Here is a 56,413-nt window from a genome sequence, read left to right as displayed (position 1 = left end):
CTCCCCGTAGGGGCCGACGTCCGGGTCCGCTCCGGGTCGGCCTCGGGGTGGGACGCCCTTGACTTCGCCGTCACGCGATATATCGTCTTCAGGAGAGACAACGCGATACATCGCGAGTTCCGAACGGGAGGCGGCAGAGATGAGCCAGTGGACGGTCGAAGGACCCGACAGGATCACCATCGAGGAGACGGTCCGGACCCTGCAGGTGCGCACGGTCGACGGCACGGTCAACGTGGTCGCCGCCGACGGTCCCGCCCGGCTGGAGGTCACCGAGCTCACGGGCGAGCCGCTGCACGTCACCCTGGTCGACGGCGTCCTCACGGTCACCTACAAGGACCTCAGCAGCTGGAACGAGTTCGGCGACGTCCTGAAGTCGGTCGACTCGGTGAAGGGCTTCTTCTCCTCCTTCAAGCACAAGCGGATCGCCGCCGTCACCCTGACCGTGCCGGCCGGCACCGAGGTCAAGGTCGGCACCGTCTCCGCCGCGACGACGGTCTCCGGTTTCACCGGGCACGTCTCGACGCAGACCGCCAACGCGGACGTCACCCTGGTCGGCCTGGCCGGGCAGACCGACGCCAAGACCGTCACCGGCGACGTGGACGCCCAGTCGGTGTCCGGCCGGCTGCAACTGAACACCGTCTCCGGCCGGCTCACCGTGGTGGCCGGCACCGCCGAGAAGGTGTCCGCCAACGCCGTCACCGGCGCGGTCACCCTGGACCTGGCCGGCGTCACCCCGACCGAGATCAAGGTCAAGACGGTCAGCGGCGCGGTCGGCGTCCGGCTCCCCTCGCCGGCCGACACCAAGGTCGAGGCCGGCACCACCAGCGGCGACCTCTCCTCCAGCTTCGACGAGCTCAAGGTCGGCGGCAGCTGGGGCACCAAGCGCCTCTCCGGCCAACTCGGCGACGGCAGGGGCAGCCTCTCGGTCACCACCGTCTCCGGCGCGGTCACCGTGCTGCAGCGGCCGGACGCCGACGACGACGCCCAGGTGGTCGTCCGGGAGCTGCCCACCGCGGAGGGTCCGTCCACCGGCCCCGACCTCACCAAGGAGTCCTGACATGACCCCCGTCTTCGGCCACGGCCGGCTCCGGCTCTACCTGCTGAAGCTGCTCGACGAGGCCCCGCGCCACGGCTACGAGGTGATCCGCCTGCTGGAGGAGCGCTTCCAGGGCCTGTACGCGCCCTCCGCCGGCACCGTCTACCCGCGGCTGGCCAAGCTGGAGCAGGAGGGCCTGGTCGCGCACAGCACCGAGGGCGGCCGCAAGGTCTACCGGCTCACCGACGCGGGCCGCACCGAACTCGCCGCCCGGCAGGGCGAGCTCGACGAGCTGGAGGTCGAGATCCGCGACTCGGTGGCCCAGCTGGCCGGGGCGATCCGCGAGGACGTCCGGAACAGCGCCCAGGACCTGCGCGAGCAGCTCTGGAGCGACGCCGAGCAGGCCCGGAAGAACGCCCCGCGGCCGGAGGCGGCGGACGGTGACGGGGGTGCCGGCAGCCCGTGGGCCGGACCGTGGGGCGAGCAGGCGGCCTGGCAGCGCGCCAAGGAGGAGTTCGCCGAGTTCAAGCGGCAGGCCCGGGAGCAGGCCAAGCGGGCCAAGGAGCAGGAGAAGGCCGCCAAGGCCAAGGCCAAGGCGGCCGAGGAGGAGGCCCGTCGGCTGCGCGAGCAGTCCCGGGCGGCGCGGACGGCGGCCCAGCAGGAGGCGCTGCGGATCAAGCGCCGGGTCGAGCAGCAGGTGCGCGAGCACGCGACGCGCGGCGACTGGCCGACCGGGCTGGCCGAGGGGCTCTCCGAGCTGACCAAGGGGCTGGCCGGGCTGGCCGACGCGGCCCGCTGGGGCCACCCGTCGGACGAGCGGGCCGAGAAGGACGAGAACGCCGGGACGGCGCGGCCCCCGGCCGGTGCGCCCGGCACCGAGCGGATCACCGTCACCCGGATCGACCTGGACAAGGACGAGCCGGCCGGTGCGGCCCCGGCCGATCTGCCGCCGTGGACCGCCACCGACCCGTCCGGCGACCCGGCCCGGGAGCTGGAGCGGCTGCTCGACCGCTTCCGCGACCAGGTCCGCGACGCGGCCCGGGACGGCGGGGTGACGCCCGACGGCCTCGCCGAGGCCCGCGGTCTGCTCGGCGAGGCCGGCGAGCGGTTGAAGCGCCTGCTCGGCTGAACCGGAGCCCGGGCGCCCGGCACCCCGCTTGGGTGCCGGGCGCCGGCCTGTCAGGACATCAGGTGGTCAGGGCATCAGACGGTCAGATGGTCAGGGGGTGAGGACGATCTTGCCGAAGACGTCGCCCCCGGCCATCCGGGCGAAGGCCTCCGGCGCCCCGGCCAGCGGCAGCACCGAGTCGATCACCGGGCGGACGCCGGTGGTGGCGCAGAACGAGAGCAGCCCGGCCAGCTCCTCCTTGGTGCCCATGGTCGAGCCGACCACCTTCAGCTCCAGGAAGAAGATCCGGTTCAGCTCGGCCGCCGCCGGGTTGGGCCCCGAGGTGGCGCCGGAGATGACGATCGTGCCGCCCGGGCGCAGCGACTTCACCGAGTGCGACCAGGTGGCCGCGCCGACCGTCTCCAGCACCGCGTCCACCCGCTCGGGCAGCCGGGCCCCGCTCGGGAAGGCCGCGTCGGCGCCCAGCTCCACCGCCCGGGCCCGCTTGGCCTCGTCCCGGCCGGTGACCCAGACCCGCAGGCCCGCCGCCCGGCCGAGGACCACCAGCGCGGTGGACACCCCGCCGCCGGCGCCCTGCACCAGGACGGTGTCACCGGGCTTCACCCCGGCGTTGGTGAACAGCATCCGATAGGCCGTCAGCCAGGCGGTGGGCAGGCAGGCGGCCTCCTCGAAGGAGAGCGCGGCGGGCTTGGGCAGCAGGTTCCAGGTGGGGACCGCCACCTGCTGGGCGAAGGTGCCCTGGTAGCGCTCGGTGAGGATCGAGCGGGGCTCGTCCGGCCCGACCCCGTGCCCGCTCTGGCCGATCACCGAGTGCAGCACCACCTCGTTGCCGTGCTCGTCGACACCGGCGGCGTCGCAGCCGAGGATCATCGGCAGCTTCCCGGCGGGCAGGCCGACCCCGCGCAGGGACCAGAGGTCGTGGTGGTTCAGGCTGGCGGCCCTGACCGTGACCACGCTCCACCCGGGGCGGGCCTGCGGTTCGGGGCGCTCGCCGAGCTCCAGCCCGCTCAGCGGGTCGTCGGCGTCGATTCGTGCGGCGTAGGCGGCAAACATGCCCCGGACGATAGCCAGAACGGCCCCGGGCCCGGAACAACGCGAAGCTGTGACGCGTGTCCCGGGCCCGGGCGGGGTGTTCCTGACGCTCTCCCGCCGACTACCGGCGCGCGACGCCCTCCGCGCGGGCGGCCTCGGCGACGGCCTTGCTGACGGCCGGCGCGACCCGCTCGTCGAACGGCGAGGGGATGACCTTCTGCGGCGTCAGCTCGTCGGCCACGACGCCCGCCAGCGCCTTGGCGGCGGCCAGCTTCATGCCCTCGGTGATCCGGGTGGCCCGGACCTGCAGCGCGCCCGCGAAGATGCCCGGGAAGGCCAGCACGTTGTTGATCTGGTTCGGGAAGTCGCTGCGCCCGGTGGCCACCACGGCCGCGTACTTGTGCGCGACCTCGGGGTGGATCTCCGGGGTGGGGTTGGCCATGGCGAAGACGAACGCGCCCTCGGCCATGGTCGCGACGACCGGCTCCGGCACGGTGCCGCCGGAGACGCCGATGAAGACGTCGGCGCCGGCCATCGCGTCGGCCAGGGTGCCCTTGAGGCCGGTGCGGTTGGTCAGCCCGGCGATCTCCGCCTTGACGTCGGTGAGGTCCTCGCGGCCCTGGTGCACCACGCCCTTGCGGTCGCAGACGGCCACGTCGCCGATGCCGGCGGCGAGCAGCATCTTGGCGATGGCGATGCCGGCCGCGCCGGCGCCGGAGATGACGGCCCGCAGCGAGCCGAGCTCCCGGCCGGTCACCTTGGCGGCGTTCCAGAGCGCGGCGGTGGTGACGATGGCGGTGCCGTGCTGGTCGTCGTGGAAGACCGGGATGTCCAGGGCCTCCTGGAGCCGGCGCTCGATCTCGAAGCAGCGCGGGGCGGAGATGTCCTCCAGGTTGACGCCGCCGAAGGAGGGGGCCAGCCGGACCACGGTCTCGACGATCTCGTCGACCTCGGTGCAGGCCAGCGCGATCGGGACCGCGTCCACGCCGCCGAACTGCTTGAACAGGATCGCCTTGCCCTCCATGACGGGCAGCGAGGCCTCCGGGCCGATGTCGCCCAGGCCCAGCACGGCGGTGCCGTCGGTGACCACGGCCACCGTGTTGGACTTCCAGGTGTAGTCGTTCACGAGCTCGGGCTGCTCGGCGATGGCCGTGCAGACGCGGGCGACACCGGGGGTGTAGGCGAGGGACAGGTCGTCCGCGTCGCGCACCGGGACGGTCGCCCGGACCTCCATCTTGCCGCCACGGTGGAGCGCGAACACGGCGTCGACCGGATCGTCGGTGTCCTGGGTACTGCTGTGGATGATCTCCGCTGCCACGATGACCTCTTCGTCATTGATCGAGCGAGGACACCCGCCGACGGAGCGGACGACCCGGCCGGTTCCGGCTTCCGGCGACCGGTGGCCGGTAACCGGAACCCGGGAACGCCGAAGCGCCCCCGGGAAAGGCTGGGTCGGGGCGCCGCCGTCGGACGAGCGCCCTCGGATGAGGGTTTATGGATTTGTCTGCGTTGGTCCGCGCTGTGCTTCCGGGCCGAGCGTAGGTCGGACGAGGGCATCGCACCCATGCCTTTTCGTCCAAGTCACATGGTTGTCATACGCCTCACAGCCACCTGGCAGTACCAGGCGCGTGAGAACCGGGCCCCGGCGCGGCAATGGCGGACGCAGCACGCACACCCGCAGGAGTGAACGCAGACGCGGAGGGGAGGCCGGTGCCTCGGATACGGAGTCGTCGTCCTGGACTTCCGTTCCTGCGCACCCCGAGCCTGTTGCGGCCCGGCGGTCTGGTTCGAGCGTCGGGGGTCACCCGGTACCGAATTCTGACACACCCGGCGCCGGGCCCGGCAGGCCGGGATGGGAGGATCCGTTCTTCCGCCATCTCGCGTACACCTCCGCGACGCCGCGGCGCCGTCCCCTCCCTCCCACAGGAGCAACCGATGCACCAGCGTGCCCACTCCCGCCGCCCGGCCGTCACCGCGCTCGCCCTCGCCACCGCCGGAGCACTGCTGCTGAGCGGCTGCGGAGGGGAGGAGACGGCGGCCAAGGACCCGGTCCAGGAGATCAGGGCGAAGCTGCCGAAGGCACAGCAGTCGGCGAAGGTGCTGCGGATCGGGATGGACGTCAACTACCCGCCGGTGGAGTTCCGGGGCGCCGACGGCAAGCCGGACGGTCTGGATCCGGACATCGCGGCGGCACTCGGCCGGATCCTGGACCTGCGGATCGAGTACGTCGACACGCCCTTCGACAAACTCCTGCCGGATCTCCACGCCAAGCAGTTCGACGTGGTGATGTCCGCGCTCAGCGACATCCGCCAGCGCCGTGAGGGCGTGGACGAGGCCGGCAAGCCGGCCGGCCAGCCGGTGGACTTCGTCGACTACTTCATCGCCGGCACCTCGATGGTGGTCGCCAAGGGCAACCCGAAGGGCATCCGCACCCTGGACGACCTCTGCGGCAAGACCGTCGCGGTGCAGTCCGGCACCACCCAGGAGGAGATCCTCGCCCGCCAGACCACCGCCTGCACCCGGACCGGCAAGCCGCTCACCGTGCACAAGTTCGACACCGACCCCAAGGCGCTGGCCGAGGTGGCCGCCGGCACCGCGCACGCGGGCCTGAACGACTTCCCGGTGGCGGCGTACGCGGCGAGGACCACCGACGGCGGCAACCGCCTGGAGGTGGTGACCGGCTCGCAGTCCCGGTCCAACCCGTACGGGATCGCGCTGCGCAAGGAGGACGCCCAACTGCGCGACGTGCTGGCGAAGGCGGTCGACCAGCTGATCCGCAGCGGTGAGTACGACAAGATCCTCGCCAAGTGGGACGTCGCCGCGGGCGCGGCCCAGAACGCGGTGGTCAACGGGGGCATCTGAGCGGTCCGGGCCGGGCACCGGCGGGGCCCGGCCCGTCACGCGGGGGACTACGAGGTGGTCTGCATACTTATGCACGGAGTGACAGGGACACGGAATTCGTCCGAATAGCGGACGGCATGGCCCCCCGTTATCCGATTTTGATCTGAATCAGGGCCACCCGACCGTCATCAGATGGCAGGATTCCCCCCATCTCGGATCGAGCCGGCCACTGGTCGAGGCGGCCCGATCGACGCCCACCTCGGCGGACGGTGGCGGAGACGCAGTACCTGGAACCACCCCAGCGCAGTTCTCCCAGCCCCACCCGTACAGCGCCGTACGGCCTTTGCTGCCCCGGTACGCCGCTCCCCCGCGGCGCCCCCGCCCGACCTCTCCCTCAGGAGGAGATCCCCCATGATCGTCCGCACCCAGCGCACCCGTCTCCTCGCCACCGCGGCGGTGCTCGCGTCCGCGTCGCTCGTGCTGACCGCCTGCGGCAGCAGCAAGTCCTCCTCCAACAGCGGTGGCGCGGGCGCCAATCCGAGCGCCAGCGTCGCCGCGGTGACCGCCGACCCGGCGCTCGCCCCGCTGGTCCCGGCCGACCTCAAGAGTTCGGGCAAGCTCGTCGTCGCCGCCGACGCCTCCTACGCGCCCAACGAGTTCAAGGACGACAAGGGCAACATCGTCGGCCTCGACGTCGACCTGGCCGACGCGATCGCCAAGAAGCTCGGCCTGGCCGTCGACGTGCAGAACGCCGACTTCACCTCGATCATCCCGGGCATCACCGCGAAGAAGTACCAGCTCGGCATGAGCTCCTTCACCGACACCAAGGAGCGCGAGCAGACCGTCGACATGGTCAGCTACTTCACCGCCGGCAGCGCCGTCGCGGTCAAGAAGGGCAATCCGGACAAGATCGACCCGAAGGACCTCTGCGGCAAGAAGGTCGCCGTCCAGACCGGCACCACCCAGGCCCAGGAGATCACCGACGTCCGCAACCCGGAGTGCGGCAAGGCGGGCAAGCCGGCCATCCCGAACGACGGCGACAAGTTCACCCTGCAGACCGACGTGACCACCGCGCTGGTCTCCGGCCGCGACCAGGTGATGATGGCCGACTCCCCGGTCGTCGACTACGCGATCAAGCAGACCAACGGCCAGCTGGAGAAGCTCGGCGACACCTACGACAGCGCGCCCTACGGCGTCGTCGTCGACAAGGGCTCGCCGCTCGGCGCGGCCGTCCAGGGCGCCGTCCAGTCGCTGATCGCCGACGGCACCTACAAGCAGATCCTCGCCAAGTGGGGCGTCGAGGCCGGCGCGATCTCCAAGTCCGAGATCAACGCCGCCAAGAGCTGATTCCGCGCACCACCACACCCCCCTGAGGCCCCAAGGTGAATTCTTCCGAGCAGGGGGCGGTGAAATCGGGACGGCCTGAGACCATCAAGGCCGTCCCGGTGCGCCACCCCGGACGCTGGGCCGGAGCCGCCGTCATCGCCGTTCTCGCGGCGATGCTGCTCCACGCCCTGATCTTCAACCCCGCGTTCCAGTGGGACGTCGTCACGGACACGCTGCAGAACGAGCAGATCCTGCACGGCATCGGCGTGACCCTGGAGCTGACCGTCCTGTCCATGCTGATGGGCGTGGCCGGCGGCGTGCTCCTCGCGATCATGCGGCTCTCGCCGAACCCGCTGCTGTCGGGGACGGCCTGGTTCTACATCTGGATCTTCCGCGGCACCCCCGTCCTGGTGCAGCTGGTGTTCTGGAACTTCCTGGGCGCCCTGTGGCCGAGGCTCTCCCTCGGCATCCCGTTCGGGCCGGAGTTCTGGTCCGAGTCGACCAACACCCTGATCCCCACCTTCACCGCCGCCCTGCTCGGCCTCGGCCTCAACGAGGCGGCGTACATGGCGGAGATCGTCCGCGGCGGCATCCAGTCGGTGGACGAGGGCCAGACCGAGGCCGCCCACGCGCTGGGCATGAGCCGCGCGGCCGCGCTGCGCCGGATCGTGCTCCCGCAGGCGATGCGGGTCATCATCCCGCCGACCGGCAACGAGACCATCTCGATGCTGAAGACCACCTCGCTGGTCCAGGTCATCTCGCTGTCCGAGCTGTTCACCGCCGGCCACGACATCTACTCGCGGACCTTCCAGACCATCCCGGTGCTGGTCGCGGTCAGCATCTACTACCTGATCATGACCTCGATCCTCACGGTGGGGCAGTACTACATCGAGCGGCACTACGCTCGTGGTGCGAACCGGACCCTGCCGCCCACCCCGCTCCAGCGGCTGCGGCTGCTGTTCGGCGGCCGGCCCGCCCCGAAGGCCAAGAACGACGTGGTCCCCGGACTCGAGGGAGGCGGCCACGTATGACCGACCTGACCAAGACCCCCGCCGGCGCCGCCGCCGGCACCCCCATGGTGAAGGCCGAGGGCGTCCACAAGTCCTACGGCCAGGTCGAGGTGCTCAAGGGCATCGACCTGGAGGTCCGGCAGAACGAGGTGTTCTGCCTGGTCGGCCCGTCCGGCTCCGGCAAGTCGACCTTCCTGCGCTGCATCAACCACCTGGAGAAGATCAACGGCGGCCGCCTCTGGGTGGACGGCGAGCTGGTCGGCTACCGGCAGCGCGGCGACAAGCTCTACGAGCTCAAGGACCGCGAGGTCGCGCTCAAGCGGCGGGACATCGGCATGGTGTTCCAGCGCTTCAACCTCTTCCCGCACATGACCGCGGTGGAGAACGTCATGGAGGCGCCGGTCCAGGTCAAGCGCGAGTCCAAGGCCGCGGCGCGGGAGAACGCCATGGCCCTGCTGGAGCGGGTCGGCCTGGCCGCCAAGGCCGGGAACTACCCGTCCCAGCTCTCCGGCGGCCAGCAGCAGCGGGTGGCCATAGCGCGGGCGCTCGCCATGAAACCCAAGCTGATGCTCTTCGACGAGCCGACCTCGGCGCTCGACCCCGAGCTGGTCGGCGAGGTGCTCGACGTCATGCGCGGGCTCGCCGACGAGGGGATGACCATGATCGTGGTCACCCATGAGATGGGCTTCGCCCGCGAGGTCGGCGACGCGCTGGTCTTCATGGACGGCGGCGTGGTCGTCGAGTCCGGCAACCCCCGCGAGGTGCTCACCGACCCGAAGCACGAGCGCACCCGCGCCTTCCTCTCCAAGGTGCTCTGAGCGCACCGCCCCCGCGGCGCCCGGCCGGCAGGTCCTGCCGGGCGCCGCCGCTTTCCCGCTTTCCCCCTTCAGGTAATAGGCTGGAGGCAATCAGCCCGTTACCGCCCTGTGGAAGGACCACCGTGGAGCTCGCCTCGTACGCCGATCTGGCCGTCCGGCTGGTGAACACCGAGGAGCCCGAGCGCGGCACCGACTCGCTGACCTCGGTGGACGCGGTGCGCGGGCTGTTCTCCGACGCCGCCCGGGCCCGCGACCTCGCCGACGAGTCCGACCTGCCCCGGCTGCGGGCCGTCCGCACCCGGCTGCGCGGGGTCTTCGAGGCCGCCGCCGAGGGCGAGGAGATCCGCAGCGTCGACCTGCTGAACAGCCTGCTGATGGAGTTCCCGGTCAGCCCGCTGGTCTCCGGGCACGACTACCTGGACGAGGCCGGCCGGCCCCGCTGGCACCTGCACCTCGCCGACAACTCCCCCACCGCCACGGCACACTTCAGCGCCGTCGCCTGCATGGGCCTGGCCGTCCACCTGACCGGGCTGGGCGCCGACCGGCTCGGCATCTGCCAGGCCGCGCCCTGCCGCAACGCCTACCTGGACACCTCCACCAACCGGTCCCGCCGGTACTGCTCGGACCGCTGCGCGACCCGCGCCAACGTCGCCGCCTACCGCGCCCGCAAGCGCCTGGAGGCCGCCGCGGCGGCTGCCGACGCGTCCTAGGGCCGCTTCAGGAGCCGGGCAGCTCCTCCGGGCGGACCCAGACACCGAGGCGGCGGGCCAGCCCGGGGATCCGCGCCAGCGGGCCGGAGAGCAGCAGCCGCTCCAGCCGGCGGCCGGGGGCCAGCCAGGCCGGGCGCGGGCGCAGCCGCAACAGCACCCGGCCGAGCACCAGTTCGTCCGGCACCGCGCCGTAGCTGCGGCTGTCGCTGTCCACCGGCCGGTTGTCGGAGAGCAGCCACCAGCCCTTGGGCCGCCGGCCGTCGGCCCGCTTGACCACCAGCAGGTTCTGCTGGAACGGGTGGCGGAAGACCACCACCGCGCCGGGCCGGATCCGTGCGCCGTACCGCACCAGCAGCTGATCGCCGTCACGCAGGGTCGGCACCATCGAGTCCCCCGCCACGTCGATCAGCCCGAACGGCGCGCCGCCCGCCGGGGGTCCGTCCTCCGGTTCCGCGCTCCGTGCCACGACTCCTCCTCCCGGCCGGCGTCCCGCCGAGTCCCGCTGTCGCACACCAGTCTGCCGCACGGACCGTCACCCGCCGATGTCCGGATTCACCCGGTTCCGGCTCCGTCTTTTGCCCTAGGCCCGCCGCCCGACCGAGAAACCACAGGGGCCGAAGGGTAATCTCGGGCCCGGGAAGACGATCTAAGGAAGGACTCCCCATGCTCTCTCGTCTGTTTGCACCGCGCGCCACCGCCCACGCCCACTGCGACCTGCCCTGCGGCGTCTACGACCCGGCTCAGGCCCGCATCGAGGCCGAGTCCGTCAAGGCCACCCAGGAGAAGTACCAGGCCAACGAGGACCCGCACTTCCGCGCCCGCGCCATCATCATCAAGGAGCAGCGCGCCGAGACCGTCAAGCACCACATCTCGGTGCTGTGGAGCGACTACTTCAAGGCCCCGCACTTCGAGAAGTACCCGCAGCTGCACCAGCTGATCAACGACACCCTGAAGGCCGCCTCGGCCGCCAAGGCGTCCACCGACCCGGCCACCGGCCAGGCGCTGCTCGACCTCATCGCCGAGGTCGACAAGATCTTCTGGGAGACCAAGCAGGGCTGATCCCGCCCGCGCCGTCTCCGACCGCCCCCGTCCGCACCCCGGACGGGGGCGGTCGCGCGTTGTGAACGGCCTCACTGCACCGGTAAGGGTTGCCTACCCTGAGCGCTTGTTATGCTGCCAGGGCGTCCAGAGGGGGAAGCCGGTGCGAATCCGGCGCTGACCCGCAACGGTAAACGGTGCCCCGTGCCCGTGAGCCCGATCGCCCGAGGACGCCGACCTCCCGACAACTCGCCGTGGACTGCGAGGGGATGGCGCCCCGGCACACCCGCGCCCGGGCGCGCCGCCCCGCGCCGTCCGCGGCCGGACGCAAGGCGCACCCACGTGAGCAGCACCGCGACCGCACCGGCCACCGCCGCCCCACCGGGTCCGCGCCGAACACCCGCGGTCCCGCTGGCCGCCGTCCTCGCCGTGGCACTGCTGCTCTCGCTGGTCTGCGCGGTCGCCGTGGGCTCCTCCGGACTCGGCTGGGGCCAGGTCCTGCGGCTGCTGCGGGCCGGGCTGACGGGCGGCCGGCTGGAGGCCGACGAGGCCGCCGCCTACGCGATCGTCTGGGAGATCCGGCTGCCGCGCGCCGTGCTGGCCGCCGTGGTCGGCGCCGGACTCGCCGCCACCGGGGTCGCCGTCCAGGCGATGGTCCGCAACGCGCTCGCCGACCCGTTCGTGCTCGGCATCTCCTCCGGCGCCTCGGTCGGCGCCAACGCCGTGCTGATGCTGGGCGCCTTCGCCTCGCTCGGCGTCTGTGCGATCTCCGTCTCCGCCTTCGCCGCCGCCCTGCTCGCCATGGTGCTGGTCTACCTGACGGCCCGTAGCGCCCACGGGCTCACCCCGCTGCGGCTGGTGCTCACCGGCACCGCGATGTCCTACGGCTTCTCCGCGGTGACGGCGCTGATGGTCTTCGCCGCCGCCCGCGGCGAGGCCGCCCGCTCCGCCATGATGTGGCTGCTCGGCAGCCTCGGCGGAGCCACCTGGGGCTCGGTGCCGATCGCCGCCGTCACCGTGCTGGCCGGGCTGGCCTATCTGGCCTGCGCCGCCGGGCGGTTGGACGCGCTGGCGATGGGCGACGAGACGGCCGCCTCGCTCGGCGTGGACCCGGACCGGCTGCGCCGCGAGCTGTTCGTGGTCACCGCGGCCGTCACCGGCACCGTGGTCGCGGTCAGCGGGGCGATCGGCTTCGTCGGGCTGATGATCCCGCACCTGACCCGGATGCTGGTCGGCGCGGGCCACCGCCTGGTGCTGCTGATCGCGCCGCTCGCCGGGGCGCTGCTGCTCGTCTGGGTGGACATCGTCTCCCGCACCCTGCTGGCGCCCGCCGAGCTGCCGGTCGGCGTGGTCACCGCGGCCGTCGGGGTGCCGTGCTTCCTGCTGCTGATGCGCCGCCGCGGCTACTCCTTCGGCGGTGGCCGATGAGCACCGCCACCCCCGCCACCGACGCCGCCACCGACCCCGCCGCCCTGGACCTCGCCGTCGACCGGGTCTCGGTCGAGCTGGCCGGCGTCCGGCTGGTCCACGACGTCACGCTGACCGCCGCCGCCGGCCAGGTGGTCGGCCTGATCGGCCCCAACGGCAGCGGCAAGTCCACCCTGCTGCGCTGCGTCTACCGGGCGTTGAAGCCCGCCGCCGGCGCCGTCCTGCTGGGCGGGGACGACCTGCACGCGCTGGCCCCGCGCGAGGCCGCCCGGCGGGTGGCGGCGCTGCCGCAGGAGCACTCCGCCGAGTTCGACTTCACCGTGGCCGAGGTGGTCGGCATGGGCCGGCTGCCGCACCGGCGCGGCGCCCTGGCCGGGCCGTCCGGCGGCGACGAGGACCGCTGCGCCGGGGCACTGCGCCGGGTCGGCGCCGCCCACCTGGCCGCCCGGGGCTTCCTGAGCCTGTCCGGCGGCGAGAAGCAGCGGGTGCTGATCGCCCGCGCGCTGGTCCAGGAGCCCCGGGTGCTGGTCCTCGACGAGCCCACCAACCACCTGGACATCGCCCACCAGCTGGAGGTGCTGGCGCTGGTCCGCGAGGCCGGCCCGACGGTGCTCACCGCGCTGCACGACCTCAATCTGGCCGCCGGGCACTGCGACCTGCTGTACGTGGTCGTGGACGGCCGGATCGTCGCCTCCGGGCCGCCCGCCGAGGTGCTCGAACCCGGCCTGCTGGCCGAGGTGTTCAAGGTCCGCGCGACGCCCGTGCGGCACCCGGTCACCGGCGCCGTCCAGCTGCTCCTCGACCGCCTGCCCTGACCGCTCCCCGCCCCTCCCCGACCCGTCCTACCGAGGATCCCCATGCGCACCAAGGCCGTTGCCTCCGCCGCCCTGCTCGCCCTCGTGCTCACCGGCTGCGGCGCCGAGATCGCCCCGAGCGGCGACGGCGCCACCGCCGCCTCCGCCCACTACCCGGTGACCGTCGACAACTGCGGCACCGGGCTCACCTTCAAGGAGAAGCCGGCCCGCACGGTGACCAACGACGTCGGCATCACCGAGCTGATGTTCGCACTCGGCCTGGAGGACCGGATGGCCGGCTACGTGATGCCGGACGACAAGGGCCAGGTCGACAAGGTCGCCTGGAAGGACGGCTACCAGCGGGCCAAGTGGCTCTCCAAGGACCAGATCACCAAGGAGACCGTCCTGGAGGCCGGGGCCGACCTGGTCTTCGCCGGCTGGCACTACGGCTTCGACGAGGGGAAGGGCTTCACCCCGCAGACGCTGTCCGGCCTGGGCATCGGCTCCTACGTGCTCACCGAGTCCTGCCGCAGCGGCAAGGGCACCGAGCGCGGGGTGATGGGCCCGCTCGACGCGCTGTACACCGACCTCGTCAACCTGGGCGAGATCTTCGACGTCCGGGACCGGGCCGACCGGCTGGTCGCCGACTTCAAGGCGCGGATCGCCGCCGTCCCCGAGCCCGCGCACCGCCCCGACGTCTTCCTGTACGACAGCGGCGAGGACAAGCCGTACACCTCGGGCCGGTTCGCCGCCCCGCAGGAGATCATCGCCAAGGCCGGCGGCCGCAACGTGATGGACGACGTCGCCGACTCCTGGACCACGGTGGGCTGGGAGAGCGTGGTCCGGCGCGACCCCGAGGTGATCGTGATCAACAACTACGGCACCCCGGACGCCGAGGCCAAGCGCAAGTTCCTGAAGTCCTTCCCGCCGCTGGCCGGCGTCTCGGCCGTCCGCAACGACCGGATCTTCGTGCTCGACTACGTCGACCTGGTCGAGAGCCCGCGCAACCCCGCCGCGATCACCGCCCTGGCGGAGTACCTGCGGACCGTCCCGGCCCGCTGAGCCGGGGCCGTCCGCACCGCCGTCCGCGCCGCCTCCGGCCGGTTCCGACGGGCGTACGCTCAACAGTACGAGCCGACGGAACCGACCGGAGGAGCGAGAACATGACCACCATGGCCGCACCGTCCGCCTTCGACGTCCGGGCCCTGCGCGAGGGCATCGAACGCGCCGACGCCGGGGCCCTGCTGGCGCTCTACGCGGACGACGCCGAACTGCGCGTGGTCGACCGCAAGACCCAGCCCAGCCACCCGCTGGTGATGCACGGGCGGGACGAGATCGGCGCGATGCTGGACGACCTCTACGCCCGCGAGATGAGCCACACCCTGGAACAGGTGGTGGTCCAGGAGGACCGCCTCGCCTTCCTGGAGTCCTGCCGCTACCCGGACGGGGTCCGGGTGCTGGTCAGCTCCACCGCCGAGCTTCGCGACGGCCGGATCGCCGACCAGACCTCCGTCCAGGTCTGGGACGAGAACGAACCCGCCCAGTAGGCTCGGAACATGATCCGCACCGCCCTCCCCTCCGACGTCCCCGTCATCCACGCCATGATCCGCGAGCTCGCGGAGTACGAGAAGGCCGCCCACGAGGCGGTCGCCACCGAGGAGCAGCTGCACGGCGCGCTGTTCGGCACCGACCCCGCGCTGTTCGGCCTGATCGCCGAGGACGACACCACCGGCGAGCCGGTCGGCTTCGCGCTCTGGTTCCTCAACTACTCGACCTGGCGCGGCACCCACGGGGTCTACCTGGAGGACCTGTACGTCCGCCCGACCTCCCGCGGCGGCGGCCACGGCAAGGCGCTGCTGCTGGAGCTGGCCCGGATCGCCGTCGAGCGCGGCTACTCCCGGATGGAGTGGTCGGTGCTGGACTGGAACACCCCCTCGATCAACTTCTACAAGTCGCTCGGCGCCGTGCCGATGGACGGCTGGACCGTCTACCGCCTGACCGGGGACGCGCTCACCGCCGCCGGCACCCGCTGAGACCGGCGCGCGGACGGCGCGCGCCGGAGGCGTACGGGGACGGCGTCCGAACCACTGCCACCCTGTGTCGCGATGCCTTACCATGAGTGACTCCCGCACCGGGGCAGGAACGCGGTAACGTCTCGGGCGGACGGCGGCGTCCGGCCGCCCCCTGAGGGGTATGACCGGAACGTACCGCACCACCCCTCTGGACAGTTGGGGCGAAGCAGTTGAGCCAAGCAACAGACAGTGCCGCGGCCACCGGCCCGGAAGCACAGCGCGTCACCCAGGAGGTGAGGGTGTCCCAGATCGACGGCGAGCCCGGAGTCCAGGACTTCGTGGAGGTCCGGCTGCCCGCGGCCGGGGCCTACCTCTCGGTCCTGCGGACGGCCACGGCCGGCCTCGCGGCCCGGCTGGACTTCACGCTGGACGAGATCGAGGACCTGCGCATCGCGGTCGACGAGGCCTGCGCCATCCTCCTCCAGCAGGCCGTCCCCGGCTCGGTCCTCTCCTGCGAGTTCCGACTGGTCGGCGACTCCCTGAAGGTGATCGTCTCGGCACCCACCACCGACGGCCGGGCGCCCGAGCGGGACACCTTCGCCTGGACGGTGCTCTCCGCGCTCGCCGGCGAGGTCGAATCGGCGGTCGCCGAGGACAGGACCGTGTCGATCAGCCTGCACAAGAAGCGCGGCGGCACCACCGCCCACTAGGTCCGCCGCGGCAGCGCGGCAGCAGCACCGAACAAGGGCCGTCCGCCCGGCACCACCGGGCCGGACGGACGGCTCCCGGTACCGCCCCCACCCGGCGGTACGACCAACGAGACGAACCGGGGCCGGCGGTCCCGGTGCTCCCGGAACGGAACGGGGGAATGGCCGTGAGTGATCTGGACCGTACCGGCCTCGCGACGGCGGGCCCTGCCGTACCGACCCAGGCGAGCGTTCCCGGCCTCGCCGCCAACGACGAAGCGCACCCGAAGGACGCCCACCGGATGAGCCAGCCGACCGAGCCGACGCCGCAGCCGTCGCCCGATCAGTCGCCCCCGCCCGTGCCGCCGGCCGCGGACCTCCCGGACACCGGCCGCCCGGACGACGGACCGGACGGCGACGGCCTGGACACCGAGCCGGCCGAAGGGGGCGCCGACGACGCCACCGAGAACACCGGGAGCACCGCCGAGGCGGCGCGGACCCTGCGCGCGGCGGTGCCCGCCCAGGGCCCGCAGCGCACCGGCGCGCCGGACCGCGAGGCGGCCCGGGCCCTGTTCGTCCGGCTCTCCGCACTGCCCGAGGGCTCCCCGGAGCGCGTCGAGCTGCGCAACCAGCTGGTGCGGATGCACATCCCGCTGGTCGAGCACCTGGCCCGGCGGTTCCGCAACCGGGGCGAGCCGCTGGACGACCTGACCCAGGTCGCCACCATCGGGCTGATCAAGTCGGTGGACCGGTTCGACCACGAGCGCGGGGTCGAGTTCTCCACCTACGCGACACCGACCATCGTCGGGGAGATCAAGCGGCACTTCCGGGACAAGGGCTGGGCGGTCCGGGTGCCGCGCCGGCTCCAGGAGCTGCGACTGTCGCTGACCACGGCGACCAGCGAACTCTCCCAGCGGCACGGCCGCTCCCCCACGGTGCACGAGCTGGCCGAGCACCTGGGGATCTCCGAGGAGGACGTCCTGGAGGGCCTGGAGTCCGCCAACGCGTACTCCACGCTGTCGCTGGACGTGCCGGACAGCGACGACGAGTCGCCGGCCGTCGCGGACACCCTGGGCGCCACCGACGAGGCGCTGGAGGGCGTCGAGTACCGCGAGTCGCTCAAGCCGCTGCTCGCCCAACTTCCGCCCCGCGAGCAGAAGATCCTGGTGCTGCGGTTCTTCCGGAACATGACGCAGTCGCAGATCGCCGCCGAGGTGGGCATCTCGCAGATGCACGTCTCCCGGCTGCTCGCCCGGACCCTGGCGCAGCTGCGGGAGAAGCTCCTGGTCGAGGAGTAGGGCGCCCCGGCGGGCGCAGACGACTGACGGCCGCCCAGTGGCGGCCGTCGGGTCGTACGGATGCGGTGGCAGGCGGCGGTCCGCCGCGCTCAGGCCTCGTGCGGAGCGTAGAGGGCCGCCGTCGCCTTCGGGCTGAGCAGCGCGCCGATGCCGACCAGGCCGAGCAGGCCGATGCCCACGCCGACCGGGACCATCGCCCCGCCGCTCTGCCACATGTAGTAGGCCACCGGCAGGCAGATCGAGTTGGTCAGCACCGCGGGGCTGCGGCCCCAGCGGCGGGTCCTGAGCAGCGCCCGGGCGGCCAGCAGCGGCGCCACGCCGAGCAGCACGATCACCAGCCCGCCGAACTCGTTCAGGGCGAGCTGCTTGGACTGGCCGGACAGCGCGGCGACCATGTCCCAGACGCCGACGACGGCCAGCGCGGCGCCCTCCACGGCGGTGATGGCGGCGCCCAGGGTGAGGGCGGCCGGCCGGTCGGCGCCGGACGCGGGTACGGGTGCGGAGGATTCTGCGGTCACTCCAGCAGGGTAGCCGCCGGTTGGTCCGTACCGCCCCGTAGGCTGGGCCCATGCGCGCTCTCCTGGTCGTCAATCCGAAAGCGACCACCACCAGCGGTCGCACCAGGGACGTCCTGATCCACGCCCTGCGCAGCGACCTCAAGCTGGAGGTGGCGCAGACCGAGTACCGCGGCCACGCGCGCGACCTGGCCCGGGAGGCGGCGGAGGACGGCACGGTCGACCTGGTGGTGGCGCTGGGCGGGGACGGCACCGTCAACGAGGTGGTCAACGGGCTGCTCTCGCACGGCCCGGGCGACAAGGTCCCGCGGCTGGCCGTGGTCCCCGGCGGCTCGACCAATGTGTTCGCCCGCGCGCTGGGCCTGCCGAACGACCCGGTGGAGGCGACCGGCGCGCTGCTGGACGCGCTGGAGCACCGGCGCGAGCGCGGGATCGGGCTCGGCAAGGCGATGACCGAGGGGCTGCCGGACCGCTGGTTCACCTTCACCGCCGGCCTGGGCTTCGACGCCGGAGTGGTCGGCCGGGTCGAGGAGCAGCGCCGGGCGGGGCGCAAGTCCACGCACGCGCTCTACGTCACCCAGGCGCTGCGCCACTTCGTCACCCAGCGTGAACAGCGCAGGTCGGGCCCGGTCTCGCTGACCATGGCGGGCCGTGAGCCGGTGCCCGGGCTGGTGCTGGCGATAGTCAGCAACACCTCGCCGTGGACGTTCCTGGGCAACCGCCCCGTATACCCCTCCCCGCGGGCCTCCTTCGACTCGGATCTCGACGTCTTCGGCATCACCCGGATGACCGCGTTCGGCACTGCTCGAACGGTCCGTCAGATCCTGCGGTCGCACGGCCCTTCGAGCGACGGCGGCGCCCAGTCCGGCCCTTCCGGCAAGCACGTCGTCTCCTATCACGACGTCCGCCACTTCACCTTGGTTTCGGAGGAACCCGTCCCGTTCCAGGTCGACGGGGACCACCTTGGATCCAGGAGTCGCGTCAGTTTCACAGGCGTACGGCGGGCACTGCGTGTGATTGTGTGACTAGAAGGGCCCTTCCTCCTTCTTCTCGAACGCACAAGCCCCCTTCACTCCATAGAAGTACCGGCTGTGAGCTAGGCGACACCGAAGAATCCAAAATTCCTCCCTGAAGGGGGTTGTATCCGGGCCCGAGGTTTGCGAACCTCTACATGGCGATCGGGACACATCGCAGCGACGGCAACCCTCGAAACCTGGGGGGCCGACCGCGGGGTGTCCCTCGAATCGCGCGAATCCCCCCAGCACAGACCTCCCGGGCCCGATGGGCCTTTGGTCTCTTTTGCTGTTGCGGGATTCGTGAAAGCGTTCACATTCACAAGGACCATCGATGTGCCGACCGGGCAACCCCCGCCGGCAGGAGGAGTTGGACGACCATGGACTGGCGCCACCGCGCTGTCTGCCGCGAAGAGGACCCGGAGCTGTTCTTCCCGATCGGGAACACCGGTCCTGCTCTGCTGCAGATCGAGGAAGCCAAGGCCGTGTGCCGCCGCTGTCCGGTCATGGAGCAGTGCCTCCAGTGGGCCCTCGAGACCGGCCAGGACGCCGGCGTCTGGGGCGGCATGAGCGAGGACGAGCGCCGCGCCATGAAGCGCCGTGCCGCCCGCAACCGCGCCCGCACCGCCTGATCACACGCCGTAGTACCAGCAGTAACCACAGCACCGATCAACACATGATCACAGGCTTCGCCTGCACCTCCTGGTGAAGCCTTCCGTACAAAGGGCCTTGCTCGACGAGGTCCCGCGACACCGGCCCGCCCAGCCACTTGATACTGTTCACTTAGAGCAATATTGTGGAGCTGTGGCGCTCACCGTGTGCAACGCACCGGTTGGTGTCGCACCACCCAGAGCCCCCGTTCCGGCCGACTCCCCCCGACGGCCGGAACGGGTTGAGAGGCCCTGTCGACCCACCCCCCCCCGGTCGACAGGGCCTCGTTTCTGTTTCCCGGCCGGGTTCTCCACCCGTGCGGCGGAGGTGCAGGAGCACGCGACCGGCGCCCACGCCGGACGCGCGCCCCCTGCGCACCTCAGCGCGCTTCAGCACACCTCAGCGCACCGGGATCTCCAGGACCACCTTGGTGCCGCCGTTCGGGCCGGCCACCATGTCGAAGGTTCCGCCGAGTTCCCCGGTGGCCAGGGTCCGCACGATCTGCAGCCCGAGGTTGCCCGCCTGCTGCGGGTCGAAGCCCTCCGGCATGCCCTTGCCGTCGTCCTGCACCGTGATCAGCAGGTACTCCTCCGGCCGGGCCCCGCCGGTCCAGCTGTCCGACCAGCCCATGCCGGTGGCCGGCGCCCGTCCGCGCAGCGCGCTCACCTCCAGGTTGCCGGAGGCGGTCGGGCCGAAGGCGTGCTCCAGCGCGTTCTGCAGCAGCTCGGTCAGCACCATCGCCAGCGGGGTGGCCACCTCGGCCGACAGGATCCCGAAGCTGCCGCTGCGCCGGGTCGCCACCCGGCCGTCCTGGGACAGCTCCATCACCATGGCCAGCACCCGGTCGGCGATCTCGTCGAAGGCCACCTGCTCGTCCAGCGCCTGGGAGAGCGTCTCGTGCACGATCGCGATCGAGCCGACCCGGCGCACCGCCTCGTCCAGGGCGGCACGGCCGGATTCCGACTCCATCCGGCGGGACTGCAGGCGCAGCAGCGCGGCGACGGTCTGCAGGTTGTTCTTCACCCGGTGGTGGATCTCCCGGATGGTGGCGTCCTTGGTCATCAGCTCGCGGTCGCGCCGGCGCAGCTCGGTGACGTCGCGGCAGAGCACCAGGGAACCGGTCAGGGTGCCCTTGGGCTTGAGCGGGATGGCCCGCAGGGTGACCACGCCGCCCTGGGCCTCGATCTCGGTCTGCCGGGGGGCCCAGCCGCTGGCCAGCTTCACCAGCGCCTCGTGCACGGCGGCCCGGGAGGGCGGGGCGAGGTCGGCGGTGGTCCGGCCGAGGTGGCTGCCGACCAGGTCGGTGGTGAGGCCGAGCCGGTGGTAGGCGGAGAGCGCGTTGGGGCTGGCGTAGGTGACGGTGCCGTCGGCGTCCAGGCGGATGAGGCCGTCGCCGACCCGCGGCGCGGCGTCCATGTCGGCCTGCTCGACGCCGGGGTAGGGGAAGGTGCCGGCGGCGATCATCTGGGCGAGGTCGGAGGCGCTCTGCAGGTAGGTGAGTTCCAGCCGGCTGGGGGTGCGCACGGTCAGCAGGTTGGTGTTGCGGGCGATCACGCCGAGCACCTTGCCCTCGCGCCGCACCGGGATGGACTCGACCCGGACCGGCACCTCCTCGCGCCACTCCGGGTCGCCCTCGCGCACGATCCGCCCCTCGTCGTAGGCGGCGTCCAGCAGCGGGCGGCGGCCGCGCGGGACGAGGTGGCCGACCATGTCGTCCTGGTAGGAGGTGGGGCCGGTGTTGGGGCGCATCTGGGCCACCGAGACGTACCGGATGCCGTCCCAGGTGGGGATCCAGAGCACGAGGTCGGCGAAGGACAGGTCGGAGAGCAGCTGCCACTCCGAGACCAGCATGTGCAGCCACTCCACATCGGCACCGGTCAGGGTGGTGTGGCGGCGGACGAGTTCGTTCAGCGAGGGCACAGGGCGAGCGTAGCCCCAGGGGGGCGCGGCCGGGCCCCGCGCACCCCGTCGACCTGCGCCGCCGGGCCCTCCCCCAGGTTGTCCAGACCAATTTTCGGAGAGGCCTGGACAAGCCAGATTGGTCTAGTCCACAATGAAAGGGCACCAAGGAGAGGCACCCGCGCAACTGCCCTGACCGCGCGAGGCCCCTCCTCGGTCGGACGCCGCCGAACGAGGACCCCGCACAGTTCTCGATCGTCACCGGCGACCGACGACAGCTCCGGGCTGCGGTGCCGCATGGGTTGAGGGTCCCGTGTCGGCGCCGTGGCCCGTAGTGTTTTCCGGACTTTCTTCCCGCGCCCCGCCGAGGGGCCGGAAAGGCCCGAGCCCCCGTCCACAGGCTGTGGACGGGGGCTCGGGCCTTTCGGCGGACCCGCGTCAGTGGGTCTCGGTGACCTTGGCGAGCGCGCGCGGGGCGTCCGGGTCCTGGCCGCGGGCGATGGTGACCTCGTAGGCCAGCAGCTGCAGCGGCAGGATCTCCAGGATCGGCTGCACCTCCTCGGGCACACCGGCCGGCAGCGCGAAGCCCGCCGAGGCGGCCTCGACCTGCGACTGCTGGCCGACCACGACCAGGTCGGCGCCACGGCCGCGCAGGCGGTCCAGCACCGGCTGCAGGGCCTCGCCGCCCTTGCCGTCCGGGACGATCGCGATGACCGGGGAGACGTTGTCGACCATGGCCAGCGGGCCGTGCAGCAGGTCGGCGCCGGAGAACGGGGAGGCCGGGATGTAGGTGGTCTCCATCAGCTTCAGCGCCGCCTCGCGGGCGGTCGGGTAGCCGTAGCCGCGCGAGGTGATGACCAGGCGCTGGGCGAAGCGGTAGCGCTCGGCCAGGGCCTTGACCTCGTCCTGGCGGGCCAGGATGCCGGCGGCCAGCCCGGGCAGGACCTTGGCGGCCGCGCCGTCGCCACCGCGCAGGCCCTCGACGAGCAGGTACAGCGCGAGCAGCTCGGCGGTGTAGGTCTTGGTGGCGGGCAGCGCCTTCTCCGGCCCGGCCAGCACGTCGATGTGGAACTCGGAGACCTCGGCCAGCGGCGAGCCGGCGTTGTTGGTGACCGCCAGGGTGATGGCACCGGCCTCGCGGGCCGCCTTGGTGGAGGCGACGAGGTCCGGCGAGCCGCCCGACTGGCTGACGGTGATCACCAGCACGTCGGTCAGGTCCGGCTTGGCCCCGTAGGCGGTGGTGGTGGACATCGAGGTCAGGCCGGCCGGCTTGCCCAGCAGGATCTCGATCAGGTACTTGGCGTACAGCGCGGCGTTGTCCGAGGTACCGCGCGCGGTCAGGAGGACGAACCGCGGCTTGCGGGCGGCGATCCGGGACGCGATCTCGAAGATCTTGGGGGCGCCCTCGTCAAGGATGCGCTGCAGGACGGCCGGCTGCTCGGCCATCTCCGCCGCCATGATCCGGCCAGGGACGGTCTGCGTGTCGGACATCGTGGGTGTGCCTCCGATGAGATGGTTCCACCCCGACCGGACGGGAATGCCCGGCGGGGACCTCTACGGCGGCGAGTCCGCACACTCGCTGCGATGAATGCTGCCGCAATCCTACGGGGGCCGCCCGCCCGGAGCACATCCGAGGAGGCGGTCACGGCAGGTCCCGGCGGCCCGGCGTGCTCGGAGCCCCTCCCGGCGGTGCGGGGAGGGGCTCCGGCGTCCGGGGCGGCGGCGGCTCAGCCCGCCTTGTTGATGAGCTGGTCGATGGCGGCGTCCGCCTCCTTGGTGGCCTGGTCCACCGGCTTGCCCTTGAGGATGGCGGTCAGCATGTCGGGCAGGACCTTCTGCTTCTCCACCAGGCCCCAGCCGGGGGCCAGCGGGGTGAACCAGGCGTCCGGCACCGCGTTGGCCGCGGCGGCGGTGCTCGGCTTGTTCTTCAGCGGGTTCAGCTGGGTGAGGTTGTTGGGCAGGATGTCCTTGTCGGCCAGCGCCTGCTCGGACTTGGCGCTGGTGAACATCCGGACCCAGTCGGTGGCCAGGGCCGCCGTGGGCGACTTGGCGGTGACGGCGAGGGCCGAGCCGCCGATGAAGGTCGGCAGCGGCTTGCCGCCCGGGCCGGGCATGGTGGCGACCTTGACCGCGTCCTTGAGGCTCGGGTCACCGGTGACCGGCGCGACGACGCTGGACGCCTCGTAGCCGTTGCCGTAGAAGGACGCCGCGTGGCCGCGGGCCATCGCCTCGTACTGGTTCTGCTCGTTCAGCGACTGGTCGCCCTTGTTGTACTTGCGCACCAGGTCGACGAAGTGGTTGATGCCCTGCTGGGACTTGGGGTCGCTCAGGGTGCCGTGCCAGCTGCCGCCGCTGTCGAAGCGGGCGATGGCGCCGCCGTACGCGGACACGTAGCTCATCGCCGCGTACCAGTACTGGCCGGGCAGGTAGAGCGAGGAGAAGGTCCGGTCGGCCTTGTTCTTGTCCGCGATCTTGTCGAGCGCCGCACGCAGCTCGTCCTCGGTCTTCGGGAAGTCGGCACTGCCGGTGGCCTGCTGGAAGGCCGCCGAGTTGTAGATGGCGACCCGGGCGCCCGCGTAGTAGGGCACGCACCAGAGCTTGTCCTGGTAGGTGCAGGTGTTGGCGAGCGCCTTGATCCAGGTGTCGGAGTTGTCGAAGGTGGTGCGCTCCACCGGCGCCAGCGCGCCGGAGAGCACGTACTTCATGGTCTCGGTGTTGCCGAGCTCGACCACGTCCGGGGCGGCGCCGTCGGCGATCGCCTTGTCGAGCTTGGCCACCTTGTCGGCCCAGCCCTGGTAGGCGAGCTTGAGGGTCACGTTCGGGTACTTGGCGGCGAAGTCGTCGTTGACCCGCTGGACGAGGTCGGGCCAGTTCTTCTGGGCGTCGTCCATCAGCCAGACCGTGACGGTGCCGGTCGCGGCCTGCGGGTCCGCCGAGGCGGTCTTGTCGCCGCCCGACGCCGAGCCGCCCGAGGAACACGCCGTCAGTCCGGCGGCCAGCGCCATGATGCCGACCGTCGCCATGAACCGACGCTTTCTCACGCCATCCTCCGAGGGTGTTTTAGAGCTGGTGCCCGCCGGCGGCGCGCCGGCGCCCGACGGGACGGTGTCCGGGGAGGGCGGCGAAGAGCTTAGGGGTGGGCCAATACCACATCCGGCGAAATTGAAATTCGAACCGGATGGACTGGACTCTGGCCTAGACCACAGTTGGTGTCAACGCCAAATGGCCTGGCGGCCACGGCCGTTGCAGACCTGTTGTACCGCGTGGCGATCAGTCGCACGACGGTCACCCTAGGTAGAACTTAAGGCTGCCTTAAGGATGATTTGAGGGAACATCGTCAGACTGCGAAGTCGCAGGTCACCGGGCGTCGAACGAGCGGAAAACAGAACGGGCCCGCCATGCGACATGCGCATGGCGGGCCCGTTGCCGCAGGTGCCCCGGCACCCGGCGGCACGATCCGACGCGGACTCAGCCGATCGCCCCCGACTGGCCGGTGAGCACCTCGACGGCGGCCAGCCCGCAGACCCGGGCCGCGCCGTGGGTGGCGATGTACAGCGCGCCGACCGGCTCGGACTGCGGCAGGCCCATCTCGACCACCGCGGCGTCCGGACGGGCCGCCAGCAGCCGGTTCAGCCCGGCCGACATCCACTCGTGGCGGTGGGCGTCGCGGACCGCCAGCACCAGGCGGCGGTCGGCGGCCCCGGCCAGCACCTCGGACACCACGGCGTCCAGCACCGCGGCCTCGGCGATCTCCGGGCCGATGGCGCGGGTGCGGGTGCCCGGGAAGCGGTCGGCCAGCATGCCGGCCACGCCCCACGGGGTGACGTCGCCGACGGCGATGTTCGGCTCGGCGGAGAACGAGGCCACGAACGGGCGCTCGGTCACCGGCAGGACCTCCTGACCCGGCGCGCGGACCACCCGCAGCGCCCGGCGGGCCGCCCGCAGGCCGACCGCGAGGTCCGCCTCCGGCCGCTCGCCCTGGGCCGCGATCCGGGCCCAGCTGCCCAGCGAGCGCACCCGGGCGGCCGCGTCGGCGAGCCGCTCCTCGGGGAGCCGGCCGGACTGCACGCCCGCCACGATGGCGTCGCGCAGCATCAGCACGGTGTCCTCGTCGGCCAGGCCGCCGCCCACGCAGATCGCGTCCGCGCCGGCCGCCAGGGCCAGCACGGTGCCCTCGCCCATGCCGAAGGTGTCGGCGATGGCGCCCATCTCGATCGCGTCGCTGACGATCAGGCCCTGGTAGCCGAGGCCGCCCTGCTCGGGGGCCGCGCGCAGCAGGTCGCGCAGCACGGCGGGGCTGAGCGTGGCGGGCAGCTTGGGGTCGAGCGCCGGAACCATGATGTGGGCCGTCATCACGGCCTTGGTCCCGGCGGCGATCGCGGCCCGGAAGGGCACCAGGTCGCGCGAGCTCAGCACGTCCAGGTCGACGTCGATCACCGGCAGGCCGATGTGCGAGTCGACGGCGGTGTCGCCGTGGCCCGGGAAGTGCTTGGAGCAGGCCGCGACGCCGGCCGACTGCAGGCCCTCCACCCAGGCGGCGGTGTGCCGGGCGCACAGCTCCGGGTCGGCGCCGAAGGAGCGCACGCCGATGACCGGGTTGCGCGGGTTGGAGTTGACGTCGGCGGTCGGCGCCCAGTTGTAGTTGACGCCGGCGGCGGCCAGCGCGCGGCCCAGCTCACGGGCGACGTCGCGGGTCAGCGCGGGGTCGTCGATGGCGCCGAGGGCGAGGTTGCCCGGCCAGGACGAGCCGGAGCCCGCTTCCAGCCGGGTGACGTCACCGGACTCCTCGTCGATGGCGATCAGCAGGTCGGGGTTCTCGGCCCGCAGCGCGGAGGTGAGCGCGGCCAGCTGGCCGAGGTCGGCCACGTTGCGGTCGAACAGGGCGACCGAGCCGAGGCCGGCCGCCAGGTGGCGGCGCAGCCACTCCGGCGGCTCGGTGCCGACGAAGCCGGGCTGCAGGACGGTCAGCGCGTCGCGATGGAGCTGGTCGGAGGCCGGGAGGGTGGGGACGAGGATGCTCACGGGGGATCAGCCCTTCACGGCGCCGTCGGTGAGGCCACCGACCGCCTTGCGCTGCAGGAAGACGAACAGGACCAGCACCGGGATGGCGAACATCGTGGACGCCGCCATGGTGGCACCCCAGTCGTTGCCGAAGGCCGTCTTGAAGGAGGACAGCCACAGCGGGAGGGTCTGGCCCTGCTCCTTGTTGAGGATCAGGACGAGCGGGAACTCGTTCCACGCGGTGATGAAGCCGAACAGCGAGGTCGACATCAGACCGGGGGCCAGCAGCGGGAAGATCACCTTCACGAAGGCCTGGGTGCGGGTGCAGCCGTCCACCATGGCCGACTCCTCCAGCTCCTTGGGCACCGCGGCGATGAAGCTGCGCAGCGTCCAGATCGTGAAGGGCAGCACCATCATCATGTAGAAGAGGGTCAGCGGCACCAGGCTGTTCAGCAGCTCGTTGTCGCGCGAGATCATGTAGACCGCGATGGTCATGACCTCCCACGGCGCCATCTGCGCGGCCATCACGACCAGGACGAAGGCCTTGCGGCCGCGGAAGCGCATCCGGGCGATGGCGAAGGAGGCGAGCGTCGCGATCACCAGCGAGGCCAGCACGGCGCCGACGGTGACGGTGAAGCTGTTGCCGACGTACGTCCAGAAGTTCTTGGCGTTGACCGCGGTGACGTAGTGGTCGAGCGTCCCGTTGAACGGGATGAAGACCGGCGTCTTGCTGATGATGTCGCCGTCCTTCTTGAAGGACGTCGCGACCATCCAGTAGACGGGGAAGATGAAGAAGACGAAGAGGACGACCGCGATGACGTTCGGCCAGCTGCGTCCGATGAGCGAGCGCCTCACAGCTCGTCCTCCTGCTTGAGCATGATGCGGAAGTAGTACGCCATCAGGGCGACCAGCATCAGGATGGTGAGCACGGCGATCGCGGAGCCGACGCCGTAGTGCTGGCCCGAGGAGCCCTCCAGGAAGGCGTGCACGGGCAGGTTCCGGGTCAGGTTCTCGGGCCCGCCGGCGTTGATCGCGTAGACCTGGGTGAAGGCCTTGAACACCCAGATGACCTCGAGGAAGGTGGTGGCCAGGAAGAAGGGCTTCAGGCTGGGGAAGACCACCGAGCCGAAGATCTTGAAGGCGCCGGCGCCGTCCATCCGGGCGGCCTCGTACAGCTCCTTCGGGATCGTGGTCAGGCCCGCGTACATGTTGAACGCGACGAACGGGATCGACTGCCAGACGATCAGCAGGATGATCACGAAGTAGGTCGAGTACTGGTCGCTCATCCAGTTGTAGTTGGCCATCGAGTGCCAACCGAACTTGTCGAGGAACCAGTTGACGACGCCCCACTGCTGGTCGAACAGCCAGGTGTAGACGGTGGTCGCGGCGACCACCGGCATGGCCCAGGCCATCAGCAGCCCGACCGAGAGCACCAGGCGCATCCACTTGCCGAGGCGGTTGAGCAGCAGGCCGACCAGGGTGCCGCCGGCCATGATCAGCACGACGTTCACCAGGGTGAAGGCGACCGTGCGCCCGGTGACCGCCCAGAAGTCCGGGTCGGTCAGCTGCTCCTTGTAGTTGTCGAAGCCGTTCCACTCGGTCAGGTGCATCACGAGCTGGCGCCTGTTGAGGTTCTGGAACGACAGCAGGACCGTCTTCAGGAGCGGCCAGCCCAGCAGGGCCAGCGTCGCCACGGTGGCCGGCAGCAGCAGCAGGTAGGGGGCGGCCTTGGCGCCGAAGCTCCGGCCGTCCGCCGATCTGGCACTCTTCTTCGGGGTGCCGTTGGCGCCGCCACCAACGGCGCTCGTCTCGATACTGGCCACAGCAGCCTTCCCTGAATCCGGAGACTGTGTGTGCACCCGCTCGGAATGCACAGCCATCGTTCTCACTTCCTCATAACCCGACCACGACGGACAGGCGCCGCCCACCGGCCCCCCGCCGGGAGCCGGTGAGCGACGCCGCTCGATTGCTTACTGCTTCTGGTTGAGCCGCTTCGCGATCTCGTCGTCGTACTTCTTCGCGGTGGCCGCGTAGTCGCCGCCCTGCAGGGCCGCGGTCAGGAACTCCTTGATCGGGTTCGGCTTGTCCTCGACGCTGGCCCAGTTCGGGGTGTTCGGGGTGATGGCACCCTGCTTCGAGGCCGGCACGGCGGCCTTCGCGAAGTCACCGGCGACCTGGCTGCTCAGCGACTCCTTGTTCGGGATGTTGCCGGCGGCCGCGACCAGACCCTCGTTCTTGTCGTTGAGGGCGACCTTCAGGAAGTCCTTGGCCATGTCGGTGTTCTTGCTGTTCTGGGCGATGGCCAGGTTCGAGCCACCGAGGAACACACCGGACGCCTTGTCAGCGGTCTTGCCCGGGAGCGGGAAGAAGCCGATCTTGCTGGCCGACAGCTCCTCCTCCTTCGGCAGCTCCCAGCCGAGGCCGATCATGGTGCCGACGTTGCCCTTGGCGAAGACGTCCTTCTGCTGCGGGGTGGCCTCGTCCTTGTCCTTCGGGGCCTTCGAGTAGCTCTGCAGCTTCTGGTAGGTCTCGAAGGCCTTCTTCGCCTCGGGCGAGGACAGGCCGCCGACCCACTTGTCGCCTTCCTTCTTCGCGATCTTGCCACCCTCGCTGGTGAGCAGACCGAAGTAGACGTACCACTCCTGGCCCGGCATGTAGATCGCGTCGTCGACGCCGGCGGTGGTCTTGAGCTTGTCCAGGTCGCCGTAGAACTCCTCGAGGGTCTTCGGCGCGTCCTTCAGGCCGGCCGCGGCCCAGAGGTCCTTGTTGTAGGCGACCACGCGGTTGGAGACCCACCACGGGGCGGCGTACTGCTTGCCGTCGAGGACGGCGGCCTCGTTCTGGTTGGCGGCCCAGTCGCTGCCCCCCAGGTACGCCTTGTCCTTGGTGATGTCGAGCAGGCCGCCCGAGGCCGCGTAGCCCGCGGTCTGGGTGTTACCGACCTCGACCACGTCGACCGAGCCCTCGGAGAGCGCGGCGGTGATCTTCTGGCCGATGCCGTCCCACACCTGCTCCTGGAAGTCGATCTTCGACCCGGGGTAGGTCGACTCGAACTCGGCCTTGACGGAGTCGGTCCAGCCCTTGGGGGCCGAGCCGGTCATGAGCCAGACCTTGAGCGTCTTGCCGTTGTAGTCCTTCTTGCCCGAGGAGGCCGCGGTCGAGCTGCCCGAGTCGCCGCCCTCCTTCTTGGCGTCCGAGCCACAGGCCGCGAGACCAACAACCATGGCCGCGACGCCGACCGCCGCGATGAGCTGACGCTTCACGCCATCCTCCTGAGGGATGCCTGGTTACCCCCGTCGGGTGGCAGCGGCATACCCACGCGAAGTGGGAGGAATGGTGCCGCGGACTCCAGCGAACGGGTGGGGGGATTCATAGTGACCGGCCTAGTGGTGTAGACCAGATGCCTGGAGCTTGGCCTAGACCAATGGGCCTGTCAACGGCTGTTCGGCCGATCCGGACCACCCGTTATCAAGCCGACACCGCACATCGTTCATCGCGTGATGAGGTATTCGTTCCGTAGCCATACATGCAACGATGTGAGCCGTTAATGATGTGGTGGGGCTTCGCGAGAGCTCTGCGAGAAGCGGGAGACAGGTCCGATGAGCAGCGACGGGGGCAGCACGGCCCAGGTCAACGACCCCCTGGTGAAGAATCCCGCTCCTCAGAGCGGCGTGGACCCGACCGCCCGGGTACCGAAGTACTACGGCCTCAAGCGCCACCTGCTGCAGCTCACCGAGACCCAGCCCGCCGGCACCCCGGTTCCTCCCGAACGGGCGCTGGCCGCGCAGTTCGACACCTCCCGCACCACCGTCCGGCAGGCCCTGCAGGAGCTGGTCGTCGAGGGCCGGCTGGAGCGCATCCAGGGCAAGGGCACCTTCGTCGCCAAGCCCAAGGTGGCCCAGGCCCTCCAGCTCACCTCCTACACCGAGGACATGCGCGCCCAGGGCCTGGAGCCCACCTCCCGGCTGATCGAGATCGGCTACATCTCCGCCGACGACCGGCTGGCCCCGCTGCTGGACATCAAGCCCGGCGGCCGGGTGCTGCGGATCGAGCGCCTGCGGCTGGCCAACGGCGACCCGATGGCCATCGAGGTGGCCCACCTGTCCGCCAAGCGCTTCCCCGCCCTGCGCCGCAACCTGGCCAAGCACAACTCGCTCTACACCGCCCTGCGCGAGGTCTACGGGGTGACCGTGGCCGAGGCCGAGGAGACCATCGAGACCACCCTCGCCGACCCCCGCGAGGCCGGTCTGCTCGGCTCCGACCTCGGCCTGCCGATGCTCCAGCTCTCCCGGCACTCCTTCGACCCGGACGGCGACCCGGTCGAGTGGGTGCGCTCCATCTACCGCGGCGACCGGTACAAGTTCATCACCCGCCTCAAGCGGCCGGAGTAGTCCGGCCCGGCGCCCGCGCACGTCCGGGCCCCGGCGCGCACCCCCTGCGCGCCGGGGCCCGTCGCGTTTCCCCGGCGCGCGGGAAGCCCGGATGGCGGGAAGTTGTCGTGAATCCGGTGACACGGATCACGTGATGCTCTAGATTCCGCATCCGTACTGACTGCCGATCACCAGTGGTGCTGCTCGGCGGACCAACGGGGGCGTGCGGCTTCCCGGGGGTTGCGGCGCCGGCGAGGTGAACCCTCCGAAGCGGAGCCGAACCATGTCGTCAGACCTCACCGACCGATCTGTCATGCCCGAGCCAGAGGAGCCGGACGAGCCCGGGGGCCCCGGCCTCCCGGCGGTCACCCCCGAGCGGGTGCTGGCCGGCCTCGCCCTGCTGGTGCCGGTCGTCGCACTGCTCTGGGTGGGCTCGTACGACAAGCCCGACCCCGAAGTGGGCGGCGTCCCCTTCTTCTACTGGTACCAGCTGCTCTGGGTGCCGGTCTCGGCCGTCTTCACGGTCGCCGCCTACCTGCTGGTCAACCGGGACGAGAAGGCCCGCCGGGCCGCCCGGGCGGCCCGGAAGGCGGGTGGCGCCCGATGAACGGGGTCAACGTGCCCGCGCTGGCGGTGTTCGTCCTCTTCTTCCTGCTGGTCACCGTGATGGGCTTCCTCGCCTCCCGGTGGCGGCGCGCCGACAACGCGCTCCACCTCGACGAGTGGGGCCTCGGCGGGCGCAGCTTCGGGACCTGGATCACCTGGTTCCTGCTCGGCGGCGACCTCTACACCGCGTACACCTTCGTCGCCGTGCCCGCCGCCGTCTACGCGACCGGCGCCGCGGGCTTCTTCGCCGTTCCCTACACGATCATCGCCTACCCGCTGGTCTTCCTCTTCCTCCCCCGGCTCTGGTCGGTCTCCCGGGTGCACGGCTACGTCACCCCCGCGGACTTCGTGCGCGGGCGCTACGGCTCCCGGCCGCTGTCCCTGATGGTCGCGCTGACCGGCATCCTCGCCACCATGCCGTACATCGCGCTCCAGCTGGTCGGCATCCAGGCGGTGCTGGACGTGCTGGGCGTCGGCGGCGGCGAGAACGCCAACTGGTTCGTCAAGGACCTGCCGCTGTTCATCGCCTTCGGCGTGCTCGCCGCGTACACCTACTCCTCGGGGCTGCGGGCGCCGGCGCTGATCGCCTTCGTCAAGGACGCCCTGGTCTACGTGGTGATCATCGTCGCGGTGATCTACATCCCGATCCGGCTCGGCGGCTACGGCCACATCTTCGACGCGGTCGGCGAGAAGTTCGCCGCCCCCAGGTCGGCCGGCTCGCTCACCGTGCCGGAGAACAAGCAGTGGACGTACGCGACGCTGGCGCTCGGCTCGGCGATGGCGCTGTTCATGTACCCGCACTCGGTGACCGGTGTGCTGGCCAGCAGGTCCCGCAACACGGTGCGGCGGAACATGGCGATCATGCCCGCGTACTCGCTGATGCTGGGGCTGCTGGCGCTGCTCGGCTACATGGCCGTCGCGGCCGGGGTCGGCAAGGGCGACAAGGACTTCAACACCCAGCTCTCGGTGCCGCAGCTGTTCGAGGACATGTTTCCCGACTGGTTCACCGGCGTCGCCTTCGCGGCGATCGGCATCGGCGCGCTCGTCCCGGCGGCGATCATGTCCATCGCGGCGGCGAACCTGTTCACCCGCAACGTCTACAAGGAGTACCTGAAGCCCTCCGCCACCCCGGCCGACGAGACCCGGATCGCCAAGCTGGTCTCGCTGCTGGTGAAGGTCGGCGCACTGGTCTTCGTGCTCGGCATGGACAAGCAGGCGGCGATCAACCTCCAGCTGCTCGGCGGCCTGTGGATCCTGCAGACCTTCGTCTCGATCGTCGGCGGCCTGTTCACCCGCTGGTTCCACCACTGGGCGCTGCTCGCCGGCTGGGCGGCCGGCATGGTCTACGGCACCTGGAAGGCGTACGGGATCGCCACCCCCAAGACCAGGCACTTCGGCGGGAACGCCGCCGAGATCCCCGGCATCGGCGAGATCGGCTACATCGGGCTCACCGCCTTCGTGCTCAACCTGCTGGTCTCGGTGGCGCTCACCCTGGTGCTGCGCGCCGCCAAGGCGCCGGACGGGCCGGACGAGACCCGGCCGGGCGACTACAGCGCCGAGGGCGGCGAGGAGGAGCCCCTGGACGCGCCGGAGCCCGTGGCAGCGCACTGATACGCCCCGCGCGCCCTGTGGTCGCGCCGTCTCCTCGGTCAACACTGGAGGGGGCGGCGCGATCATATGTATGAACAGCCGGATGCATGGGGCACCACACTCAGGGCACCAACCAGACCGGACCGGCAACCGGCCGGCAACTGATCGACCCACGGGGAGCGGCGGCAATGGCAGAACTCGGTACCACCCTCAACGGCCAGCACCACACCGACGGACGGCACCGGCCCGTCCCGCACCGGACCGCGGGCGCCGCCGCGGCCACCGCGGTCACCGGGCCGCCGCCCGTCCCCTCCGTCCTGATCGCCACCCGCCACGGGGAGTCCACCGCCAACGTCGAGTTCCAGCTCGCCGAGGCGGCCGGCGCGCTCAGCGTGCCGATCAGCAGCCGGGACGCGGACATCCCGCTCTCCCTGCACGGCCAGCAGCAGGCCCACGCGCTCGGCCGCTGGTGGGCCGCCCTGCCCAGCGCCGACCGGCCGCGCAGCGTCTGGTGCTCGCCCTACGTGCGCACCGCCGAGACCGCCCGGATCGCCCTCGCCCAGGCCGCCGGCCTCGGCGCCGTCCCGGTCTCGCTCGCCGTGCGCTACGACGAACGGCTGCGCGACCGCGAGCTCGGCGTCCTGGAGATGCTGCCCAAGGCCGCCATCGAGCACGACCACCCCGAGGAGGCGGCCCGGCGCCGGAAGATGGGCGAGCTGTACTACCGCCCGCCCGGCGGCGAGTCCTGGGCCGACGTGGCGCTGCGGGTGCGCAGCGTGCTGCGCGACATCTGCGCGGAGGAGGCCGGGCGGCCGGTGCTGCTGGTCGCGCACGACTGCACGGTGCTCATGCTCCGGTACGTGCTGGACCGGCTCGCCGAGGAGCAGCTGACCGCGCTGGAGCCGGTGCGCAACTGTTCCGCGAGCGTCTGGCGGGCCGAGGGCGGCCGGCTGCGCCCGGACCGCTGGAACCAGACCGGGCACCTGGAGGACGCGGGCTGAGCCCCCTTCCCCCGTCCTAGACCCGGACGGCGACCTCGGCCGCGGGCTCGGCGAAGCAGCGGCGGTAGGCCAGCGGGGTGGTGCCCAGCCGGCGGCCGAAGTGGTGGCGCAGGGTGGCCGCGTTGCCGAAGCCGCAGCGGGCGGCGATGGCGTCCACCGGCTCGGTGGTCGACTCCAGCAGCCGCTGGGCGAGCAGCAGCCGCTGCCCGATCAGCCAGCGGTGCGGGGTGGTGCCGGTCTCCTGGTGGAAGCGCCGGGCGAAGGTGCGCGGCGACATGTGGACCCGGGCGGCCAGCTGCTCGACGGTCGACTCCTCGTCCAGGTGGTGGCGCATCCAGTCGAGCAGCGGGGCGAGCGAGTCGCCGCCGCCCTCCGGCAGCGGCCGGTGCACGAACTGGGCCTGGCCGCCCTCCCGGTGCGGCGCCACCACCATCCGGCGGGCGATCGCCCGGGCCACCTCGGCGCCCTGCACCTTGCGCACCAGGTGCAGGCAGGCGTCGATGCCGGCCGCGGTACCGGCGGAGGTGATCACCGGGTCGTCGTCCACGTAGAGGACGTCCGGCTCGACGGTGGTCCCCGGATGGCGGGCGGCCAACTCGGCGGTGTACCGCCAGTGCGTGGTGGCCCGGCGGCCGTCCAGCAGGCCGGCGGCGCCGAGCACGAAGGCGCCGCTGCAGATGGACAGCACCCTGGCGCCGCGCTCGACGGTCGCCCGCAGCGCGTCCAGCAGCGGGGCCGGGTACTCGCCGCTCATCGAGGAGGCGGTGACCACCACCAGGTCGGCGGCGGCGAGCCGTTCGGGCCCGTGCGGGACGTCGACGGCGAAGCCGGCGTGGGTGCGGTGCGGGCCCGGGCGGGCGCCGGCGAGCGCGAAGTCGTAGGCGGGCAGCCCGTCGTCGCTCCGGTCCAGCCCGAACACCTCGCAGGCGACCCCGAGTTCGAAGGGGTGGACGTCCTCCATGACGACGGCCACGACGTTCTTCAGCATGCTGCCAGGGTAACCCGCCCGCTGGCAGTTTTTCGATGCAATCGGGCGTTCCTGCCACTCGCCGCCCCCCGCCGCCTCCAGGAGGGTGGAGCCATGGATTCCGACACGCTCGCCAGCGCACTCGCCCTGCTCGGGGCCGTCGGCGGGTTCGGCCTGCTCGGCGCCCTGATCGGACGCGAGGTGGCCCGGCAGAGGGCCACCGGACGCGACAACTGGCACCGTCCGGGCGGCTACCCCGACGACCCCGCCCTGCCCGACCGGCTCTACGGCACCCTGCCCGCCGCCTCCCTCCGCCCGGCCGCCGACCCCGCCACCGCCGTTGCCGCCGTTGCCGCCGCGGCCGTCTCCGCCACCGTTCCCGCCCCCGAAGCGGAGGCCCGCACCCCGCTCAGCACCGTGCCCCGGGATTCCGGCACACTGGCCCGATGGACATCGTCATCCGCCCGGCCCGCACCGAGGAGTTCGAGGAAGCCGGCCGCATAACCGCGCAGGCCTTCGTCGACGACGGCTTCACCTCGCCCGAGGGCGAGTACGTGCACCGGCTGCGCGACGCGGCCGCCCGGGCCGCCGAGGCCGAACTCCTCGTCGCGGTGGACGCGGCCGACGGGACCGTCCTCGGCACCGTCACCTTCGCGGTCGGCGGCACCACCTGGGCGGACATCGCCACCCCCGAGGAGGGCGAGATCCGGATGCTCGCCACCGCCCCGGCCGCCCGCGGGCGGGGCGCCGGCGAGGCCCTGGTGCGTGCCGCGCTCACCCGCAGCCGCGAGCTCGGCCTGGCCGGCATGGCGTTCTCCACCCAGCCGGGGATGACCACGGCGCACCGGATCTACGAGCGGGTCGGCTTCCGCCGCGCCCCGGAGCGCGACTGGTCGCCGATCCCGGGCGTCGACCTGATGGTCTACAGCATGGTCTTCTGACCGGTCACCCGGTCTTGCGCTCCAGCAGCACCACCCGCAGGTGCGGCAGGTTCTCGGTGCGGACCTGGCGGAACCCGTTCAGCTCCTTGGCCACCTTGTCCGAGACGGCGCCGAACGGCCGCCGGTCGGCGCCGGACACCAGCAGCCAGATCCGCCGGGTGCCGGCCAGGCAGCGGGCCGGCTCCTCGCACTCCAGCGCGCCGAAGCTGCCGGCCTCCTCCGCGGACACCCGCAGCAGGACGTCCGCGGGCGCCGGGCGGCCCCGCAGCTCGTAGGCCATCGACCGGCGCAGCGAGCTGCCCGGCTCGTACACCACGCCGTCGCCCGGCCGCAGCTGTCCGCCGATCAGCCGGGCGGCGGCCCTGGCGTCCGCCTCGCCGGGCAGGTCGTGCCGCACGGTGGCCTGGGCGGGCCAGGCGAGCGCGGCGGCCAGCGCGACGGCGGCCACCAGCGGGGCCGGACCGGCCACCCAGCGCGGCGGCGTGCCGGAGGCGGCGAACCGGGCGACCAGGCCGGGCAGCCGCCCGACCGCCTCGGCGCCCAGCAGGGCCCAGGCGGGCACCGTGAAGAGCAGGTAGCGGGCCAGGAACAGGTGCAGCCAGTGCGTGGTCCCCAGGGTCAGCAGCACCGGCAGCAGCGCCCAGCAGATCAGCGGACCGGCCGCCCGCTGGCGCAGCACCAACAGGCTCGCCGCGCCCAGCACACCCACCACCAGCAGGGCCCAGCCGAGCGCGGTGGACCCGGCCAGGTCCGTGACCAGCGCGCCGAGGTCGGACCAGCCCCGCTCGTTCCAGGCGATCTGCCCGCTCTGCCCGGCACCGAGCAGCAGCAGCGGGCTCAGCAGCAGCACCGCCCCCGCCGAGGCCAGCGCCCAGCGGCCGAGCAGCACCCAGCGGGCGCCGTCCTCGTCCGGCGCGGCCGGTGCGCGGCGGAACTCCCGGGCCACCAGCAGCAGGTGGGCGGGCAGCACTGTCAGCGTCACCAGGTGGGTCAGCCCCATCGCGACCACGGTGAGCCCGTAGCCCGCCCAACCGAGCAGGACGGTGCTCTGCGCGGCCGGCACCGGCCCCGGACGGGCCTGGACCAGCCGGGTGAGCACCAGGGTGCTGCCGACGGCCGCCAGCACCGCGAAGGCGTACGGCCGGGCGTCCTGGCCGTACCAGGTGATCGCGGGGCAGAGCGCGAACACCAGGCCGCCGAGCAGTCCGGCCCGCGGGGAGAGCAGGCGCCGGCCGAGCAGTGCCAGGCAGCCGGCGGCGGCGGTCATGGCGAGCGCCGAGGGCAGCCGCAGCGCGGCCTCGGAGTCGCCCGCCACCGCGGTCCACAGGTGCAGCAGCACGTAGTAGGGCGCCAGCACCAGGTCCATGTTCCCGAGCAGCGTGCCGAGGTCGGACCAGGACAGGCCGGCCGCCCACCAGGAGGCGTGCTCGTCGCGCCAGAGCTGGCGGTCCCCGCTGCCGTAGAGGCAGAGCACCAGCGCGAGCAGCGCCGGCGGCAGCGCGACGCCGAGCGCGGCCCGCCACTGCGGGGCCGGCTCGTCGGCGTCCGGCACGGCCGACGGCGGCACGGCGGCGCCCGGCGGCGGCACCGTCGGGGCGGGCGGGAACGGGGGCTTCGGCGGGTGGCTCGGCGCCGGCGGCTGGTTCGCCGCCGCGGCCGTCGCCCTGATCGGGGTGGTCATCGCTACTGTTTGACCCAGATCCGGTAGTACCCGGTTCCACCGACGTGCGTGAAGGGAATGCGCCCGAGCAGCCGGTAGTGCGGGCTCTGCCCGATCGCCTCCGCCACCACCCGGTCGGTGTCCGGGGTGGCGACGCCGTCGAGCACCACCAGGTCGAACCAGCCGTCCGCGATGGCGGTCCGGTAGCCGTCGTCGCCGGTGTGCAGCGCGCCCGCCTGGTCGACGTACCCGATGCCGTAGGTGGAGGTCCACTGGCTCTGCAGCGTCAGGTCGCGGGTGTAGTAGACCGGGACGTTGTCGGCCGAGGCCAGGTAGCGGCCGGTGCTGGTCACATGCTGGCGGACCACCTCGGTCATCCGGGTGGAGTCGGGCCAGGTGTCGAACCGCCAGGTCGACTGGGTGAGCCCGAGCGCCAGCGTCACCACCCAGAGCAGGATGCCCAGTTGCGGGTGGCGGAAGTGCGGGCCGACCAGCCGGGCCAGGCCGATGCCGGCCATCGGGGCGGCGAACAGCAGGCCGAAGCCGAGGTGCTTGTACAGCGCCACCGAGGTGTTGAGGTGCATCTGGTAGGCGGGGGCGAGCAGCGCGGTGCCGGTGAGCAGCAGGCCGAGCAGGATCCGGCGGCGGCGGCCGGGCCCGGTCATGGTGCGCACCAGCGGCGACTCGTTCATCCGCCCGCGCAGCGCGTACGCGACCGCGCCGCCGACCGCGGTGACGAACATCAGGCCGCCGAACTCCACGCACTGGCGGGCCAGTTCGGTCAACGGCTCGGTGCCGTGGGCGCGCTGGGTGGTGGTCGCCCGGACACCCTTGAGGACGTCGGTGAAGGTCATCCCCAGCCAGAGCAGGCCGCCCGCGCCGCCCGCGAGCAGCAGTCCGCGCAGCAGCGGCTGGCGGTTGCGGTCCCGCCGCCCGGTCAGCACCGCCAGCAGCACCAGGCTGGGCAGGTAGAGCGCCGAGGCGTACTTCAGCCCGACCGCCAGCACCGCGAACGGCGCGGCGAGCAGGACGGCCGCCGCGGGCGCCCGGTCGGTGCGCACCACCAGCCAGATCGCCAGGGCGAGCAGCAGCACCGCCGGTGCGTCGTAGGTGGCGAAGAAGCCGAGCACCACGGTGGACTGGGTCACCGCGAACATCGCCGCGGCGCCGAGCGCCACCCGCTCGTTGAACAGGCGCCGGGTGAAGCCGTAGAGCACGGCGGTCGAGCCGAGCATGCACGCCAGGCTGAACAGCCGGACGCCGAGCATGCCGAAGTGGTTCTCCAGCACCGCGGCCGCGATCGGGTACAGGGTCGGCGCACCGGAGAAGTAGGTGTTGTAGTCCTTCGGGACGGGCGTGCCGTAGAGCCAGTGCGAGAGCTGCGCGTGGCCCGCGTACATGTAGAGCGCCTCGTCCTGGAACGCGGTGTTCGACAGCCGGACGGACATCGCGGTCTGGATCAGCAGGATGCCCAGCAGCAGCGCGCGGCTGATCCACGAGCGACGGCGGCCCGGGTCGAGCGTCCAGCTGGCCTCGGGGACCGGCGGCAGGGTGTAGCCGGGGCCGTCGGTGCGCCCGCCCTCGGCCGGATCCTCCTCGACGGGGGTGTCGGCGTCGATCGGGTCGCCCTCGGCCGGGTCCTCCTCGGGTGGGTCCTCGTCGATCGGGTCGCCCTCGGCCGGGTCCTCGGTGAACCGCCCGCCCTCCTCGGGCCGTTCCCCGTGTCGCGGCAGTGGCGGCGACGGCGGGCGGCTCTCGAACCACGAACCGCCGGTGTCGGGTACCCGGACCGGCGCGTCCTCGGCGATGCGGTTGCGGGGTGTGGGGATGGACGTCATCAGGGGCTCTTCACATCGAAGCTGTAGCGGCCGTCGGACACCGCCTGCTTGAAGGCGTTCTGGGACTGCGGGTCGCCCTCGATCCGCCAGTCGACCTCCTTGTTGAGGTTGAACCAGATGAAGCCCAGGCAGTCGGGACGCTTGATCACGTTCGCGGCGAGGTTGTAGATGTCGGACACCTTGCGGGTGCCCGGCTCGGAACCCGTCTCGGCGATGATCCACGGCTTGTTGGTGAAGGTGCGGATCTGGGTGAGGGTGGGCGTGTAGAGGGTGTCGAAGGTGCCGGCTTCGAGGTGGGTGTAGTAGGCGACGATGCCCACCCAGTCCACGTAGGTGTCACCGGGGTAGTACGGCTTGAGCTGCACCGTCGGCACCGGGTTGATGCTGTTCGGGCTCCAGACCCAGATCACCTGGCCGGCGCCGAGCTGGGTGAAGACATCGTGCAGGTGCCGGTAGGCGGCGACGAAGTCGGCCGCCGTGGTGGTCTTGGTGCCCCAGTCGTACCAGGTGCCGTTGAACTCGTGGGCGAAGCTGATCGCGACCGGCACATTGGTGTTGCGCACGGCCGCCGCGTAGCGCTTGACGTAGTCGTCGTGCTTGCCGGCCGCGATGTCGGCCAGCGGCGTCTTGTAGGGCTCCCAGGCGATGAACGGCAGCGCCCCGCCCTGCCAGGCGTTGGTGACGCCGTTGACGTCGTACTCGTCGCCCCAGCCCGAGTAGTACTCGACGATGTTCGGCCGCTTGCCGATCCGGCCGGCGAACTCGTCGACGCCGGCCATCGACTGCGGGGCGCCGTCGACGGCCACGCCCAGGTACTTGTTCACCGGCTTGAGCAGCGGGCGGACGTCGTAGGGCAGCTTGGCGTCGGCGGTGGCGGTCCTGGCCGGCGTGGCCGGCGCGGTGCCGACCGTGCTCCCCGCCGACGGGCCGGCGGCGGCCGCGCTCCCCGCGGAGGGCGCGGCAGCTGCGGCGCCGGCCGCCGCCGGGCCCAGCGGCTTCTCGGCGAGCAGGTCGCAGGCAGCCAGCGGCAGCACCAGCAGGGCCGCCGCGAGGGCGCGGAACAGTGCGGCACTCGCCCGGCGGCCGGCGCCGGCGGTGCTGATGGGGAGGCTCATGCCACGGCGTCCTGGGATCGGGGCTGGATGAGGATGCGGCCGACCGTCACCGCGTAGAACAGTCCCGAGGAGAGCACCAGGGCGAAGTCCAGCGGGTACAGCGTGAACATCCGGTAGACCGCCGCGACGACCCAGACCAGCGCGGTGCCCCCGCCCCAGACGACGATGCCGGCCCAGAACCGCCGCTGCCGGTTCCTGGCCTTGCCGGAGCCGGTCGGCTGCCAGCCGCGCTGGCGCCCGCGGATCAGGTCCCAGACCGCGAAGAAGTGCGCCCAGCCGTACATCATCCGGCCCGCCCAGGCCTCCAGCCGGTACGGTGCCCGGTGCCAGAGCGGGAAGATCAGGGTCGCGTACACCAGGCTCGGGATGACCAGGAGCAGGTGCTGGACCTGCAGCAGGTCCGGCCGCCAGAGCAGCAGCATGATCGGCAGCATCGGCAGCGCGAAGGTCAGCAGCGCGGTGTGGATGTAGTAGAGGAACCCGGAGATGTAGCAGAGCCGGGTGGTGAAGTCGAGCCTGGTCCGCCAGAACTTGCGGCTGGTCATCAGCGACATCGAGCCCATGCACCAGCGGTACTGCTGGTTCTGGAACGCCGCGGCGTTGTCCGGGCAGACCCCGGTGGACAGGGCCACCGGGATGTACTGCAGGTCCCAGCCGAGGGCCCGCAGGTCGAAGCCGGTGTGCACGTCCTCGGAGTGGGCGATCAGCGTGGTGCCGCCGTTCTCCACCAGCGCGGCCCGCCGGTAGACGGCGCAGCTGCCGACGCAGATCGCGCCGTCGTTGCGCTGCCGGGCGACCTGGACCGAACGGTAGAACAGCTCCTGGATGGCGCCGGCCCCGCGCTCGATCCAGTTCTGCGAGTCCAGCACCCGGAAGAACTGCGGCGACTGGACGATGCCCAGCTTCGGGTCCCGCTGCAGGTACGGCAGCACCTCGTGCAGGAGGTCGTGCCGGGGCGCGAAGTCGGCGTCCAGGATGAGGATGAACTCGCCGTCCGAGCGGCCGAACCCGTAGTGCAGGTTGCCGGCCTTCTTGAACCAGCCGCGGTTCTCCCGCACCCCGTAGCGGAACCCGAAGTCGGCGGCCATCGCCTCGACCTCCGGGCTCGCCGCGTCGTCCAGCACGTACGGCATGACCAGGCCCGGGTAGTGCTCGGCCAGCTTGCGCACGTACGTCCAGGTGTTGTGCAGCACCTCGATCGGCTCGCCGCAGACCGGCAGGAAGACGTCCACCGTCGGGTACTCGGCGGGATCCCACTGCCGGACCAGCCGGCGGTGCTCCCTGATGTCGAAGTTGGGCGTGAAGCTGTTCACGCGCAGCGACACCACGTAGTAGACGACCGTGAAGAACAGGAACGGCACACAGAGCCAGAACCACGACCCCAGCAGGTACAGCTCGGCCTGACTGAGCACCAGGCAGCCGAAGCTCACCATCGAACAGAGGGTCAGCACCCACTGGTGGCGGATGGTGTAGCTGTACTTCTCCTGCGAAGTGGGCGGCGCCGGCAGCAGCATGTCCGGAACGGGTTCGCCCGTTCCGCGCCTGCGGCCCGCCGCTCTGCGCCGTCTGGTGGTCGCATTGGCGGCAGCGCTCACCGCGCGGTACCTCCTGCTCGCTGATTCCCCGTCCGGGCGGCCACGGGGGGCACATCCCTCCCCCGAGGGCGGTCATCCTATCCGACCGCCTCGGGCTCACCCGACCGACCGCCCCCGGGGCGCCGCCCCCCTGACCGACGGTCAGCCGGCGCGCGAACCCCGGGCCAGCAGCACGTCCTTCGTACGCCCCGCCAGCGAGGCGGCGGCGGCGGCCGCGAGCTGGTCGCTCTGGTCCTCGCCCTGCTTCAGCGAGCCGGCCACCGTGAAGTAGCCGAAGCGGCCGATCGCCGCGTGCGTCTCGGCGCAGCCCGACTTGTCGGTCACGCAGAACATCGCGACCCCGGTGCCGGACAGGCCCTGGATCAGGCCGGCGTGCCGGCCGAGTGCCCGGTCCGCGCCCGCCTTGTTGTCGAAGACCGCGACGCCGACCGTGACGGCGCTCTCGCCGTTCACGTACGTCGCGCGGACCAGCGAGCGGCAGGTGTCGTCGCCGAGCGCGAGGCCGAGCCCGCCGGTGGTCGCCTTGGAGCAGGGGGCGGTCGCGCCGGTCACCTGACGGGTCCACACCTTGCCGTCGACGGTCCGGGTCTGGTCCGGGAACAGCGTCGCGGCGTCGACCGGCAGCTTGTCGGTGGCGGCGTCGGAGATCACCGCCAGCGCCTGCTCGGTGGGCGTGGCCGTGGCGGACGGGCTGCCGGCCGTGGTGGACGCGCTCACGGTCGGCTTGGCGTCGGTGCCCTTGTCGCGGCCGTTGATCCACACCGCGGCCCCGACGACCCCGCCGACCAGGACGGCGGCCGCCACCACGGCGCCGATCCACCGCCGCTTGCGGCGGCGGGACTCGGAGGCGTGCCGGTCCGCCATCGCGTTCCAGTCCGGCTCGGTCGCGGACGGCGCGGGCGGCTGGGCGCCCTGCTGGGGCCACTGGGGGGCGAACGGGGTCGGCCCACCGGCCGCCGGCTGCGGCTGCGGCGGCTGCGACACGGGCGGCGGCCCGGGCTGGGGCGCGGGCACCGGCCCCGGCTGCGGGTACGGCACCGTGCCGGACGGCAGGTGCGGCACCCCCGGCGGAGGAGCCTGCGGCGGCACCCCTCCCGGCTGCGCGTACGGCGTCGGAGGCGGCCCGAAGCCGCCGGGCGGCGCCACCGGCGGCTGCCCCTGCTGCGGCACCTGCCCCGGCACGCCAGGCTGCTGACCCTGCTCCGGCGGCACGGCCCTACCGGCCCAGTCCCCCGGAGCGCCCGTTCCCTCGCTCATGTGCCGAGATCGTAGGGCATGCACCGGACGAGAGGCCGATCGGTGACCAATCCGTTTCAGAACACAGCCCCGCGCAGGCGCCCACAGGACCGTCCCGGTACCACCGGTCATGGGAGCAACACGCCACGCTGCACAAGATGTGGTGTCGCATCGAGCGAGCACCACTAGATGTATGCTCGTCCCTGCTGTCGACGCAGGGGAACCCGGTGCGAATCCGGGACTGCCCCGCAGCGGTGTGCGGCCGCCTCCCCGGGCGTGCCGCGAGTCCGAGTACCTGCCGACGGCGTGCCGAAGCCTCCCCGCAGGGGCCATGGCACCAGCACCACCTTCCGGGCCTCGCGGGCGGGCCGGGGACGGCACGCGCGGCGCCTTCGGGCCCGCGTGGCGAGTTCCCCTGCCCCGAACGGCCCGGCCCGAGCCACCGCCGTCGACCGCCGCCAGGAGAGAGCGCCTTGACCACCGCTGCCTCAGCCACCCTGCCCGCCCAGGGTTCCAGCTCCGCCCCCGCCGACCCGACGGTCTCCGACCCCGGCGGTGCGCTCCTGCGCCTCCTGACCGACCGCAGCACCGACCTCCCCCAGGTCGACCCCGGCCATGTCGCCGCCGCCGCGCTGCGCGGCCGCCACGCCGGCTCGGACTTCGCCGAGCTGCGCGGGCTGGCCGTCGACGCCGCCGCGTCGATGATCGCCGAGGACCCCCAGTACTCCAAGCTCGCGGCCCGGCTGCTCGCGCTGGAGATCGTGGACGAGGCGGCGAGCCAGGGCGTGGTCTCGTTCTCCACCTCGATCGCGGTCGGCCACGCCGAGGGCCTGATCGGCGACACCACCGCCGACTTCGTCGCCAAGCACACCGCCGCCCTGGACGCCCTGGTCGACCCCCGGGGCGACGACCGCTTCGAGTACTTCGGCCTGCGCACCGTGCAGTCCCGCTACCTGCTGCGCCACCCGATCACCCGCAAGGTCGTCGAGACCCCGCAGTACTTCCTGCTCCGCGTCGCCTGCGGCCTGGCGGTCGGCGACACCGAGCAGTCGGTCGCCGAGGTCGCCGAGCTCTACCGCCTGATGAGCCGGCTGGAGTACCTGACCTCCTCGCCGACCCTCTTCAACTCCGGCACCCGGCACCCGCAGATGTCCAGCTGCTACCTGCTGGACTCCCCGCTGGACAACCTGGACTCGATCTACTCGCGCTACGCGCAGATCGCCCGGCTGTCCAAGCACGCCGGCGGCATCGGCCTGTCCTACTCCCGGATCCGCTCGCGCGGCTCGCTGATCCGCGGCACCAACGGCAAGTCCAACGGCATCGTGCCCTTCCTGCGCACCCTGGACTCCTCGGTCGCCGCCGTCAACCAGGGCGGCCGCCGCAAGGGCGCGGCCTGCGTCTACCTGGAGGCCTGGCACGCCGACATCGAGGAGTTCCTGGAGCTGCGCGACAACACCGGTGAGGAGGCGCGCCGCACGCACAACCTCAACCTGGCGCACTGGATCCCGGACGAGTTCATGCGCCGGGTCAACGCCAACGCCGACTGGTCGCTGTTCTCCCCCGCCGACGTCCCCGAGCTGGTCGACCTGTGGGGCGAGGAGTTCGACGAGGCCTACCGCAAGGCCGAGCTGGCCGGCAAGGCCGTGCGCACCATCCCCGCGCAGACCCTCTACGCCCGGATGATGCGCACCCTGGCGCAGACCGGCAACGGCTGGATGACCTTCAAGGACGCCTCCAACCGCGCCGCCAACCAGACCGCGCTGCCGGGCCGCACGGTGCACAGCTCCAACCTCTGCACCGAGATCCTGGAGGTCACCGACGACTCCGAGACCGCCGTCTGCAACCTCGGCTCGGTCAACCTCGGCGCCCACGTCGCCGACGGCGCCACCGCCGACGACCTGCTGAACGCGCTGGACTGGGAGCGCCTGGACGCCACCGTCCGCACCGCCGTCACCTTCCTCGACCGCGTGGTGGACATCAACTTCTACCCGACCCCCGAGGCCGGCGCCTCCAACTCCCGCTGGCGCCCGGTGGGCCTGGGCGTGATGGGCCTGCAGGACGTCTTCTTCAAGCTGCGGATCGACTTCGACTCCGCCGAGGCCGCGCGGCTGTCCACGCTCATCGCCGAGCGCATCATGCTCACCGCGTACGAGCGCTCCGCCGACCTGGCCGAGCAGCTGGGCCGCCACGAGGCCTACGGCGAGACCCGCGCCGCCCGCGGCGAGCTGCACATCGACCACTTCCCGTCGGCCGCCCCCGAGTGGGCCGACCGCTGGGCCGCGCTGCGCGCCCGGATCGCCACCACCGGCCTGCGCAACTCGCTGCTGCTGGCCATCGCGCCGACCGCGACCATCGCGTCCATCGCCGGTGTGTACGAGTGCATCGAGCCGCAGGTGTCCAACCTGTTCAAGCGCGAGACCCTGAGCGGTGAGTTCCTCCAGGTCAACCCGTACCTGGTGCGCGACCTCAAGGAGCTGGGCGTCTGGGACCAGCAGACCCGCGACGCGCTGCGCGACGCCAACGGCTCGGTGCAGGAGCTCGGCTGGCTGCCCGCCGAGATCCGCTCGCTGTACCGCACCGCCTGGGAGCTGCCGCAGCGCGCGCTGATCGACCTGGCCGCGGCCCGCATGCCGTACATCGACCAGAGCCAGTCGCTGAACCTGTTCATGGCCGCGCCGACCATCGGCAAGCTCAGCTCGATGTACGCCTACGCGTGGAAGGTCGGTCTGAAGACCACCTACTACCTGCGTTCGCGCCCGGCCACCCGGATCGCCCAGGCCGCGTCGGGCACGGCCCGCGCCGCCGCGCCCGTTCCGGTGAACACGCCGACCCTCACCCCGGAGGAGGAGGCCGCGCTGGCCTGCTCCCTGGAGAACCCCGAGTCCTGCGAGGCCTGCCAGTAATGAGCTCCGAAGACCGCGACAAGATGCTGCTCGACCCCGGCTTCGAGCTGACGCTGCGCCCGATGCGCTACCCGTCGTTCTACGACCGGTACCGCGACGCGATCAAGAACACCTGGACCGTCGAGGAGGTGGACCTCCACTCGGACGTCGCCGACCTGGCGAAGCTGAGCGAGGGCGAGCGCCACCTCATCGGCCGGCTGGTGGCGTTCTTCGCCACCGGGGACTCGATCGTCTCCAACAACGTGGTGCTGAGCCTGTACAAGCACATCAACTCCCCGGAGGCCCGGCTCTACCTGAGCCGGCAGCTGTTCGAGGAGGCCGTGCACGTCCAGTTCTACCTGACGCTGCTGGACACCTACCTGCCCGACCCGGAGGACCGCAACGCGGCCTTCGCCGCGGTGGAGAACATCCCCTCCATCCGCCAGAAGGCCCAGTTCTGCTTCAAGTACATGAACGCGGTCGACCACATCGACTCGCTGCAGACCAAGGAGGACCGCCGCGCGTTCCTCCTGAACCTGATCTGCTTCGCGGCGTGCGTGGAGGGCCTCTTCTTCTACGGCGCGTTCGCGTACGTGTACTGGTTCCGGAGCCGGGGCCTGCTGCACGGCCTGGCGACCGGCACCAACTGGGTGTTCCGCGACGAGTCCATGCACATGGACTTCGCCATGTCGGTGGTCGACACCGTCCGCGAGGAGGAGCCCGACCTCTTCGACGACGAGATGGCCAAGCAGGTCACCGAGATGCTGGAGGAGGCCGTCGAGGCCGAGCTCCAGTTCGCCCAGGACCTGTGCGGTGACGGCCTCCCCGGCATGAACACCGCCTCGATGCGGGAGTACCTCCAGGCTGTGGCGGACCAGCGCCTCGCGCGCCTCGGCCTGCCGGTCCGGTACGGCTCGACGAACCCGTTCGGCTTCATGGAGCTGCAGAACGTCCAGGAGCTGACCAACTTCTTCGAGCGCCGGGTCTCCGCCTACCAGGTCGCCGTCGAGGGCTCGGTCTCCTTCGACGACGACTTCTAGGAACCGGGGTCCGGAGGGGGAGCACCGCTCGGTGCTCCCCCTGTTCCTTTGAACGGGCCGATGACTCCCGCCCCGCCCGGCGCCCTCGCCGGGCAGGGCGGCCACCCGTCCTCTTGCCGGGGAAGGGAGGCGGGGGCTGTCCGGATGAACTCGGGGGGCACACCGGGGGGACGTGTCCGTGGGCGATCGGTTCGGGGCTACGGTCCGGCCACGACCGATCGGAAGGGGACGCAATATGGCCACCGGGGTTCTGGACTACGAGAGCGACGCGATCGTCCAGCTCATGAACATCGCGGAGGACGACTGGACCGAGCAGGAGCTCAAGGACGCGCTGCAGCGGGCGATCATGCTGGAGTTGTCGACCATTCCGCCGTACGCGACCGCGCTGTGGTCGATCACCGATCCGGACAACAGCAAGCCGGTGCGGCACACCATCCGCGAGATCGTCTTCGACGAGATGTCGCACTTCGGCCTGGTCGCCAACATGCTCACCAGCATCGGCGGCACCGTCGTGCTCACGGACCCGCTCACCGTTCCCAAGTACCCCGGGGAGCTGCCCGGTGGGGTGAATCCCGGGCTTGAGGTGTTCCTCAGCGGGTTGAGCCGCGACTCCGCCGCGCTGTTCGCCGCCATCGAGAAGCCCGAGCACCCGCTCGGCTTCGCCGCGGACGGCAACACCATCGGCGCCTTCTACCAGCGGATCGCCGACGTCTTCCCCAAGTTCGCCCACCTGCTCACCGGCCGGCAGCAGGTGAGCTTCCCGCTCGGGTCGAGCCACGGGGCCGGCAACGACATCGTCCCGATGAACGCCCTCGGCGACGTCCTGAGCGCCATCCACGTCATCCAGGCCCAGGGCGAGGGCACCACCACCTCCCCCGAGAACCCCTTCCCCGGCGCTCCGGGCGAACTCGCCCACTACTACGCGTTCAAGGAGATCGCCGTCGGCAAGAAGTTCGTCCTCGACGAGCAGACGGGGAAGTTCGACTTCATCGGCGCCGACGTGCCCCTGCCGGACACCTTCCCGGTCGGCCGGGTCCCCCAGGGCGGCTGGGCCGACTCCCCCAACGCGCCCGACGCGCCCACCGCCGCCCTCCTGCACACCTTCAACCAGCAGTACAGCGACATGCTGCGCGCCCTGGAGGCCGCCTGGGGCCCCACTGGGGCGGACATCTTCCCGGCGATCGGCCTGATGGGGCAGCTGCGCGGCACCGCCCAGAAGATCAACAGCATCAAGCTGCCCGTCGACCCCCGCTTCACCTACGGCCCGGAGTGGCTGTTCGTCACCGGCTGACGCCGCGGGCCCGCCGCCGGCTCAGCCCTTGACCGAGCCGGCGGTGAGGCCCTGGGCGAGGTAGCGCTGGAGGAACTGGTAGACCAGGATCACCGGCAGCGAGGTGACCAGCGCCCCGGCCGCGAAGAGGCCGTAGTTCTGGTCCTGCTGGCCGGAGATGATCCCGTAGAGGCCGACCGCCACCGTCTTGGACTCGTTGGAGGTCAGGAAGATGCCGGCCAGGATGACGTCGTTCAGCGCGGTGGTCAGCGAGAGGATCCCGACCACCACCAGCATCGGCGCGGCCAGCGGCAGGATGATCCGGAAGAAGATCTGCGCGTGCCCGGCCCCGTCCACCTTGGCGGCCTCGTCGATCTCCTTCGGGATGGTGTCCAGGTACCCCTTCATCAGCCAGGTGTTCACACCCATCGCCCCGCCCAGGTAGACCAGCAGCAGTCCCCAGGGCGTGTCCAGGCCGATCACCGGCAGCACGTCGCCGATCCCGGCGAACAGCAGGTAGAGCGAGACGACCGCGAGGAACTGCGGGAACATCTGCGCCAGCAGGACGGTGAGCAGCCCCACCCGCCGGCCCCGGAAGCGGAAGCGGGAGAACGCGTACGCCGAGCAGACCCCGAGCAGCACGTTGAGCACGGCGAAGCTGCCGCAGATCAGCGCCGTGTTGAGCAGCCAGCGGCCGAACGGGTACTGCTCGTCGGTGAACAGCGCCGTGAAGTTGGCGAACGAGGCGTGCTCGGGCAGCAGCGTGGAGGACTGCAGGGTGCCGAGCGGGTTGAGCGCGGCGGAGAACACGAACAGCAGCGGGAACAGCGCGAAGCAGACGGCGAGGACGGCGACCAGGTGCCGCCAGCCGAACCGGCGCAGCCATCGGGCGGTGGTGGTCATGCGTTCAGCTCCTCAAGGGCCCGGGTGCGGCGGAAGCCCACCAGGGTGATCAGGCCGACCAGCAGGAAGATGAAGATCGACAGGGCGGCGGCGAAGCCGTACTGGGCGCCCTGTCCGCCGAAGGCCACCCGGTAGGTGTAGCTGATCAGGATGTCGGTGGAGCCGGCCGTCCCGCCGGCGCCGTCGAACGGGCCGCCGCCGGTGAGCAGTTGGACGGCGTTGAAGTTGTTGAAGTTGAAGGCGAAGGAGGAGATCAGCACGGGCGAGGCGGCCACCAGCAGCAGCGGGAAGGTCACCGCCCGGAAGGCCGTCCACGGCCCGGCGCCGTCGATCCGCGCGGCTTCGTTCAGCTCGGCCGGCATCGACTGCAGCACGCCGGTGCAGATCAGCAGCATGTTGGGGAAGCCGAGCCACAGGCTGGTCAGGACGACCGCGAAGCGCGCGCTCCAGGTGTCGCCGAGCCAGTCGATCCGGGTGTGCAACAGCTGGTTGAGCAGCCCGAAGTCCCGGTTGTACATGCTCTGCCAGATCAGGATTCCGATGAACGCGGGCATCGCGTACGGCAGCAGCAGGAGCGAACGGTAGGCCCGCTGCCCGCGCAACCTCGGGTGGTGCAGGGTGAAGGCGAGGCCGAGGCCGAGCGCGAAGGAGGCGCCGGTGGAGAGCGCGGCGAAGCCGAAGGTCCAGGCGAGCACGGAGAGGAAGGGGCCGCGCACGGCCGGACTGGTGAGCACGGCGGTGAAGTTGGCGAAGCCGACGGTGCGCTGCCAGCCCGTGGTCAGGGTCCGCCCGGAGCCGTCGGTGGCGGTGAAGCGGCCGTCCTCGGCGCGGTAGACGGTCCCGCTGCGGGTGTCGGTGAGGGTGTCGGCCCGGCCGTCGTACGTCAGAGTGGGCCGGGCGGTGGTGGCCGAGGAGAGTCCCTGGCCGATCACGAAGCCGCCGTCCACCGGGACCCGCAGCCCCTTCAGCTCCTGGGCCCGGGCGTTGACCTGGCCGATGGTGAGGATCCGCAGGCCCGGCGCGGTGGTCACCCGGCCGTCGGGAGCGGTCGCGGTCCCGGCCGGGGCGGGGGCCAGGCCGCGCGCGGTGCCGGCCTCGGTCCGGCCGGTCGCCGGGTCGGTGAGCAGCAGGACGAGCGGGCCGCCGGCCGGCTCGGCGGCGACGGTGAGCGTGTACGAGGGGCCGTCGGGGACGGGCTCCACCGAGTTGTCGACCAGGGTGCGGACGGCCTGGTCCTTGGTGAGCAGGTGCCCGTCCCCGTAGTCGGTGAAGGAGACCGCGACGATGTGGAGCACGGGGTAGACCACGAAGGCCAGGAAGAGCACGGTGGCCGGCAGCAGGTACTTGGCGGCGAGCCGGCGCGGCGAGAGGTAGATCCAGAAGGTGGCCCCGGTCCCGGCGGCGAGGACGCCGAGGCCGGCCCAGTGGCCGGCCCCGTAGAGCTTGGGCGCGGCGAACAGGGCGAGTGCGGCGACCCCGGACAGCAGGGCGAGCTTCACCAGCTGCGCGGTCAGGGCGCCGGCCCGGCGGGGCGGGCGGATCGGGGCGTCGGCGGGGCGGGCCGGACGCCTGCTGTCCTGAAGGGTGGGGGAGGTCATGGGGTGGTCCCTGGTCCGTCCGGGAGGGGCGCGGGGCGCCGGGGAGTGTCAGTGGCCGGCGCCGAGGGCGGCGCGGATCGCCTCGCCGGCCTGGCGCATGGTCTCCGCCGGGTCGGCGCCGGCCACGATGCTCGCCTCGGCCTGGCCGAGCGGTCCCCAGATCGCGTTCATCGCGGGGATGGCCGGCAGCGGCTGCCCGGCCGCGCCCGCGGCCGCGAAGGCGCCGATGTCCGGGTCGTCGGCGGAGACCTTGGCGAGGGCGGAGGTCAGCGCCGGCGGCTCCGGCGAGGCCTGGTAGAGCGCCAGCTGGCCCTCCTCCGAGCCGATGGCGCGCAGCAGGAACTCCTGGGCGAGCGGCTGGTTCCTCGTCTTGGCGGAGAGGTAGAAGGCCTGCACGCCGATGAAGGGGCGGGCCGGTCCCTTGCCGGCCCAGCCGGGCACCGGAGAGATGGCGTACGGCAGGCCGGCCTGCTTGACCTGGCCCAGCGCCCACGGCCCGGCCACCAGGTAGGGCGACTTGCGCCCGGTGAACAGCGAGATGGCGTTGGTGTCCACCGAGCGGTTGAACAGCCCGGCGCCCTTCTCCCCGTACTGCTTGAACAGTTCACCTGCCGCGATCGAGCCGGGGCCGCCGACCCCGAGGTCCGCGGTGTCCCAGCCGCCGTCCGGCTTGGCGCCGAACAGATAGCCGCCGGCCGAGGTGAACAGCGGTTGCAGGGCGTAGGCGTTGCCCTGCTGGCCGACCGGCAGCGCCAGCGGGACCTCCGCCCTGCCGGCGCGGACGGCCTCGGCGGCGGTGCCGGCGAGGTCCTCGAAGGTGGCGGGCGCGGCCGGGGTCAGTTCGGTGTTGCGGAACAGCACCAGGGTCTCGGTCGCGTACGGCAGGCCGTACTGCTGGCCGTCCTGGGCGACGGCGGCGAGGGCGGCGGGCTGGAACAGCGCCTTCTGCTGCGTGGTCAGCGGGACGGGGGCGACCGTGCCGTTCTGCACCAGGTTGCCGAGCCAGTCGGAGGCGCCGACGACGAGGTCGGGGCCCTTGCCGGCGTTGGTGGCCGTGACGTAGGCCTGCTGGGTGTTGACGGACTGCGGGGCGACCGTGACCTTGACGCCGTGCTCCTTGCCGAAGCGGTCGGCGAGCGGCTGCAGGGCGGCGGCCTGCTGGGTCTGGGCCCAGATCACCAGGTCGCCCTCGGCGGCGGCGATCGGCGGGGCGGTCATCGGTCCGTCCGCGGCGGCGGTGCCGCCGGCGGGCGCGGGGCCGGCCGAGGGGGAGGTGCCGCCACAGGCCGTGGCCAGCAGGGCGAGCAGGCCGAGGGCGGCGGTTCTGCGGGGGCTGATGATCCGGTGGCGGGTGATCCGGTGGCGCATGGTCCGAGACTCCTTCGTCCGGGAGGGGTGCGGGGGTTGGGTCGCGGGGCGGGCCGCGGGGGCGGCCCGCGGGGGCGGCCTGCGGGGGCGCGGGTCAGATGCCGTCCGCCGGCCGGTGCCAGCGCTCGACGGTGAGGTCGAGCCGGGTGTCGCGGTCGACCCGCAGCGGGTGCAGCACCCGCCGGCCGTCGGCGTCGACGGCGTCCAGGCCCCAGCCGCGCGAGATGCCGCCGTCGAAGCCGGTGCCGCGCGGGACGGCGATCCGGCCGCGGAACCGGCCCGGGCCGGCCGGGGCGCAGGGCAGCGGACCGAACATCACGGGGGCGTCGTCGGGGGTTCCGGGCGGGACGGTCACGGTGACCTCCAGGACCGGGTGGGCGGGCAGCTCGGGCAGGACGGCGACCTCGGTGCGCGCGGCCAGCCCGTGCGCCCGGACGGTGACCGCCGTCCGCCCGGCGGCCAGCGGGGTCAGCCCGCCGTGCGGGGAGACGGCCGCCACCTCGGGGCGCTCGACCCGGTAGCCGGCCTCCAGCGCGGTGTAGCGCACGCCGTCGGCGCGGACCGCGACCGGGTTGACGGCGCTCCAGGTCTCGCCGGGCGCGAGCAGGACCTCCGGCTCGACGGTGAGCGTGCGCACCGGGGAGGGCGCGCCGAACAGGTGCAGCAGCGCGTGCCGGGCACGCGGGCGCCAGGCGTTCTCGTGGTGCGGCGCGTCCGGGTCCTCGTAGTAGAGCAGGTCGGCGCCGGAGGTGTAGCCGGCCTCGTCGACCAGCCGGCCGGCCAGCTCGCGGGCGGGCCGGGCCATGATCAGCCCCTCCAGGCCGCCGATGTCCAGCCAGATCCGCCGCGGCCCGCGCCGCCGGTAGTGCTCGTGCACCACCTTCTCGCCGAGGCCGTCCGGGTCGACGTGGGTGAGGAACGGGGAGAGGACGGCGGCCAGGCCGAAGACCTCGGGGCGGCGGAAGGCGATGTGGTACGTGACCAGGCCGCCCATCGAGGAGCCCATCAGCGCGGTGTGCTCCGGGCCGGTCCTGGTGCGGTAGCGGGCGTCGACGAACGGCTTGACCTCGTCGGTCAGGAAGGCCTCGTAGCGGTGGCCCTTCAGCGGGGTGCCGGGGGTGCGCCAGTACTCGGCGACGTGCGAGTACTCCACGCCCCGGTCGGCGCCGGCGTTGGGCACGGCGACGGCGATCAGTTCGGGGACCAGGCCCTCGGCGTACAGCGCCTCCAGCGTCCGGTCCACCGCCCAGGTGGGCTGCTGCCCCTGGTCGTAGACCTGCCCGCCGTCGTGGAGGTAGAGCACCGGGTAGTCGGCGTCCGGCCGGTCGTCGTAGCCGGGCGGCAGGTGGACCAGCAGGTCCCGTTCGTTGCCGAGCAGCTCGGAGCGGAAGCCGGGGATCCGTTCGATCCGGCCGCGGCGCACGGTGGTCTCGCTCATCGGGCCACCGACCAGACGTGCACGGCCGGGCCCTCGCAGGGCAGGTCGCGGCCGGGGACCAGCTGCGGGCCGCCGAGCAGGTGGGTGGCGTGCCACTCGCCGGCCACCGGCGGGTGGTCGGCCCGGCTGATCTGCACCAGGATCCGCTCCCGCTCGTCCTCCCGCTCGAACAGCAGGACGTCGCCCTCGGCGACCAGCCAGCGCAGCCCGCCGCCGGTCAGCGCGCTGTGGCCGCGGCGCAGCCGGACCAGGTCCCGGTAGGTGCGCCAGGTCTGCTGGTCCCAGGCGGACTCGTCCCAGGGGAACGGCTTGCGGCCCTCCTCCAGGCCCTCGCCCAGCACCCCGACCTCGTCGCCGGAGAACACCATGGGGATGCCGGGCAGGGTGAACAGCAGGGCCGCGCCGAGCAGTTGGCGCTCCGGGCCGGCGAAGGTGCGGAACCTGGCGGTGTCGTGCGAGTCCAGCAGGGTCAGGTTGTGGGCGCGGCTGCGCCAGGGCAGCGCGGCACCGAAGGCCGTCATGGTGGCGCGCAGCCGGGCGCCGTCGTAGTCGGGGATCGGACCGGGGACGGCCCAGAAGTCCTTCTGGTCGTGCTTCTCGACGAGCCAGCTCCAGACCGGGCGGGTGAAGCCGGCGTAGCTCATGGTGCCCTGCCAGCCGTCGCCGGCCAGGGCGAGCGAGGCGTCGTGCTGGTGCTCGGCGAGCAGGACGGCGTCGGGGTTGGCGGCCCGGACGGTGGCGGCGGCGGTGGTGGCGACCAGGTGGTTGAGTTCGACGTCGCCGCGGCGGCCGGCCATCTGCGCCACGTCGACCCGCCAGCCGTCCAGGTGGAAGGGCGCGCCGAGGTACTTGGCGATCACCGAGTCGGGGCCCTCGTAGAGGCGGCGGCGCAGTTCGGCGGAGCGGTGGTCGAAGGTCGGCAGGGTGCGCACGCCGAGGAAGGTCGCGTAGTCGTCCGGGCCGCCGTCACCGAAGAAGTAGAAGCCGGCCTCCGGGCTCTTCGGGTCGGCCTGCGCGGTGCGGAACCAGTCGTGCCGGTCGCCGGAGTGGTTGAGGGTGATGTCGCCGATCACCTTGATGCCGCGCCGGTGCGCCTCGGTGGTGAGGGCGATCAGCGCCTCGTCGCCGCCGAGCGCGGGGTCGACCCGGTCGAAGGAGACGGCGTCGTAACGGTGGTTGGAGCGGCCCTCGAAGAAGGGGGTCAGATAGATCACCGTGGCGCCGAGCCGCTGGATGTGGTCGATCTTGCGCACCACGCCCCAGAGGTCGCCGCCGTACATCTGCTGGAGGGCCTCGGCGTCGCCGGTGCGCAGCGGGGTGTCCCAGTCGGCCGGGCCGGCCCAGGTGGCGAGCGGGGAGTCGCCGGAGCGGTGGTAGCGGTCCGGGAAGATCTGGTAGACCACCGCGTCCGCGGCCCAGGCGGGCGGCGCGGGGTGGGTGGTGAGGCGGAAGTCGGTGGCGTCGGGCAGGTCGTGGTCGTGCAGGCCGGCGGCGGTGAGCCAGCGCCCGCCGTCCGGGGTGTGCAGCCAGAACCGGTAGTTCATCTCCGGGTTGACCATCTCCAGGGCGGCCCGCCACCAGGTGGCCCCGGTGTCGTCGGTGCGGTCGACGACGGCGGGCGTGAAGTGCGGCTCGCCGTCCGGGACGGAGCGCAGGAACACCCGCTCGACGTCCTGGCCCGCGGGCACCCGGACCAGCAGGTCGACGTGCTGCCCGAGGCGCGGGGCGAGGTCGCCGACGTACCGCGCGGACCCGTCGTGGTGCGGCTGGTGGCGGGCGGCGAGGCGGTGGCTGCTGGCCGGGTCCATGGGACTCCTCGGGGCGGGTGCACAGGTTAACGGATGCCGACATTCCGCTTTCCGGAGCCGACGAGGGAACCGTAACGATGATGAAACTGTTGCGCAATACGTTGCTAAGATTGTTTCATCCTGGTGTGCGACCCGCCGCGCCGGGCTTTGTAGGATGCAGGCCAGACCAGACCGGAGGACCAATTGAGCGGCCCGTCACTGCGCGACATCGCCGCCCGGGCAGGCGTCAGCGCCGCCTCGGTGAGCAGGGTGATCAACGACCGGCCGGGCGTCTCCGACGACACCAAGGTGAAGGTCGCCGAGGCCATGCGGGAGCTCGGCTGGCAGCCCGACCAGGGCTACGACCCGCACCAGGGCGCGCTGATCGGCATCGTCGTCCCCGAACTCGACAACCCGGTCTTCCCGCTGCTCGCCTCCGCGATCGAGGTGCAGCTCGCCAAGCACGGCCTCACCGCCGTGGTCGGCACCTCCACCCGCCAGGGCACCGCCGAACTCGGCTACATCGACGTGCTGCTCCGCAAGGGCGTCTCCGGCCTGGTCCTGGTCTCCGGGCGGCACGCCAACCCGAACGCCGACCACGGCTTCTACCGGCTGCTGCACGAACGCGGCATCCCGATGGTGCTGGTCAGCGGCCGGGTGGAGGGTCTGGCCGTCCCCACCGTCGCCACCGACGAGGCGCTCGGCGCCCGGATCGCCGTCGCCCACCTGCGCGAACTCGGCCACCGCCGGATCGGCCTGGCCGGCGGCCAGGGCTATCTGCGCCCCTCGCTCAACCGCCTGGACGGCTACCGGCGGGCGATGCGCGAGCTGCTCGGCGGGGAGCCGCCCGCCGACTGGTACGCCGAGTCCGCCTACTCCATCGCCGGCGGCGCGGCGGCCGCCCGCCAACTGCTCGACGCGGACGTCACCGCCGTGATCGCCGGCAGCGACCTGATGGCCCTCGGCGTGGT

At 72.1% G+C, this 56,413-nt stretch carries 49 protein-coding genes and 2 riboswitches (1 of these 51 cut by a window edge); of the genes, 27 read left to right on the top strand and 22 right to left on the bottom strand.

Going from position 1 to position 56,413, the window contains the following annotated elements; genetic code table 11:
• The first annotated feature begins 139 nt into the window (after nt 1–139).
• Entirely contained in the window at nt 140–1,057 is a 918-nt protein-coding gene (locus ACFVVU_RS13475; protein WP_387789815.1) for a DUF4097 domain-containing protein, read from the top strand.
• Nucleotide 1,058: 1 nt separating this feature from the next.
• On the top strand, nt 1,059–2,165 hold the full coding sequence (locus ACFVVU_RS13470; protein WP_380714723.1) for a PadR family transcriptional regulator: 1,107 nt from the start codon (nt 1,059–1,061) through the stop codon (nt 2,163–2,165).
• 90 nt (nt 2,166–2,255) lie between these two features.
• Here ACFVVU_RS13470 and ACFVVU_RS13465 read toward each other — a convergent pair whose 3' ends face one another.
• Both ACFVVU_RS13465 and ACFVVU_RS13460 read right to left on the bottom strand, forming a co-directional pair.
• Nucleotides 2,256–3,218 carry a zinc-binding dehydrogenase gene (locus ACFVVU_RS13465; RefSeq protein ID WP_380687326.1) on the bottom strand — a complete coding sequence of 321 codons (963 nt, stop codon included), beginning with the start codon at nt 3,216–3,218 and terminating at the stop codon, nt 2,256–2,258.
• A 100-nt stretch (nt 3,219–3,318) separates the two neighbouring features.
• On the bottom strand, nt 3,319–4,515 hold the full coding sequence (locus ACFVVU_RS13460) for an NADP-dependent malic enzyme (RefSeq protein WP_380687328.1): 1,197 nt from the start codon (nt 4,513–4,515) through the stop codon (nt 3,319–3,321).
• Nucleotides 4,516–5,132: 617 nt separating this feature from the next.
• Here ACFVVU_RS13460 and ACFVVU_RS13455 point away from each other — a divergent pair.
• From ACFVVU_RS13455 to ACFVVU_RS13435, 5 genes are all read left to right on the top strand, one after another.
• Nucleotides 5,133–6,059, top strand: coding sequence for an ABC transporter substrate-binding protein (locus ACFVVU_RS13455; RefSeq protein ID WP_380687330.1), 927 nt, complete (start codon nt 5,133–5,135; stop codon nt 6,057–6,059).
• Between the two features lie 390 nt (nt 6,060–6,449).
• Nucleotides 6,450–7,385, top strand: a complete 936-nt coding sequence (locus ACFVVU_RS13450; RefSeq protein ID WP_380687331.1) for an ABC transporter substrate-binding protein — start codon at nt 6,450–6,452, stop codon at nt 7,383–7,385.
• A gap of 59 nt (nt 7,386–7,444) precedes the next feature.
• Nucleotides 7,445–8,395 carry an amino acid ABC transporter permease gene (locus ACFVVU_RS13445; RefSeq protein ID WP_355363960.1) on the top strand — a complete coding sequence of 317 codons (951 nt, stop codon included), beginning with the start codon at nt 7,445–7,447 and terminating at the stop codon, nt 8,393–8,395.
• Complete coding sequence (locus tag ACFVVU_RS13440; protein WP_380687333.1) at nt 8,392–9,192, top strand: amino acid ABC transporter ATP-binding protein; 801 nt, start codon at nt 8,392–8,394, stop codon at nt 9,190–9,192. Before ACFVVU_RS13445 ends, ACFVVU_RS13440 begins: the two co-directional genes overlap by 4 nt.
• Nucleotides 9,193–9,314: 122 nt before the next feature.
• Nucleotides 9,315–9,902: a CGNR zinc finger domain-containing protein gene (locus tag ACFVVU_RS13435; RefSeq protein ID WP_380690233.1), complete on the top strand. Its 588-nt coding sequence runs from the start codon at nt 9,315–9,317 to the stop codon at nt 9,900–9,902.
• A 7-nt stretch (nt 9,903–9,909) separates the two neighbouring features.
• Here the strand turns inward: ACFVVU_RS13435 and sodX are convergent, their stop codons facing one another.
• Nucleotides 9,910–10,368, bottom strand: coding sequence for a nickel-type superoxide dismutase maturation protease (gene sodX / locus ACFVVU_RS13430; RefSeq protein WP_355363951.1), 459 nt, complete (start codon nt 10,366–10,368; stop codon nt 9,910–9,912).
• 197 nt (nt 10,369–10,565) lie between these two features.
• On the opposite strand from sodX, the gene sodN reads away from it, so the two are divergent.
• The 8 genes from sodN (at nt 10,566) to ACFVVU_RS13390 (ending at nt 17,158) form a co-directional block, all read left to right on the top strand.
• Nucleotides 10,566–10,961: a superoxide dismutase, Ni gene (sodN, locus tag ACFVVU_RS13425; protein WP_355363948.1), complete on the top strand. Its 396-nt coding sequence runs from the start codon at nt 10,566–10,568 to the stop codon at nt 10,959–10,961.
• Nucleotides 10,962–11,091: 130 nt separating this feature from the next.
• Nucleotides 11,092–11,166: riboswitch (cobalamin riboswitch) on the top strand.
• 116 nt (nt 11,167–11,282) lie between these two features.
• Nucleotides 11,283–12,368 (top strand): FecCD family ABC transporter permease, encoded by a 1,086-nt coding sequence (locus ACFVVU_RS13420; RefSeq protein ID WP_387789811.1) that lies wholly within the window; start codon nt 11,283–11,285, stop codon nt 12,366–12,368.
• Nucleotides 12,365–13,183, top strand: coding sequence for an ABC transporter ATP-binding protein (locus tag ACFVVU_RS13415; RefSeq protein WP_387789809.1), 819 nt, complete (start codon nt 12,365–12,367; stop codon nt 13,181–13,183). Before ACFVVU_RS13420 ends, ACFVVU_RS13415 begins: the two co-directional genes overlap by 4 nt.
• A 42-nt stretch (nt 13,184–13,225) precedes the next feature.
• Nucleotides 13,226–14,224 carry an ABC transporter substrate-binding protein gene (locus ACFVVU_RS13410; protein ID WP_380686292.1) on the top strand — a complete coding sequence of 333 codons (999 nt, stop codon included), beginning with the start codon at nt 13,226–13,228 and terminating at the stop codon, nt 14,222–14,224.
• A gap of 101 nt (nt 14,225–14,325) precedes the next feature.
• Nucleotides 14,326–14,709, top strand: coding sequence for a nuclear transport factor 2 family protein (locus tag ACFVVU_RS13405; protein WP_380686294.1), 384 nt, complete (start codon nt 14,326–14,328; stop codon nt 14,707–14,709).
• A gap of 9 nt (nt 14,710–14,718) precedes the next feature.
• Nucleotides 14,719–15,195, top strand: a complete 477-nt coding sequence (locus tag ACFVVU_RS13400; RefSeq protein WP_380686296.1) for a GNAT family N-acetyltransferase — start codon at nt 14,719–14,721, stop codon at nt 15,193–15,195.
• Between the two features lie 278 nt (nt 15,196–15,473).
• Nucleotides 15,474–15,884 (top strand): anti-sigma regulatory factor, encoded by a 411-nt coding sequence (locus ACFVVU_RS13395; protein ID WP_380686298.1) that lies wholly within the window; start codon nt 15,474–15,476, stop codon nt 15,882–15,884.
• Nucleotides 15,885–16,048: 164 nt separating this feature from the next.
• Complete coding sequence (locus ACFVVU_RS13390) at nt 16,049–17,158, top strand: RNA polymerase sigma factor SigF (RefSeq protein ID WP_387789806.1); 1,110 nt, start codon at nt 16,049–16,051, stop codon at nt 17,156–17,158.
• A gap of 89 nt (nt 17,159–17,247) precedes the next feature.
• On the opposite strand, the gene ACFVVU_RS13385 is transcribed toward ACFVVU_RS13390, so the two are convergent.
• A complete protein-coding gene (locus ACFVVU_RS13385) occupies nt 17,248–17,676 on the bottom strand; it encodes a hypothetical protein (protein WP_380686301.1) in 429 nt (142 codons plus the stop codon).
• Between the two features lie 50 nt (nt 17,677–17,726).
• Between ACFVVU_RS13385 and ACFVVU_RS13380 the strand changes: the two genes are divergently transcribed.
• Nucleotides 17,727–18,698, top strand: coding sequence for a diacylglycerol/lipid kinase family protein (locus tag ACFVVU_RS13380; protein ID WP_380686303.1), 972 nt, complete (start codon nt 17,727–17,729; stop codon nt 18,696–18,698).
• A 368-nt stretch (nt 18,699–19,066) separates the two neighbouring features.
• Nucleotides 19,067–19,318 (top strand): WhiB family transcriptional regulator, encoded by a 252-nt coding sequence (locus tag ACFVVU_RS13375; RefSeq protein ID WP_014138019.1) that lies wholly within the window; start codon nt 19,067–19,069, stop codon nt 19,316–19,318.
• A gap of 418 nt (nt 19,319–19,736) precedes the next feature.
• Here the strand turns inward: ACFVVU_RS13375 and ACFVVU_RS13370 are convergent, their stop codons facing one another.
• The 7 genes from ACFVVU_RS13370 to ACFVVU_RS13340 all read right to left on the bottom strand — a co-directional run bounded on the left by ACFVVU_RS13370 (nt 19,737) and on the right by ACFVVU_RS13340 (nt 29,500).
• Nucleotides 19,737–21,257: a sensor histidine kinase gene (locus ACFVVU_RS13370; protein ID WP_380690116.1), complete on the bottom strand. Its 1,521-nt coding sequence runs from the start codon at nt 21,255–21,257 to the stop codon at nt 19,737–19,739.
• 417 nt (nt 21,258–21,674) lie between these two features.
• Nucleotides 21,675–22,727: an SIS domain-containing protein gene (locus tag ACFVVU_RS13365; RefSeq protein ID WP_380689727.1), complete on the bottom strand. Its 1,053-nt coding sequence runs from the start codon at nt 22,725–22,727 to the stop codon at nt 21,675–21,677.
• A gap of 236 nt (nt 22,728–22,963) precedes the next feature.
• A complete protein-coding gene (locus ACFVVU_RS13360; RefSeq protein WP_380689729.1) occupies nt 22,964–24,259 on the bottom strand; it encodes an extracellular solute-binding protein in 1,296 nt (431 codons plus the stop codon).
• 445 nt (nt 24,260–24,704) lie between these two features.
• The gene (locus ACFVVU_RS13355; RefSeq protein WP_380687944.1) at nt 24,705–26,258 is read right to left on the bottom strand and encodes a glycoside hydrolase family 3 protein; all 1,554 of its coding nucleotides are present in this window, start codon (nt 26,256–26,258) and stop codon (nt 24,705–24,707) included.
• Between the two features lie 6 nt (nt 26,259–26,264).
• Nucleotides 26,265–27,092: a carbohydrate ABC transporter permease gene (locus ACFVVU_RS13350; RefSeq protein WP_380687946.1), complete on the bottom strand. Its 828-nt coding sequence runs from the start codon at nt 27,090–27,092 to the stop codon at nt 26,265–26,267.
• The gene (locus ACFVVU_RS13345; protein WP_380687948.1) at nt 27,089–28,117 is read right to left on the bottom strand and encodes a carbohydrate ABC transporter permease; all 1,029 of its coding nucleotides are present in this window, start codon (nt 28,115–28,117) and stop codon (nt 27,089–27,091) included. The genes ACFVVU_RS13350 and ACFVVU_RS13345 overlap by 4 nt, the downstream gene beginning before the upstream one ends.
• A gap of 90 nt (nt 28,118–28,207) precedes the next feature.
• On the bottom strand, nt 28,208–29,500 hold the full coding sequence (locus ACFVVU_RS13340; protein WP_380687950.1) for an extracellular solute-binding protein: 1,293 nt from the start codon (nt 29,498–29,500) through the stop codon (nt 28,208–28,210).
• Between the two features lie 336 nt (nt 29,501–29,836).
• On the opposite strand from ACFVVU_RS13340, the gene ACFVVU_RS13335 reads away from it, so the two are divergent.
• From ACFVVU_RS13335 to ACFVVU_RS13320, 4 genes are all read left to right on the top strand, one after another.
• Nucleotides 29,837–30,628, top strand: a complete 792-nt coding sequence (locus ACFVVU_RS13335; RefSeq protein WP_380687952.1) for a GntR family transcriptional regulator — start codon at nt 29,837–29,839, stop codon at nt 30,626–30,628.
• A gap of 292 nt (nt 30,629–30,920) precedes the next feature.
• Complete coding sequence (locus ACFVVU_RS13330) at nt 30,921–31,214, top strand: DUF3311 domain-containing protein (protein WP_380681835.1); 294 nt, start codon at nt 30,921–30,923, stop codon at nt 31,212–31,214.
• The gene (mctP, locus tag ACFVVU_RS13325; protein ID WP_380681836.1) at nt 31,211–32,824 is read left to right on the top strand and encodes a monocarboxylate uptake permease MctP; all 1,614 of its coding nucleotides are present in this window, start codon (nt 31,211–31,213) and stop codon (nt 32,822–32,824) included. Before ACFVVU_RS13330 ends, mctP begins: the two co-directional genes overlap by 4 nt.
• 167 nt (nt 32,825–32,991) lie before the next feature.
• Nucleotides 32,992–33,804, top strand: a complete 813-nt coding sequence (locus ACFVVU_RS13320) for a histidine phosphatase family protein (protein ID WP_387789802.1) — start codon at nt 32,992–32,994, stop codon at nt 33,802–33,804.
• 16 nt (nt 33,805–33,820) lie between these two features.
• Here the strand turns inward: ACFVVU_RS13320 and ACFVVU_RS13315 are convergent, their stop codons facing one another.
• The gene (locus tag ACFVVU_RS13315; RefSeq protein WP_380681838.1) at nt 33,821–34,792 is read right to left on the bottom strand and encodes a helix-turn-helix domain-containing protein; all 972 of its coding nucleotides are present in this window, start codon (nt 34,790–34,792) and stop codon (nt 33,821–33,823) included.
• A 93-nt stretch (nt 34,793–34,885) separates the two neighbouring features.
• Here ACFVVU_RS13315 and ACFVVU_RS13310 point away from each other — a divergent pair, with 93 nt between their 5' ends.
• Together ACFVVU_RS13310 and ACFVVU_RS13305 are read left to right on the top strand one after the other, a co-directional pair.
• Entirely contained in the window at nt 34,886–35,275 is a 390-nt protein-coding gene (locus ACFVVU_RS13310) for a hypothetical protein (protein WP_387789801.1), read from the top strand.
• Nucleotides 35,218–35,712: a GNAT family N-acetyltransferase gene (locus tag ACFVVU_RS13305; RefSeq protein WP_380681840.1), complete on the top strand. Its 495-nt coding sequence runs from the start codon at nt 35,218–35,220 to the stop codon at nt 35,710–35,712. The genes ACFVVU_RS13310 and ACFVVU_RS13305 overlap by 58 nt, the downstream gene beginning before the upstream one ends.
• A gap of 4 nt (nt 35,713–35,716) precedes the next feature.
• Here the strand turns inward: ACFVVU_RS13305 and ACFVVU_RS13300 are convergent, their stop codons facing one another.
• The 5 genes from ACFVVU_RS13300 to ACFVVU_RS13280 form a co-directional block, all read right to left on the bottom strand.
• Entirely contained in the window at nt 35,717–37,393 is a 1,677-nt protein-coding gene (locus ACFVVU_RS13300; protein WP_387789800.1) for a glycosyltransferase family 39 protein, read from the bottom strand.
• Nucleotides 37,394–37,395: 2 nt separating this feature from the next.
• The gene (locus ACFVVU_RS13295; RefSeq protein ID WP_387789799.1) at nt 37,396–39,210 is read right to left on the bottom strand and encodes a glycosyltransferase family 39 protein; all 1,815 of its coding nucleotides are present in this window, start codon (nt 39,208–39,210) and stop codon (nt 37,396–37,398) included.
• Nucleotides 39,210–40,325: a glycoside hydrolase family 26 protein gene (locus tag ACFVVU_RS13290; protein ID WP_387789797.1), complete on the bottom strand. Its 1,116-nt coding sequence runs from the start codon at nt 40,323–40,325 to the stop codon at nt 39,210–39,212. The genes ACFVVU_RS13295 and ACFVVU_RS13290 overlap by 1 nt, the downstream gene beginning before the upstream one ends.
• The gene (locus tag ACFVVU_RS13285) at nt 40,322–41,839 is read right to left on the bottom strand and encodes a glycosyltransferase family 2 protein (RefSeq protein ID WP_387789796.1); all 1,518 of its coding nucleotides are present in this window, start codon (nt 41,837–41,839) and stop codon (nt 40,322–40,324) included. The genes ACFVVU_RS13290 and ACFVVU_RS13285 overlap by 4 nt, the downstream gene beginning before the upstream one ends.
• A gap of 222 nt (nt 41,840–42,061) precedes the next feature.
• Nucleotides 42,062–43,177 carry a hypothetical protein gene (locus ACFVVU_RS13280; RefSeq protein WP_387789794.1) on the bottom strand — a complete coding sequence of 372 codons (1,116 nt, stop codon included), beginning with the start codon at nt 43,175–43,177 and terminating at the stop codon, nt 42,062–42,064.
• A gap of 155 nt (nt 43,178–43,332) precedes the next feature.
• A riboswitch (cobalamin riboswitch) is annotated at nt 43,333–43,474 on the top strand.
• Nucleotides 43,475–43,653: 179 nt separating this feature from the next.
• Between ACFVVU_RS13280 and ACFVVU_RS13275 the strand changes: the two genes are divergently transcribed.
• From ACFVVU_RS13275 to ACFVVU_RS13265, 3 genes are all read left to right on the top strand, one after another.
• A complete protein-coding gene (locus tag ACFVVU_RS13275; RefSeq protein ID WP_387789831.1) occupies nt 43,654–46,059 on the top strand; it encodes a ribonucleoside-diphosphate reductase subunit alpha in 2,406 nt (801 codons plus the stop codon).
• Entirely contained in the window at nt 46,059–47,078 is a 1,020-nt protein-coding gene (locus ACFVVU_RS13270; RefSeq protein WP_380681849.1) for a ribonucleotide-diphosphate reductase subunit beta, read from the top strand. The genes ACFVVU_RS13275 and ACFVVU_RS13270 overlap by 1 nt, the downstream gene beginning before the upstream one ends.
• Before the next feature lie 235 nt (nt 47,079–47,313).
• Entirely contained in the window at nt 47,314–48,369 is a 1,056-nt protein-coding gene (locus ACFVVU_RS13265; protein WP_387789792.1) for a ferritin-like protein, read from the top strand.
• 21 nt (nt 48,370–48,390) lie between these two features.
• On the opposite strand, the gene ACFVVU_RS13260 is transcribed toward ACFVVU_RS13265, so the two are convergent.
• The 5 genes from ACFVVU_RS13260 to ACFVVU_RS13240 form a co-directional block, all read right to left on the bottom strand.
• Nucleotides 48,391–49,251 carry a sugar ABC transporter permease gene (locus tag ACFVVU_RS13260; protein ID WP_380681853.1) on the bottom strand — a complete coding sequence of 287 codons (861 nt, stop codon included), beginning with the start codon at nt 49,249–49,251 and terminating at the stop codon, nt 48,391–48,393.
• A complete protein-coding gene (locus ACFVVU_RS13255) occupies nt 49,248–50,849 on the bottom strand; it encodes an ABC transporter permease subunit (RefSeq protein WP_387789791.1) in 1,602 nt (533 codons plus the stop codon). The genes ACFVVU_RS13260 and ACFVVU_RS13255 overlap by 4 nt, the downstream gene beginning before the upstream one ends.
• Before the next feature lie 48 nt (nt 50,850–50,897).
• Nucleotides 50,898–52,217 carry an extracellular solute-binding protein gene (locus ACFVVU_RS13250; RefSeq protein ID WP_387789789.1) on the bottom strand — a complete coding sequence of 440 codons (1,320 nt, stop codon included), beginning with the start codon at nt 52,215–52,217 and terminating at the stop codon, nt 50,898–50,900.
• A 94-nt stretch (nt 52,218–52,311) separates the two neighbouring features.
• On the bottom strand, nt 52,312–53,655 hold the full coding sequence (locus ACFVVU_RS13245; RefSeq protein WP_387789788.1) for an alpha/beta hydrolase: 1,344 nt from the start codon (nt 53,653–53,655) through the stop codon (nt 52,312–52,314).
• Nucleotides 53,652–55,463 carry a glycoside hydrolase family 13 protein gene (locus ACFVVU_RS13240; protein ID WP_387789786.1) on the bottom strand — a complete coding sequence of 604 codons (1,812 nt, stop codon included), beginning with the start codon at nt 55,461–55,463 and terminating at the stop codon, nt 53,652–53,654. Before ACFVVU_RS13240 ends, ACFVVU_RS13245 begins: the two co-directional genes overlap by 4 nt.
• Before the next feature lie 183 nt (nt 55,464–55,646).
• Here ACFVVU_RS13240 and ACFVVU_RS13235 point away from each other — a divergent pair, with 183 nt between their 5' ends.
• A protein-coding gene (locus ACFVVU_RS13235; protein WP_355363843.1) for a LacI family DNA-binding transcriptional regulator crosses the window boundary here: on the top strand, nt 55,647–56,413 show its 5' portion. Its footprint extends 247 nt past the window's final position; 767 of the gene's 1,014 nt are visible here — the first part of the coding sequence; it begins with the start codon at nt 55,647–55,649; the stop codon falls past the right edge of the window.

This window comes from Kitasatospora sp. NPDC057965 (genome assembly GCF_042887135.1).
GTDB lineage: Bacteria > Actinomycetota > Actinomycetes > Streptomycetales > Streptomycetaceae > Kitasatospora.
The sequence above is the reverse complement of the archived record's forward strand: the minus strand, read 5'-3'. Positions and strand labels throughout refer to the sequence as shown.

Bases quoted from the DNA above. Each gene is read 5' to 3' on its own strand.
- ACFVVU_RS13440 (WP_380687333.1), top strand. From the start codon at position 8,392: ATGACCGACCTGACCAAGACCCCCGCCGGCGCCGCCGCCGGCACCCCC.
- ACFVVU_RS13290 (WP_387789797.1), bottom strand. From the start codon at position 40,325: ATGAGCCTCCCCATCAGCACCGCCGGCGCCGGCCGCCGGGCGAGTGCC.
- ACFVVU_RS13265 (WP_387789792.1), top strand. From the start codon at position 47,314: ATGGCCACCGGGGTTCTGGACTACGAGAGCGACGCGATCGTCCAGCTC.
- ACFVVU_RS13270 (WP_380681849.1), top strand. From the start codon at position 46,059: ATGAGCTCCGAAGACCGCGACAAGATGCTGCTCGACCCCGGCTTCGAG.
- ACFVVU_RS13470 (WP_380714723.1), top strand. From the start codon at position 1,059: ATGACCCCCGTCTTCGGCCACGGCCGGCTCCGGCTCTACCTGCTGAAG.
- ACFVVU_RS13345 (WP_380687948.1), bottom strand. From the start codon at position 28,117: ATGGCTGTGCATTCCGAGCGGGTGCACACACAGTCTCCGGATTCAGGG.
- ACFVVU_RS13455 (WP_380687330.1), top strand. From the start codon at position 5,133: ATGCACCAGCGTGCCCACTCCCGCCGCCCGGCCGTCACCGCGCTCGCC.
- ACFVVU_RS13250 (WP_387789789.1), bottom strand. From the start codon at position 52,217: ATGCGCCACCGGATCACCCGCCACCGGATCATCAGCCCCCGCAGAACC.
- ACFVVU_RS13280 (WP_387789794.1), bottom strand. From the start codon at position 43,177: ATGAGCGAGGGAACGGGCGCTCCGGGGGACTGGGCCGGTAGGGCCGTG.
- ACFVVU_RS13315 (WP_380681838.1), bottom strand. From the start codon at position 34,792: ATGCTGAAGAACGTCGTGGCCGTCGTCATGGAGGACGTCCACCCCTTC.
- mctP (WP_380681836.1), top strand. From the start codon at position 31,211: ATGAACGGGGTCAACGTGCCCGCGCTGGCGGTGTTCGTCCTCTTCTTC.
- ACFVVU_RS13400 (WP_380686296.1), top strand. From the start codon at position 14,719: ATGATCCGCACCGCCCTCCCCTCCGACGTCCCCGTCATCCACGCCATG.
- ACFVVU_RS13320 (WP_387789802.1), top strand. From the start codon at position 32,992: ATGGCAGAACTCGGTACCACCCTCAACGGCCAGCACCACACCGACGGA.
- ACFVVU_RS13310 (WP_387789801.1), top strand. From the start codon at position 34,886: ATGGATTCCGACACGCTCGCCAGCGCACTCGCCCTGCTCGGGGCCGTC.
- ACFVVU_RS13380 (WP_380686303.1), top strand. From the start codon at position 17,727: ATGCGCGCTCTCCTGGTCGTCAATCCGAAAGCGACCACCACCAGCGGT.
- ACFVVU_RS13295 (WP_387789799.1), bottom strand. From the start codon at position 39,210: ATGACGTCCATCCCCACACCCCGCAACCGCATCGCCGAGGACGCGCCG.
- ACFVVU_RS13415 (WP_387789809.1), top strand. From the start codon at position 12,365: ATGAGCACCGCCACCCCCGCCACCGACGCCGCCACCGACCCCGCCGCC.
- ACFVVU_RS13410 (WP_380686292.1), top strand. From the start codon at position 13,226: ATGCGCACCAAGGCCGTTGCCTCCGCCGCCCTGCTCGCCCTCGTGCTC.
- ACFVVU_RS13245 (WP_387789788.1), bottom strand. From the start codon at position 53,655: ATGAGCGAGACCACCGTGCGCCGCGGCCGGATCGAACGGATCCCCGGC.
- ACFVVU_RS13285 (WP_387789796.1), bottom strand. From the start codon at position 41,839: ATGCTGCTGCCGGCGCCGCCCACTTCGCAGGAGAAGTACAGCTACACC.
- ACFVVU_RS13365 (WP_380689727.1), bottom strand. From the start codon at position 22,727: ATGTCCGACACGCAGACCGTCCCTGGCCGGATCATGGCGGCGGAGATG.
- sodN (WP_355363948.1), top strand. From the start codon at position 10,566: ATGCTCTCTCGTCTGTTTGCACCGCGCGCCACCGCCCACGCCCACTGC.
- ACFVVU_RS13475 (WP_387789815.1), top strand. From the start codon at position 140: ATGAGCCAGTGGACGGTCGAAGGACCCGACAGGATCACCATCGAGGAG.
- ACFVVU_RS13450 (WP_380687331.1), top strand. From the start codon at position 6,450: ATGATCGTCCGCACCCAGCGCACCCGTCTCCTCGCCACCGCGGCGGTG.
- ACFVVU_RS13465 (WP_380687326.1), bottom strand. From the start codon at position 3,218: ATGTTTGCCGCCTACGCCGCACGAATCGACGCCGACGACCCGCTGAGC.
- ACFVVU_RS13240 (WP_387789786.1), bottom strand. From the start codon at position 55,463: ATGGACCCGGCCAGCAGCCACCGCCTCGCCGCCCGCCACCAGCCGCAC.
- ACFVVU_RS13255 (WP_387789791.1), bottom strand. From the start codon at position 50,849: ATGACCTCCCCCACCCTTCAGGACAGCAGGCGTCCGGCCCGCCCCGCC.
- ACFVVU_RS13300 (WP_387789800.1), bottom strand. From the start codon at position 37,393: ATGACCACCCCGATCAGGGCGACGGCCGCGGCGGCGAACCAGCCGCCG.
- ACFVVU_RS13375 (WP_014138019.1), top strand. From the start codon at position 19,067: ATGGACTGGCGCCACCGCGCTGTCTGCCGCGAAGAGGACCCGGAGCTG.
- ACFVVU_RS13405 (WP_380686294.1), top strand. From the start codon at position 14,326: ATGACCACCATGGCCGCACCGTCCGCCTTCGACGTCCGGGCCCTGCGC.
- ACFVVU_RS13260 (WP_380681853.1), bottom strand. From the start codon at position 49,251: ATGACCACCACCGCCCGATGGCTGCGCCGGTTCGGCTGGCGGCACCTG.
- ACFVVU_RS13360 (WP_380689729.1), bottom strand. From the start codon at position 24,259: ATGGCGACGGTCGGCATCATGGCGCTGGCCGCCGGACTGACGGCGTGT.
- ACFVVU_RS13305 (WP_380681840.1), top strand. From the start codon at position 35,218: ATGGACATCGTCATCCGCCCGGCCCGCACCGAGGAGTTCGAGGAAGCC.
- ACFVVU_RS13335 (WP_380687952.1), top strand. From the start codon at position 29,837: ATGAGCAGCGACGGGGGCAGCACGGCCCAGGTCAACGACCCCCTGGTG.
- ACFVVU_RS13330 (WP_380681835.1), top strand. From the start codon at position 30,921: ATGCCCGAGCCAGAGGAGCCGGACGAGCCCGGGGGCCCCGGCCTCCCG.